This window comes from Lysinibacillus sp. NPDC097287 (assembly GCF_044761695.1).
In the GTDB taxonomy this organism is placed as follows: domain Bacteria; phylum Bacillota; class Bacilli; order Bacillales_A; family Planococcaceae; genus Lysinibacillus.
Genome location: NZ_JBIWCX010000004.1, coordinates 173,015 through 230,685 on the forward strand (window position 1 = coordinate 173,015; position 57,671 = coordinate 230,685).

57 protein-coding genes, 3 pseudogenes and 1 riboswitch (2 of these 61 running past the window's edge) are annotated in these 57,671 nt (G+C 35.7%); of the genes and pseudogenes, 12 read left to right on the plus strand and 48 right to left on the minus strand.

What is annotated here, in order from left to right; translation table 11 throughout:
* Positions 1 to 644 carry the 5' portion of an ABC transporter ATP-binding protein gene (locus ACIQ2D_RS08250; RefSeq protein ID WP_402862174.1) on the minus strand. Its footprint begins 166 nt before the window's first position, so 644 of the gene's 810 nt are visible here — the first part of the coding sequence; it begins with the start codon at positions 642 to 644; its stop codon lies beyond the left edge, outside the window.
* A gap of 377 nt (positions 645 to 1,021) precedes the next feature.
* Between ACIQ2D_RS08250 and ACIQ2D_RS08255 the strand changes: the two genes are divergently transcribed.
* On the plus strand, positions 1,022 to 1,324 hold the full coding sequence (locus ACIQ2D_RS08255) for a hypothetical protein (RefSeq protein WP_402862177.1): 303 nt from the start codon (positions 1,022 to 1,024) through the stop codon (positions 1,322 to 1,324).
* A gap of 172 nt (positions 1,325 to 1,496) precedes the next feature.
* On the opposite strand, the gene ACIQ2D_RS08260 is transcribed toward ACIQ2D_RS08255, so the two are convergent.
* The 3 genes from ACIQ2D_RS08260 to ACIQ2D_RS08270 are packed head-to-tail and all read right to left on the minus strand — an operon-like array spanning position 1,497 to position 4,004.
* On the minus strand, positions 1,497 to 2,294 hold the full coding sequence (locus tag ACIQ2D_RS08260) for an ABC transporter permease subunit (RefSeq protein ID WP_402862180.1): 798 nt from the start codon (positions 2,292 to 2,294) through the stop codon (positions 1,497 to 1,499).
* A gap of 31 nt (positions 2,295 to 2,325) precedes the next feature.
* Positions 2,326 to 3,114 (minus strand): ABC transporter permease subunit, encoded by a 789-nt coding sequence (locus tag ACIQ2D_RS08265; protein ID WP_402862183.1) that lies wholly within the window; start codon positions 3,112 to 3,114, stop codon positions 2,326 to 2,328.
* 5 nt (positions 3,115 to 3,119) lie between these two features.
* On the minus strand, positions 3,120 to 4,004 hold the full coding sequence (locus ACIQ2D_RS08270) for an ABC transporter ATP-binding protein (RefSeq protein WP_402862186.1): 885 nt from the start codon (positions 4,002 to 4,004) through the stop codon (positions 3,120 to 3,122).
* Between the two features lie 350 nt (positions 4,005 to 4,354).
* Here ACIQ2D_RS08270 and ACIQ2D_RS08275 point away from each other — a divergent pair, with 350 nt between their 5' ends.
* The gene (locus ACIQ2D_RS08275) at positions 4,355 to 4,990 is read left to right on the plus strand and encodes a pentapeptide repeat-containing protein (protein ID WP_402862189.1); all 636 of its coding nucleotides are present in this window, start codon (positions 4,355 to 4,357) and stop codon (positions 4,988 to 4,990) included.
* 804 nt (positions 4,991 to 5,794) lie between these two features.
* Positions 5,795 to 7,681 (plus strand): acyltransferase family protein, encoded by a 1,887-nt coding sequence (locus ACIQ2D_RS08280; RefSeq protein ID WP_402862192.1) that lies wholly within the window; start codon positions 5,795 to 5,797, stop codon positions 7,679 to 7,681.
* A 128-nt stretch (positions 7,682 to 7,809) separates the two neighbouring features.
* Here ACIQ2D_RS08280 and ACIQ2D_RS08285 read toward each other — a convergent pair whose 3' ends face one another.
* The 17 genes and pseudogenes from ACIQ2D_RS08285 to ACIQ2D_RS08365 form a co-directional block, all read right to left on the minus strand.
* A complete protein-coding gene (locus ACIQ2D_RS08285) occupies positions 7,810 to 8,076 on the minus strand; it encodes an NUDIX domain-containing protein (RefSeq protein WP_402862195.1) in 267 nt (88 codons plus the stop codon).
* A gap of 31 nt (positions 8,077 to 8,107) precedes the next feature.
* Positions 8,108 to 8,938: a C40 family peptidase gene (locus ACIQ2D_RS08290; protein WP_402862198.1), complete on the minus strand. Its 831-nt coding sequence runs from the start codon at positions 8,936 to 8,938 to the stop codon at positions 8,108 to 8,110.
* Positions 8,935 to 9,719, minus strand: a pseudogene (locus tag ACIQ2D_RS08295) (serine hydrolase). Before ACIQ2D_RS08295 ends, ACIQ2D_RS08290 begins: the two are co-directional and overlap by 4 nt.
* Before the next feature lie 7 nt (positions 9,720 to 9,726).
* Positions 9,727 to 10,659, minus strand: coding sequence for a S66 peptidase family protein (locus tag ACIQ2D_RS08300; RefSeq protein ID WP_402862201.1), 933 nt, complete (start codon positions 10,657 to 10,659; stop codon positions 9,727 to 9,729).
* A 67-nt stretch (positions 10,660 to 10,726) separates the two neighbouring features.
* Positions 10,727 to 11,464 carry a M15 family metallopeptidase gene (locus tag ACIQ2D_RS08305; protein ID WP_402862204.1) on the minus strand — a complete coding sequence of 246 codons (738 nt, stop codon included), beginning with the start codon at positions 11,462 to 11,464 and terminating at the stop codon, positions 10,727 to 10,729.
* 267 nt (positions 11,465 to 11,731) lie between these two features.
* Positions 11,732 to 12,793 (minus strand): DmpA family aminopeptidase, encoded by a 1,062-nt coding sequence (locus tag ACIQ2D_RS08310; protein ID WP_402862207.1) that lies wholly within the window; start codon positions 12,791 to 12,793, stop codon positions 11,732 to 11,734.
* An 80-nt stretch (positions 12,794 to 12,873) separates the two neighbouring features.
* On the minus strand, positions 12,874 to 13,191 hold the full coding sequence (locus ACIQ2D_RS08315) for a DUF5713 family protein (RefSeq protein WP_402862210.1): 318 nt from the start codon (positions 13,189 to 13,191) through the stop codon (positions 12,874 to 12,876).
* Between the two features lie 407 nt (positions 13,192 to 13,598).
* Complete coding sequence (locus tag ACIQ2D_RS08320; RefSeq protein WP_402862213.1) at positions 13,599 to 15,026, minus strand: SLC13 family permease; 1,428 nt, start codon at positions 15,024 to 15,026, stop codon at positions 13,599 to 13,601.
* Between the two features lie 16 nt (positions 15,027 to 15,042).
* Complete coding sequence (locus ACIQ2D_RS08325) at positions 15,043 to 16,221, minus strand: glycerate kinase family protein (protein ID WP_402862216.1); 1,179 nt, start codon at positions 16,219 to 16,221, stop codon at positions 15,043 to 15,045.
* A 446-nt stretch (positions 16,222 to 16,667) separates the two neighbouring features.
* Positions 16,668 to 17,360, minus strand: coding sequence for an ABC transporter permease (locus ACIQ2D_RS08330; RefSeq protein WP_402862219.1), 693 nt, complete (start codon positions 17,358 to 17,360; stop codon positions 16,668 to 16,670).
* A gap of 49 nt (positions 17,361 to 17,409) precedes the next feature.
* Positions 17,410 to 18,114, minus strand: a complete 705-nt coding sequence (locus ACIQ2D_RS08335) for an ABC transporter permease (protein ID WP_402862222.1) — start codon at positions 18,112 to 18,114, stop codon at positions 17,410 to 17,412.
* A complete protein-coding gene (locus tag ACIQ2D_RS08340) occupies positions 18,107 to 19,030 on the minus strand; it encodes an ABC transporter ATP-binding protein (RefSeq protein ID WP_402862225.1) in 924 nt (307 codons plus the stop codon). Before ACIQ2D_RS08340 ends, ACIQ2D_RS08335 begins: the two co-directional genes overlap by 8 nt.
* A gap of 222 nt (positions 19,031 to 19,252) precedes the next feature.
* Complete coding sequence (locus ACIQ2D_RS08345) at positions 19,253 to 19,870, minus strand: NDxxF motif lipoprotein (RefSeq protein WP_402862228.1); 618 nt, start codon at positions 19,868 to 19,870, stop codon at positions 19,253 to 19,255.
* Positions 19,867 to 20,436 (minus strand): HAAS signaling domain-containing protein, encoded by a 570-nt coding sequence (locus ACIQ2D_RS08350; RefSeq protein ID WP_402862231.1) that lies wholly within the window; start codon positions 20,434 to 20,436, stop codon positions 19,867 to 19,869. Before ACIQ2D_RS08350 ends, ACIQ2D_RS08345 begins: the two co-directional genes overlap by 4 nt.
* On the minus strand, positions 20,433 to 20,753 hold the full coding sequence (locus ACIQ2D_RS08355) for a PadR family transcriptional regulator (RefSeq protein WP_402862234.1): 321 nt from the start codon (positions 20,751 to 20,753) through the stop codon (positions 20,433 to 20,435). The genes ACIQ2D_RS08350 and ACIQ2D_RS08355 overlap by 4 nt, the downstream gene beginning before the upstream one ends.
* Before the next feature lie 170 nt (positions 20,754 to 20,923).
* A complete protein-coding gene (locus ACIQ2D_RS08360) occupies positions 20,924 to 21,859 on the minus strand; it encodes a HAMP domain-containing histidine kinase (protein WP_402862237.1) in 936 nt (311 codons plus the stop codon).
* Position 21,860: 1 nt separating this feature from the next.
* On the minus strand, positions 21,861 to 22,556 hold the full coding sequence (locus ACIQ2D_RS08365) for a response regulator transcription factor (RefSeq protein WP_402862240.1): 696 nt from the start codon (positions 22,554 to 22,556) through the stop codon (positions 21,861 to 21,863).
* A 332-nt stretch (positions 22,557 to 22,888) separates the two neighbouring features.
* On the opposite strand from ACIQ2D_RS08365, the pseudogene ACIQ2D_RS08370 reads away from it, so the two are divergent.
* A pseudogene (locus ACIQ2D_RS08370) lies at positions 22,889 to 23,365 on the plus strand (bclA protein); the annotation flags it as partial.
* A 258-nt stretch (positions 23,366 to 23,623) separates the two neighbouring features.
* Here the strand turns inward: ACIQ2D_RS08370 and ACIQ2D_RS08375 are convergent.
* The 4 genes from ACIQ2D_RS08375 to ACIQ2D_RS08390 all read right to left on the minus strand — a co-directional run bounded on the left by ACIQ2D_RS08375 (position 23,624) and on the right by ACIQ2D_RS08390 (position 26,278).
* Positions 23,624 to 23,950 carry a hypothetical protein gene (locus tag ACIQ2D_RS08375; protein ID WP_402862242.1) on the minus strand — a complete coding sequence of 109 codons (327 nt, stop codon included), beginning with the start codon at positions 23,948 to 23,950 and terminating at the stop codon, positions 23,624 to 23,626.
* 24 nt (positions 23,951 to 23,974) lie between these two features.
* Positions 23,975 to 24,235: a hypothetical protein gene (locus ACIQ2D_RS08380; protein WP_402862245.1), complete on the minus strand. Its 261-nt coding sequence runs from the start codon at positions 24,233 to 24,235 to the stop codon at positions 23,975 to 23,977.
* A 22-nt stretch (positions 24,236 to 24,257) separates the two neighbouring features.
* On the minus strand, positions 24,258 to 24,593 hold the full coding sequence (locus ACIQ2D_RS08385) for a DUF3139 domain-containing protein (RefSeq protein ID WP_402862248.1): 336 nt from the start codon (positions 24,591 to 24,593) through the stop codon (positions 24,258 to 24,260).
* A gap of 425 nt (positions 24,594 to 25,018) precedes the next feature.
* Positions 25,019 to 26,278 (minus strand): DUF5068 domain-containing protein, encoded by a 1,260-nt coding sequence (locus tag ACIQ2D_RS08390; protein ID WP_402862251.1) that lies wholly within the window; start codon positions 26,276 to 26,278, stop codon positions 25,019 to 25,021.
* Between the two features lie 395 nt (positions 26,279 to 26,673).
* A riboswitch (TPP riboswitch) is annotated at positions 26,674 to 26,783 on the plus strand.
* A 92-nt stretch (positions 26,784 to 26,875) separates the two neighbouring features.
* Here ACIQ2D_RS08390 and tenI point away from each other — a divergent pair.
* The 5 genes and pseudogenes from tenI to ACIQ2D_RS08415 all read left to right on the plus strand — a co-directional run bounded on the left by tenI (position 26,876) and on the right by ACIQ2D_RS08415 (position 30,567).
* Positions 26,876 to 27,493 carry a thiazole tautomerase TenI gene (gene tenI, locus ACIQ2D_RS08395; RefSeq protein WP_402862254.1) on the plus strand — a complete coding sequence of 206 codons (618 nt, stop codon included), beginning with the start codon at positions 26,876 to 26,878 and terminating at the stop codon, positions 27,491 to 27,493.
* Positions 27,477 to 28,571 (plus strand): glycine oxidase ThiO, encoded by a 1,095-nt coding sequence (gene thiO / locus ACIQ2D_RS08400; RefSeq protein ID WP_402862257.1) that lies wholly within the window; start codon positions 27,477 to 27,479, stop codon positions 28,569 to 28,571. The genes tenI and thiO overlap by 17 nt, the downstream gene beginning before the upstream one ends.
* 42 nt (positions 28,572 to 28,613) lie before the next feature.
* Positions 28,614 to 28,790, plus strand: coding sequence for a sulfur carrier protein ThiS (thiS, locus tag ACIQ2D_RS08405; RefSeq protein WP_402862629.1), 177 nt, complete (start codon positions 28,614 to 28,616; stop codon positions 28,788 to 28,790).
* Positions 28,787 to 29,560 (plus strand): annotated as a pseudogene (locus ACIQ2D_RS08410) (thiazole synthase). Before thiS ends, ACIQ2D_RS08410 begins: the two are co-directional and overlap by 4 nt.
* The gene (locus ACIQ2D_RS08415) at positions 29,557 to 30,567 is read left to right on the plus strand and encodes a ThiF family adenylyltransferase (protein WP_402862260.1); all 1,011 of its coding nucleotides are present in this window, start codon (positions 29,557 to 29,559) and stop codon (positions 30,565 to 30,567) included. Before ACIQ2D_RS08410 ends, ACIQ2D_RS08415 begins: the two are co-directional and overlap by 4 nt.
* Positions 30,568 to 30,632: 65 nt before the next feature.
* On the opposite strand, the gene ACIQ2D_RS08420 is transcribed toward ACIQ2D_RS08415, so the two are convergent.
* Positions 30,633 to 31,055: a DUF1801 domain-containing protein gene (locus ACIQ2D_RS08420; protein WP_402862263.1), complete on the minus strand. Its 423-nt coding sequence runs from the start codon at positions 31,053 to 31,055 to the stop codon at positions 30,633 to 30,635.
* Positions 31,027 to 32,286 carry a YbfB/YjiJ family MFS transporter gene (locus tag ACIQ2D_RS08425; protein ID WP_402862266.1) on the minus strand — a complete coding sequence of 420 codons (1,260 nt, stop codon included), beginning with the start codon at positions 32,284 to 32,286 and terminating at the stop codon, positions 31,027 to 31,029. Before ACIQ2D_RS08425 ends, ACIQ2D_RS08420 begins: the two co-directional genes overlap by 29 nt.
* A 1,281-nt stretch (positions 32,287 to 33,567) precedes the next feature.
* Here ACIQ2D_RS08425 and ACIQ2D_RS08430 point away from each other — a divergent pair.
* On the plus strand, positions 33,568 to 34,335 hold the full coding sequence (locus tag ACIQ2D_RS08430; RefSeq protein ID WP_402862269.1) for a glucosaminidase domain-containing protein: 768 nt from the start codon (positions 33,568 to 33,570) through the stop codon (positions 34,333 to 34,335).
* Positions 34,336 to 34,519: 184 nt separating this feature from the next.
* Positions 34,520 to 34,747 carry a DUF6199 family natural product biosynthesis protein gene (locus tag ACIQ2D_RS08435; RefSeq protein WP_402862272.1) on the plus strand — a complete coding sequence of 76 codons (228 nt, stop codon included), beginning with the start codon at positions 34,520 to 34,522 and terminating at the stop codon, positions 34,745 to 34,747.
* Positions 34,748 to 34,916: 169 nt separating this feature from the next.
* Here the strand turns inward: ACIQ2D_RS08435 and ACIQ2D_RS08440 are convergent, their stop codons facing one another.
* The gene (locus tag ACIQ2D_RS08440) at positions 34,917 to 35,381 is read right to left on the minus strand and encodes a GNAT family N-acetyltransferase (protein WP_402862274.1); all 465 of its coding nucleotides are present in this window, start codon (positions 35,379 to 35,381) and stop codon (positions 34,917 to 34,919) included.
* A gap of 296 nt (positions 35,382 to 35,677) precedes the next feature.
* On the opposite strand from ACIQ2D_RS08440, the gene ACIQ2D_RS08445 reads away from it, so the two are divergent.
* Positions 35,678 to 37,078, plus strand: coding sequence for an alanine/glycine:cation symporter family protein (locus ACIQ2D_RS08445; protein ID WP_402862277.1), 1,401 nt, complete (start codon positions 35,678 to 35,680; stop codon positions 37,076 to 37,078).
* A 275-nt stretch (positions 37,079 to 37,353) separates the two neighbouring features.
* Here the strand turns inward: ACIQ2D_RS08445 and ACIQ2D_RS08450 are convergent, their stop codons facing one another.
* The 20 genes from ACIQ2D_RS08450 to ACIQ2D_RS08545 form a co-directional block, all read right to left on the minus strand.
* On the minus strand, positions 37,354 to 37,983 hold the full coding sequence (locus tag ACIQ2D_RS08450; protein WP_402862283.1) for a type 1 glutamine amidotransferase family protein: 630 nt from the start codon (positions 37,981 to 37,983) through the stop codon (positions 37,354 to 37,356).
* An 82-nt stretch (positions 37,984 to 38,065) separates the two neighbouring features.
* Positions 38,066 to 39,028 (minus strand): helix-turn-helix transcriptional regulator, encoded by a 963-nt coding sequence (locus ACIQ2D_RS08455; RefSeq protein ID WP_402862286.1) that lies wholly within the window; start codon positions 39,026 to 39,028, stop codon positions 38,066 to 38,068.
* Positions 39,029 to 39,205: 177 nt separating this feature from the next.
* Positions 39,206 to 39,667, minus strand: coding sequence for a hypothetical protein (locus ACIQ2D_RS08460; RefSeq protein WP_402862289.1), 462 nt, complete (start codon positions 39,665 to 39,667; stop codon positions 39,206 to 39,208).
* Between the two features lie 184 nt (positions 39,668 to 39,851).
* Positions 39,852 to 41,504, minus strand: coding sequence for an amidohydrolase (locus ACIQ2D_RS08465; protein WP_402862292.1), 1,653 nt, complete (start codon positions 41,502 to 41,504; stop codon positions 39,852 to 39,854).
* Positions 41,505 to 41,680: 176 nt separating this feature from the next.
* A complete protein-coding gene (locus ACIQ2D_RS08470; RefSeq protein WP_402862295.1) occupies positions 41,681 to 42,517 on the minus strand; it encodes a YitT family protein in 837 nt (278 codons plus the stop codon).
* Positions 42,518 to 42,891: 374 nt separating this feature from the next.
* Positions 42,892 to 44,592, minus strand: a complete 1,701-nt coding sequence (locus ACIQ2D_RS08475; RefSeq protein ID WP_402862298.1) for a methyl-accepting chemotaxis protein — start codon at positions 44,590 to 44,592, stop codon at positions 42,892 to 42,894.
* Positions 44,593 to 44,971: 379 nt separating this feature from the next.
* Positions 44,972 to 45,664 (minus strand): aspartate/glutamate racemase family protein, encoded by a 693-nt coding sequence (locus tag ACIQ2D_RS08480; RefSeq protein ID WP_402862301.1) that lies wholly within the window; start codon positions 45,662 to 45,664, stop codon positions 44,972 to 44,974.
* Positions 45,665 to 45,993: 329 nt separating this feature from the next.
* Entirely contained in the window at positions 45,994 to 47,673 is a 1,680-nt protein-coding gene (locus ACIQ2D_RS08485) for a methyl-accepting chemotaxis protein (protein WP_402862304.1), read from the minus strand.
* A gap of 169 nt (positions 47,674 to 47,842) precedes the next feature.
* Entirely contained in the window at positions 47,843 to 48,313 is a 471-nt protein-coding gene (locus ACIQ2D_RS08490) for a DUF2691 family protein (protein ID WP_402862307.1), read from the minus strand.
* A gap of 722 nt (positions 48,314 to 49,035) precedes the next feature.
* Positions 49,036 to 51,225 carry an S-layer homology domain-containing protein gene (locus ACIQ2D_RS08495; protein WP_402862310.1) on the minus strand — a complete coding sequence of 730 codons (2,190 nt, stop codon included), beginning with the start codon at positions 51,223 to 51,225 and terminating at the stop codon, positions 49,036 to 49,038.
* Positions 51,226 to 51,953: 728 nt separating this feature from the next.
* On the minus strand, positions 51,954 to 52,487 hold the full coding sequence (locus tag ACIQ2D_RS08500) for a DUF1572 family protein (RefSeq protein WP_402862632.1): 534 nt from the start codon (positions 52,485 to 52,487) through the stop codon (positions 51,954 to 51,956).
* Between the two features lie 56 nt (positions 52,488 to 52,543).
* Positions 52,544 to 52,696 carry a hypothetical protein gene (locus ACIQ2D_RS08505; protein WP_402862313.1) on the minus strand — a complete coding sequence of 51 codons (153 nt, stop codon included), beginning with the start codon at positions 52,694 to 52,696 and terminating at the stop codon, positions 52,544 to 52,546.
* A gap of 30 nt (positions 52,697 to 52,726) precedes the next feature.
* A complete protein-coding gene (locus tag ACIQ2D_RS08510; protein WP_402862316.1) occupies positions 52,727 to 52,876 on the minus strand; it encodes a hypothetical protein in 150 nt (49 codons plus the stop codon).
* Between the two features lie 398 nt (positions 52,877 to 53,274).
* Complete coding sequence (locus ACIQ2D_RS08515; protein WP_402862319.1) at positions 53,275 to 53,883, minus strand: SCO family protein; 609 nt, start codon at positions 53,881 to 53,883, stop codon at positions 53,275 to 53,277.
* A 104-nt stretch (positions 53,884 to 53,987) separates the two neighbouring features.
* The gene (locus tag ACIQ2D_RS08520; RefSeq protein WP_082332620.1) at positions 53,988 to 54,110 is read right to left on the minus strand and encodes a YvrJ family protein; all 123 of its coding nucleotides are present in this window, start codon (positions 54,108 to 54,110) and stop codon (positions 53,988 to 53,990) included.
* Positions 54,111 to 54,173: 63 nt separating this feature from the next.
* Positions 54,174 to 54,398 carry a DUF2922 domain-containing protein gene (locus ACIQ2D_RS08525; RefSeq protein ID WP_402862323.1) on the minus strand — a complete coding sequence of 75 codons (225 nt, stop codon included), beginning with the start codon at positions 54,396 to 54,398 and terminating at the stop codon, positions 54,174 to 54,176.
* 39 nt (positions 54,399 to 54,437) lie between these two features.
* Positions 54,438 to 54,653 carry a DUF1659 domain-containing protein gene (locus ACIQ2D_RS08530; RefSeq protein ID WP_402862326.1) on the minus strand — a complete coding sequence of 72 codons (216 nt, stop codon included), beginning with the start codon at positions 54,651 to 54,653 and terminating at the stop codon, positions 54,438 to 54,440.
* A gap of 259 nt (positions 54,654 to 54,912) precedes the next feature.
* A complete protein-coding gene (locus tag ACIQ2D_RS08535; protein ID WP_402862329.1) occupies positions 54,913 to 56,544 on the minus strand; it encodes a hypothetical protein in 1,632 nt (543 codons plus the stop codon).
* Between the two features lie 318 nt (positions 56,545 to 56,862).
* The gene (locus ACIQ2D_RS08540; protein ID WP_402862332.1) at positions 56,863 to 57,441 is read right to left on the minus strand and encodes a hypothetical protein; all 579 of its coding nucleotides are present in this window, start codon (positions 57,439 to 57,441) and stop codon (positions 56,863 to 56,865) included.
* A gap of 133 nt (positions 57,442 to 57,574) precedes the next feature.
* Positions 57,575 to 57,671 carry the 3' end of a helix-turn-helix transcriptional regulator gene (locus ACIQ2D_RS08545; RefSeq protein ID WP_402862335.1) on the minus strand. It continues 803 nt past the right edge of the window, so only the last 97 of its 900 coding nucleotides appear in the window; its start codon lies off the right edge, out of view; the stop codon is at positions 57,575 to 57,577.

Sequence of the window (57,671 nt, forward strand, 5' to 3'; positions counted from 1 at the left end):
ATTTCGCCATCCTTCATCACACATATTCGATCGCCTAGCTTTATTGCCTCTTGCATATCATGTGACACAAAAAAAATGGTTTTTTGAATCGCTCGTTGAAGCTCAAGAAGATCATCTTGTAACTTCGTACGACTAAGAGGATCAAGTGCACTAAATGGCTCATCCATTAAAATTATCTCGGGATCGGCTGCTAGTGCACGAATAACACCAACCCTTTGTTGTTCTCCACCTGAGAGCTCTATTGGTTTTCGTTGGCTGTATTTCTCCGCATCAAGCCCTACCATTTCTAATAGCTGTCGAACGCGTTTCTGTATTTCTTCTTGTCGCCACTTTTTTAACTCAGGCACAACGGATATATTCTCTTCAATCGTCATATGCGGAAACAGAGCAATTTGCTGAAGCACATAGCCGATATTCCAGCGCAACTCATGAATGTTATAATCACTTATTCTTTTTCCGTTAATACGAATAGTACCTTCAGTCAATGGAATTAATCGATTAATCATCTTTAGTAAAGTCGTCTTTCCACAACCACTAGGACCGATGAGGACAATGAATTCCCCTTTCTTAATTTCAAGATCAATGGCATTCACCGCTATCTGGTCATTATCATATTTTTTAGTGACATTCTCAAATACAATCATTATAAATAGCTCCTTGTAGTGATATTTTCTAGTGTGAACGATTGATAGCCTTTAGTAATCACAGTACATAAATTGTGCATCTTGTATCCCCCCGATTATTTACCTTTTTCTTCATCAATAAATTGTTCAAATAACGTAAACTCAACTTTAAAAATCGACCGATACAGACTCTTATTATGTCCAAATTTCATTATATTTCTTATAACCTCGCTTTATTCTCATATACGTCATCTGTACCCGTTCTAGAACTTTGTAATCTGCCTAAGCTAATTTATAGTGCTTAAATTAGCTTGATATAAAGGTTTTTAGGAATAACTGTCGAATGAAACTCTATTATAGTGCAAATAATAATTACTATTACTTCAAGGAGGTAGTTCGTGAAAAAATTGAATTTAGGGTTAATAGCAGTACTATTAATCGCGGGTTACTTTATCTTTACTAACACACTATATTATCCTCAATCTCCCATAATTAATTTATCTAAAAAGGTTATTTTACATAAGCTAAATGATTCAAACGAAGATGTAGTAATGTTGACTAAAGAAGATGATAGAACATGGTATATTACGAGAAGTAACAATAATGGAAATTTAGACACTGACGAAAAAATTAAAAAAATGATTAGTTTAAAAGGATGGTCTTTCAAAGACAAAGAAGGCAGTGGCTTGTTTTTCGAGTGAGATGGTGAAAGATTAATTGTTACAACAGAAATGTGGACTGGCAGGTACGTGCTCGTAAAAGTGCCTAAGAATTATTAATACAAAATCCTGGCTAATATACATTCTTGTGAGGGCAAAATAAAAAGGTCTGAACTCAGTACAATAGCCAGTTCAGACCTTACTAAATAATACATTACACATTTAAATCTCTCTTTCTATAAAACAAAAAAGTTATCATTAACAGAACTGCTATCAGACTTAGTGATAATAGTACAAAAATGGTATCTAACCCTTCTCCATTCATCACAACTTTTGCCTCAAAATATTTAAATGGCGTAAAGTATTTGAGGAATGCTAGCTTTTCGTTTAAATCAATGGCAATCGAAACTATATAGGTTACCAAAAGGATTCCTGTTGATAAAGATACTGCTATCTTTGGCCTTTTGCTGACCGCTGCTATGGCTGAACCGATGAGCAAAAATAATACCTGCAACAGAAGCATCCCTATCATGGCGTAAATGATATCGCCAGTCACAGACGCACCTTCATTGTATTTTCCAACCAAATAAATAGAGGAACCCCCCGCTACGATATTGAATAGTACAATATTCACTGAAGCCACTAATAATTTAACAGAAATAATCTTACTTCTTGAAACAGGCTTTACGAATAGGAATTCTGCTGTCTTATCTCGTTCTTCTTTTGCGATAATCGTAGCCCCTAGCATTGCAGCGTGAATTGTCGCCATAAGTAACAAATAGATATATAGTACACCAAAATAACCACTCACCTTGGATACATCTAGCGTTCCTGTACCCATTATCGCCTGCAGAGACTTTGGCATGGCCATCATAATGTCATTCATCGATTGACCAGATGATGCCATCCCCTCAAATTTAGCCATACCAGAGCCAATCAAGAAAATCACGCCGATACACCAAAATATTAACGACTTCCGATAAGCGCTCATTTCCCTCAAAAATATGTTCATACTAAATCCCCCCATGTTGGATTTAAATCCTTTAGATATCCTTTTTCGTATACATGATGTAGCTAGCAACTAATGAAATGACGATAATGCCAATTCCCGTGAGCATAAAGGAGATCTCATAGCTAGAATTTCCTATGATATACGCTGGGTTAAAATATTTAAAAGGTGTTAAATAACGTTTTACATCATCACCAGTAGTTGAGACTAGTAAGCCAATAATGAAAAAAGTAAAAACAGTTCCAAGAGATACGGTTAAGACAGATTTAATTTTTGGAAAAACGAAAGATACTACAATGCCTAACGATAAAAAAATGAGCTGCGTAAAAAACAATGTCATCGAAATCATCCAGAAACTTTTCACACTAAAAGATTCAGTACTCACCTGCGTTACCATGATAGAAGCGCAAATTAAAAACACTACATTTGTCATTACTAATGCAGTCAGTGCTGCCACTAGTTTAGCTGTTAATATTGTAGTACGTGAAACGGGCTTCGTTAAAAGGAAATCTGCTGTTTTATCACGTACTTCCTTGGAGACGATTGACGTCCCAATATGCATGGCCTGAATAGCCCCACAAAGCGTTAAGTATACAAACATATAAGAATAGTAACCTAGAATAGAACCGATACTTTCAATTTCAAGCCCCAGCGCTTTTCTTACGGGCTCTGGAAAACCTTCCAACAGTTTTGTAAATTCTACAATTTCTTTCGAGATGGAAGGAAACATAGACATGAAAAGAACGACTATGGCAATTAGAGAAAATGTCCAAACAAACGTTGATTTTCGATAAGCCTTTAGCTCATGAACAAAAATATTCATCGCTTTTAGTCCTCTCTTTCATAGTAATGCATAAAGATTTCCTCTAAATCCGGCTCTTCTATCCAAATATTGATTATTTCTAATTCCGCTATCTTTTTCATAACTGTATTAATATCGCCTTTAAAAATGAAGCTCACCATGTTATCTTCGACGTTAAAATTGTTAACACCGGCGATGTTAAAGAAATCCTGATTAATAGCATTTTTCGTCTCTATTTTAATCTTTTTATAATTGTTTTCTTGTAAATTACTGATCTTTTCAACTGTGACAATTTTACCTTCTTTAATAATAGCCACTCGATCACATAATCTTTGAACCTCACTTAAAATATGAGAGGAAAAAAGAATAGTGGCTCCTTTTTTATTTTCTTCAATGAGCAAATCAAAAAACCTTTGTTGCATTAACGGATCTAGACCGCTCGTTGGCTCATCTAGGATGATTAGTTTAGGTTCATGTAGCAGCCCTTGCACAATGCCTACCTTCTTTTTATTGCCTAAGGATAGGTCATCAATTTTTTTCGTTGTATCCAGTTCCATAATCTCAACCAATTCTTTCATTCTTGACCGACAATCTTTTTTATAAAAGCTGGCTGAGTATTTAAGTAAATCGATAACCTTCATATTGTCATAATAAAACACTTCTGAAGGCAAATATCCAATATCCTTGGCAATCTCAGGCGCGAACTCGACACAGTCCTTCCCAAATATCTTGGCATTTCCGCTTGTTGGGTGAATCAGTGACAATAATGTACGAATGGTCGTTGATTTCCCAGCGCCATTTGGTCCAATAAATCCGAAAATCTCTCCCTCTTTTACGTTAAAACTAACATCAACAATCCCTCTTGCATGCCCATAAGTTTTCGTCAAATGATTAATTTCAATAATATTCATGGTAGAGCCCCCTTTAATCTGAAAACATCTATTTACAAAAGCTTTCACCAACACTGAATCTCGAATAGAACACTATTTATAAAGTGTTCACTACTCCGGGTTCAGATAATTTAAGAACTAGTGAATAGGATGTATTATCTTCAGACACATCTTACTCAGATATCCAAAACTTCGAATTTCCAACTGGAGCTTATTCTTTCTTTAAGAGGAGTGCATAAAAATTGCACACACATTCTCATAAAAATATAGTCTATTAATATAATCAATAATATCTTAAAGTTTCTATTATAGGTATAAGAAGTCTATTCCTTAGTAAATGGACCTATTTAATTTTTGAAAGAGGTAGTTATATGAAAATTGATTCACCTAGAATTCCCAACGATTTACCTACAATGAATTTCCAAGATATTTTTTATCAAGAAGAACCAGAACTTAACATGTGCGTAATTTATGATTCCTTCTTTTCCAATGAAGTGTTACCAAGAGTACGATTATCTAATATGTCCATAGTAAATTGTAACTTTAACAATACTAATTTTAGTAATATCGACATAACTGATGTTATATTCGAGAATTGCGATTTTTCAAACGCTAATTTGAGGAGTTCTTCAATACATAGAGTGGTATTTAAGAATTGCAAATTATTAGGTCTGGATTTTACTGATTCACGCTTTGGTAATGTTGAGTTTGATAATTCTTTACTGAACTTAGCCGCATTCGGAAATTCAAAACTAGAAAAAGTTAAATTTCAAGATACTTCATTAGTAAGTTCAGATTTTTATGATTGTAAATTTAAGAACGTCGAATTTAGACTATGTAATATTAACAGTGCCAACTTTGAACAAACATCACTAAAAGGGATAGATATTAGTAATTCTACATTTGAATCACTTACTGTATCTTTGGAAGATTTGAAAGGCTGCAAAGTAAATTCTAATCAGGCAATTCAATTTGCTTCTCTATTGGGATTGGTAATTACTGATTAAATTCATATCAATGAGTATTAAAACAACCTTGTTTATTTTTAGGTGATTTATTAGATCTTACTACTATTAAAACTGCTTTTTTCACGATATTTTTCTCAACATCCCTATACAAAAGCCTTCCCCAATACTGAACCCCGAATAGGGCACTTTTTTGTGTGTACATTATTCGGGGTTCAGATCAGTGGGATTATCGCTGCTTTGATTTGAGTATTTGGCGAATCAAATATTCAACAAAAGTACTCCTTTACTTTTTCAATATCAGACATATAATTGCCTCCGCTAGTTATCTAAAAAAACCATTTATAAATTCTTCCTTCAACGATGTACACCTAATAGAATACTGTATTAAAGTGTACACTATTCGAAATTTATTTCAAATTACTTCCAGCCGTCTTTATAAAATTTTCAAATCATTTCGTTGTTACTAAGTGAATTGCAATACAGCCTCTTTGCTAAGCATTATTTTCACCCGCAAGCATTCATTTCGAACTCAACCCCCTTGACCTCGAATCATGTAACACAGCGAAACCTTAAGAAAAAGAAATTAAGCCTCAAATACATACGCCGCCCAATTTTCTTATTCAAGAAGCCCCCATCGAATCCAAATATTAGTTGGAGAACGATATTTTTAATAAAACTCCTTAATTAATTTGACTCAAATCTAAACTTTATAGGTATTTCATACGTCTTTTACTAAGTTGAAATATAAATAACAAAACAAAGGGAGTCTATGTTACTATTTATACAATAGTTTAATAGATAATTAACAAGAATGAGTTTTCATTTATTATTGGAGGAGTATTTATGTTAGGCAAGACATTCAATCAACGGTATATCCCTGGATTAGATGGGATTAGAGCTTTAGCAGTATTAGCTGTAATTGCTTACCATTTTAACTTCAGTTGGGCTAGCGGGGGATTCCTAGGAGTTGATATCTTTTTTGTTTTATCAGGTTACTTAATAACCTCCACCATTTTACCGATTGAAGGAAATCAGTTAACGGTTAGTTTGCGTCAATTTTGGATTAGACGGTTCCGACGTCTACTTCCAGCAGCATATGTAATGATTTTGATTACTTTCGTGTGGGCGAGTTTATTTAATAAGGAACTTCTAAATACTTTGCGCGGAGATGCAATATCTTCTATTTTTTACTCAAGTAATTGGTGGTTCATATTCCAAGAACTATCTTATTTTGACAGTTTCGGATCTCCTTCCCCTTTGAAAAATTTATGGTCTTTAGCAATTGAAGAACAATTTTATATCATATGGCCAATTCTATTAATCTTAGGACTACATATATTTAAAAAGCGAAGCAAGTTTTCGATAATCGTCTTTTTCGGTGCATTATGTTCAGCAATGTTAATGAGTATACTGTATCAGCCTGGAGCAGATCCTAGCCGTATCTATTATGGGACAGATACTCGTGTATTTGAATTGCTGATAGGCTGTTGGTTAGCTTTAGTCTGGCCAATGAAAAGACTTTCTTCCAAAAAACTTTCTGCTGAGCATGTTCGTAAACTAAATAGTATAGGCTTGATTGCCTTCAGTATATTCATACTAAGTATTTTTTTTGTGGATGAATATCAAGCCTTTCTTTACAGAGGAGGTATGTTCCTTCTTTGCATAAACGCTGCGGTATTAATAGCATGTGTTTGTCATCCAAGTAGCTTTTTAGGGAAATTACTTTCTTTTAAACCCCTTTGCTGGATTGGTTCAAGATCTTACGGTATCTATCTTTGGCATTATCCTATTATGGTGTTGGGTACCCCTGTTCACGAAATAGGTAATCCAGTATTCTGGCGTGTCGGTTTACAGCTAGTTCTCATATTGATAATCGCAGAATTATCATATCGTTTTATTGAAGTGCCGATTCGTCAACAAGGATTCAGATCATATTATCGGAAGTACCTGTCTGTAAACATTACTAAGTGGAAGTGTTTTTCATTTGTTAGAAAAACATCAACTGTCCTGATCTCTCTACTCCTTCTACTATTTTTCACAGGAATTACAGGTGTTGTAGGAGAAGCACAACCAGATTCAACAGAAGTACTTCCAACAAAAGTAGAAATAAATACTGGCGAACAGACATCTACAAAAGATCAGGAGGCACTAGAGAAAAATACTACTGATTTAGTTGAAGAAAAAGATGAAGCGAGTGTTGAAGATAATATAGAAACGGAGAAAAATGATTCAAGTACAAATTCTTTGAACGAATCTTATACTGGCATATTAGCTATTGGAGATTCAGTGATGATAGATATTGCTAAAAGCTTATCTACTATTTATCCTAACATTACTATTGATGCAAAAATTGGGCGACAGGTTTCTCAAGCTGTCGATTTGGTACCTAGTTATGCTCATTTCAACAGCCCAGAAAAAGCGGTCATTATTCAACTAGGGACAAATGGTTATTTTACGAATGATCAGATTGACATGCTGCTTGAAGCTTTTTTGGATGCTGATATTTATTTAGTGAATACGCACGTTCCACGTTCATGGGAGGGAAAAGTGAATAATACTCTCTATAAAAAAGCTCAAGAGCATGACAATATTACTTTAATTGATTGGTATTCTGCGGCCCTGGACCATCCAGAATATTTTGCTCCAGACGGTGTCCATTTGGAACAAAAAGGGATTGAAACTTTAACAACTCTAATTCAACAATCAATAAATGGTCGTTCGAATAATTAAAGATACAGCTAAAAAATCAAAGCGTTAATAAAACAGACATTAATACAAATTAATGTCTGTTTTTATGTTGGTATCTAGCAAATCGAATGTATAACTAAAGCACCTCGTTCGTATTGTAAAAATTATAGCTATATTCGTTTTTTAAGTAGCCTATTAAAAATTTCTCTATCTTCAGGAAAACTTAAATCTTTTGTGTTTATTTCATCTATAGTTTTCCAAGCAATATCATAAATCAAATTATCCGGATCTTGAATTTTTCTTTTCCCACCAATAAGCTTTACTAAGAAATAATGGACCTCAATGAACATATAATTTTCACTATACTTTCTTTTTTTCGTCATTATTTCATCGACTATTTCCACAAGATAACCAGTTTCTTCTTCTAATTCTCTCATATCCTCCTCGTATAGACGCCTATATAAACCTTCAATCTTTTTTAGGTAAAAATAAGCTCCCCACAGCTGTAATTGTTGTTGTCGTTAAATCATTACGAAATAGCGGATGTTGTTCATTTAGACTATTAATATTGACCTCATTACCACCAATTGATGCGTGCACATATTGACTATCACCTAGATACATAGCTATATGCCCCGGGAAATACAATAAATCTCCTTTCTGAATGTGATCAAATGAAATTTCCTTTATAGGAAAGCCCTCAACAATTTGGGCATCTCGGTAAATTTGAACCCCGCATAGCATATAGGCCATCGAACAAAGACCCGAGCAATCCACGCCAAGTGGAGACTTCCCTCCCCAACGGTATGGTGTTGCTAAATAGCTAAGTGCTGTTTGGACTACTTGTTCTCGCATTTTTTGCTCTGATTGGCTATTCTCATCTACCTTTTCTTGTAGCCATTTTTTTCGTAGATAGCCAATTTCCCCTGTTGCCAATTGCACCATAGCCCATTTAGCATCTAGGCCCTCCTTAGGGATATAGCGTAATATTGAACCCTTAACAAGTGTCATTATCTTCATACTTTGAATTCGAGGTTCTTGTAAAATATCAGCAAAACTTTGGTGAATCACATAAGTCGCTTCATCCAGCCACGCCCTTGTTTTCGTATCATCAATGAGTAAACACTCTTTCTCGCAATAGCCCTCATAGCGATAAGCTGTTTGAACACGCACCCATTCGTCTTCAAGTTCTTCCAGTATACGAACAGACATGCCATATAGAACCTCATCAATAAGCTCAGATGCAGCATTCGGTTTTGCATGTAAGTTCGCTATCATAACAATGACAATGGCATTCATGTAATCCCACCTCTCTTATTTACTAGCTGCTCATAAACAACTTTAGAGATGCGACCGATGAGTTGTTGAGCGCCATTAATATTTGTCACTTCAGTGATGAAAACTCCGATAATATAATCATTCTTGTTATTGTAACCAATCCCCACATCATGGTCGACAGTATCAAGACCAACAGTTTTATGGGCCATTTTCACATCATCTACTATATAACGTTTTAGAGAGTCACAGACTCGCTGACGGCTCAAAATATCAATGCCCTGCGCACTAAATGACGGTGATAATAAGTTTTGCGATAAGTATGGGTAAAAGTATGCGCCATATCACGTGCAGACTTCACATTATCAAAGCCATTCGCAAGCCGTTCAAAATCCATCATCTTACGTTGTAGTTTGGTTTTCTTTAGACCAATTTTGCAGAAATATTCATTTAACGTGTCCATGCCAATATTATCAATCAGCACATTAGTCGCTGTATTATCACTAGTCACAATCTTCCACACTAGTAACTCATATAAGGTAATCGACTCAAGTCGTTATTCACTGATCACACTAAAGTTGACCCATCTATCGGGTGCAATCACAATCACTTGATCTAATGACTCATTATTACGCTCCCAAACATCCAACATAGCCAGTAGCATAGGCACCTTTATCAAACTTGCACTTGAGAAGACCTCATCCAGTCGCTCTCCAATAAAGTAATGGTCTGTCTTCGCATCTTTTACAAACTGATGTACTTTATAGGGGCTTTCTTGCAGCATTTGCAGAATTGTTTGCTCCATATTTAACTTACCCTATGACTTCAATAATCTGTGTATCTGCGTTAAATTTAATTGTTCGACCTAATGGAAGAGTCATCGTTGGTAAACAGTGACCACAGGCAATATCCATTAAAATAGGCTTATTAAACTGTACTAAAATTTCATTGAAGATAGTTTGTAATGATAGGCAATGTTCTGGTTGACTTGGATTTTCTGGACCACAGTTAGTCCATGCGCCTAATAGTATCCCCGCTACTTCATCAAACTTCCCTGCTAGTTTTAATTGCGTAAGCATCCTGTCTATACGATGTTCGCTTTCATCTATATCTTCTAAAAACAAAATCTTGCCCTTTGTATCGATTTCATAAGATGTTCCAAGTGACGCCGTTACTAATGTTAAGTTACCACCAATCAGCTGCCCCGTTGCTTCACCAGCTACAAGCGTCGTCATTCGCAGAGTGGGTGGATTATCAAGAAAATAGCCGCTTCTACTAGTATCCATGACGCTATTGATAAAATATCCCCATGTATAATCATCCATATCTGATCGAATAAATTCAGTAGAGGGCATTGGTGTATGATATGTCACGAAGTCACATTTTTGGTTAAAAGCAATATGTAGTGCGGTCACATCGCTATAACCTGCAAATACTTTAGGATTCTCTTTGATCATCTCGAAATCAAGACGTGATAGAATTTTTGTTGCACCATATCCACCCCTTATACAAAAAATGCCGTCAATTGTTGGATCCTGGAACATTAGATTGATTTCTTTTGCACGAAGTTCATCTGAGCCCGCTAAATAGCCATGCCTAGCGCGACATGTTTCCCCTACGACTACTTTAAAACCTAACTTCTCAATACTTTCAATTGCTCGTGGTAATTTTTCAGACGGTGTAGCACCTGAAGCACTGATGAGCGCAATTGTATCACCTTTTTTCAATGCTTTTGGAATAATCATTAGTTAACCCCCATTTTATTATTCTTTCAGGAATGAGTGATTAGTGTCATAGTGAGGCTGCTATGAATCATAGATAACGATACCCCTTTACTTGATTATCTTGAATCTTTGCTTCAATCGCACCATAACCCGCTACTTGCGAATCTTCTCGTCTTGCCCAAGAAATATTATTAAAATCAAAGTGCCACCACTCCTCTGAATAATTCGAAAAACCTACCATTGTCATACAGTTATACAGCAGACGACGGTGAATACATGCTTCTGTATTTTCTTGTGGGTGCTGTTCGAAATAACGAGTTTCTGACTTTTCACTGATCTCATCGAATGCCGTACCTAGATTCAATGCTCGACCATTCAAATCTCCAAGCGTTAAATCAATCGCACCCCCTGTTAAATGTGGTGTATTAAATTCTTGGCCTTTGTTTGGAAACGCCACATACTTATGTGTTTCGTTCAAAACCTCTTGTTCTGTGAAATAAGGATATTGCAGTTTTATTCGTTTCGCAAAATGCGTAAATAAATACTGCTGCACCTGTATTGGTCGAAAACCGTCATACAAAATCAGGCTATAGTTTTCAGGTAATAACAGCACTGCATGCTTCAATCGCTCGTAAGCACCTTCACGCAAATAAAGCGATTTTAGACTGTTCGGAATGTGTTGAAGATAGTAGAAAGATTGAATAAAAATTCTAGGATGATCTTCCTCAATTTGAATAAGTAGATCACCATTTTCCCGAACAAATGGATACTGTTGTCTTTTTGCAGTTTTTAATACACCAATAGGTTGATAAATGTCACCTCGCAACACGATTCACCTCCATTCTCGGCGGAATAAAAATGCATGTTAAATTACTGGGTAATTGAATATTTTCAGTCAAATGTTAACGCACCTACTATTTAATGACTAGATTATAGTAGTATAAATACAGGATATTTCATGAAAATTTGTTTTAACACTAAATATGCAACTCTACTTCTAGAAATTGATACATAGATTCGTAACGTACTGTTTTACATAAAAAAAAAAGCTATTGGTACACATTTGTGCTTCAATAACTCTTTAAAATATGCATTATTTAATTCTTTGAAACTTATAAGCATTAACAACATGACCATCTCGTCCAGTCGTTGTTACTCCTTGTGATAGTGAATTCAATATCGCTTCCTCTGTTGCCTCTGACACCGCAGTAAATAACTGGTTCATTATAGGATGGTCTTCTCGAAGCTGCACACGTGTTTCGACAATCTGATCCGTCATATGTGGAATAAGGTGTGCTGTTGTGAAGCCAATTACTATGTCACCGCTGCCATGAGAAAAATGGCTACCTGTACGTCCAAGACCGATACCACAACGTTTAATGACACGGGATAATTGGCGACTGCTAAGCGGTGCATCCGTCGCTAACACAATGATAATTGAGCCATCTGTAGGCGATAAAGTAGAATCACCTTGAGCGTTCGAAATCTGATAACGCTCCGCTGAAAAATCTGAACTATGTCCAAAATTACTCAACACCATACAGCCAACAGTATAGGTTACTTCCGCTTGTTCTACTGCAACTACACGCGAAGATGAACCAATACCTCCCTTATAGCCAAAGCAAACCATGCCTTTTCCTGCACCAATTGCTCCTTCTAGAGCTCTATCTTCTGACGCAACCTGAATCGCTTCCATCGCATGTTCTGGGGTAACTGGACACATGCGAATGGAGTTCAAGTAACTATCGTTGCATTCCCCAACAACAATATTTATCGTCCCCGTCGAATTACCGATTTCTGTATTAGCATCTAGCATATATTGCAACGTCCCTTGTGTCACAGCCGGGACACCAAAAGTATTGGTCAGCATAATTGGAGATTCAATAACCCCTAGTTCATTTAACTGCACAAGCCCAGTCGTTTTACCAAAACCATTAAGTACATAACTTGCAGCCGTTACCTTTTGCTGAAATAAATTCCCGCCGTGTGGTAAAATCGCTGTGACTCCTGTACATGCACGCTCATCTTCTTGGCCTATTTCATAATCCAGTGTTACATGCCCGACACGTACCCCCACCACATCCGTAATACAATTTTTCTCACCTACTGGCAACTTCCCTATCACAATGCCCATTTCCCGTACTTTTTTCTGCATATTTGCAACCCTCCATGATTATTTTAAACTCACCGGTATAATTTTGTTTACACAGGTAAAATTCAAAATTATCACTTATATTACCAATCTCTATTTCGAATAGCTTCTTCGATATCAATATCGATTTTATAAGCTTCTAAAACTAAGAAGACAGTATCCGCAATAGATTCTCTTGCAACTGTTTCAATTTCACTATCATGAGCGTAAAATTCTTCTGTTAAATCATTAATTTTTTCGGTCATCGCATCTAATTTATATTGCACCGATTCGGTTGTGTATGTTTCAGTTTCCAGAAAATGTTCGACTGCTTTAATTGCTTCTTTTACCTTATCCACTAAAAAATCTGGGTAGTAAGCATCTCTATACATATCTACTAAATAGTTAATTTCTTTCTTCACTACTATCCCTCCAATATAATGTATCTCTTCCTAATAATATCATACGATAATACAATGCTCATTTCCTTAAAAATATGCCATCCGTCCGTTCTTATTCTCTCATAATGCCTAAGAACATTTATTTAAAGAGAAACTGATTTCTTACATCAAATTATAAAAAGCCTAAGGAATGATTGTTTTCCTTAAGCTTTTTATAACTGTAAATTCACAAGTATTTTAATGAGATACTTTCTTTCATTAATATTTCTAAGCCTTCTGTTACTACATCATCAAATATGATTCGTTTCGTTACAAGCCTGACTGTTGGGAAGATATCACGAAATGCTATAACTCCTTTTACTGTTCGCTGTGATAGAACGCTGAATGGAGAATCTTGATTCCTAGATAAATACAATAATTGTTTCCCCTTATAATCGTATGCCCATCCACTGCCAATACGTGAAGTAGAACAACATCATGACTAATATATAAAGTGGCATTAATAGCGTACTGATTTTTATTAGTTTTTTTGCGTCGTATGAACTTTCTCCCTCTTCGTAAAAAAGTAACAACGCTTTCGAGCTAACAGGGACTGTAACACAATAGTTCATGCCTATTAAACTTAAGAATACGACTGTTGTAGGGTCAATCCCTATTGTTTCACTAAATAAAAGTAAACTAGGAATAAAAACAACAGCACGTGTTGTATGTGATGTAATATACAGATGGCTTGTAACAGTTACAAACAAAATTATAAAAACAATAAGCCACTCTGGTGCAAGAACAAATAACTGCAATACACTGAGCATCTCTTTTTCAATCCACGTCACTACACCTGTATCTACTAACACTCTTCCAAGAGCTGTTGCTGCTGCAACAAATACGATCAAATTCCAAGATACTGACTTCATTCCTGTTTTCCAATTTAGGATGCCATAGTTCGGTAGCATGACGATAATTGCTCCAATCATCGTGACAAATGCTATATCATAGCCATGGATACTTTCTGTCATCCAACCTACAATCAACAGTACTAGCAATAGTACGGTCTTTTTCTCTTGGCTATTCATCTTTTTAGTATGCATAGCTTGCTCTTCAATTTGTATGTTTTCTATTTGTCCCATGCCGTCTTTCGGCCATAACAACCATTTTATAACGACATAAGAAACAAGCGTGATGACTATAGCAAATGGGACTCCCCAGACGAACCACTGGATATAAGAGATGGTTTCACCAACCGTACTTTCTAGTAAACTAACGCCAATTAGATGGGAGCCTGCACCGATTAATGTCGCAGATGTACTCATTAAAATAATTACCGGTGCTAAAATAGCAAGCACACTTTTTTCATTTACTGAAAATTTCTGACCGAGCTGATTGATAATCGGCATAGCTATTGCTGCTCTTCCAGAAGTAGATGGGACAAAAAAAGCAGATGTAAATAATACCGAGGTCATCCCCAAGAGCACATTATTCTTACTGTTTGACTTTCTTAAAATTGAAAGAGTTAAACGCCTAGCCAATCCAGACTGTTTGACAGCCTCACCAACGATAAAAGAACCTACCATTAACCATACAACTTCCTCGGATAATGAATGATATAGCAACTCCGGACCTTCTGCCTTCATGATGATAATAAACACGATGAGCGCCAGCGCGACATATCCGGCTGGAATTTTCGTTGAAACCCAAAGTGTCATTGCTGATAAGAACGCAAATAATGAAACCTTAGCCGAGTAATCGAGATCATGTATAAATAAGATAACGACGAATAGTAGGATATGTACACCGACGATTCCTTTTGACTTCGCAGAAAATTGATTCATCCATGTATGTTTTGTCTTTAGTTTCTCCATCCTAGTGCTCATTGTTTCACACACTTTCCTTATAATACATTTTCTCTGCTATACCTAAGCCGATTGAAACTTGCCTAAAGGCAGACTCGGTACTTTCTTCTATCCAAATCGGTGCATTTTTCATCGCATTTTCTAAAGTAGTCGGTTTTTGAATAATGCTACTATACGCATCGATCCCAGCGTCGTAGTTTACGGCTGCTCCTTTCCCGATTGTTCCCGTAATAGCAATCACCGGAACATTATTCTGTTTAGCAATGCGTGCTACTTCTGACGGAATTTTACCATTAGGTGTTTGAAAATCTAAACTACCTTCTGCAGTGAAAACAATGTCTGCTGTTGCGATTTTTTCTTCTATACTAATATAATTCATGATGATATCGAATCTTGGATATAATTTAGCACCTGTAAACGCGACTAGCCCTGCACCCAGTCCACCTGACGCTCCACTACCTGGTAATGAGCGAACATCCATCCCGACCGCATCTTGAATTATAGTCGCATAATGTTCTAATCCAGTTGCCAATTGATCGACCTGCTCTGGAGTTGCTCCTTTTTGTGGACCAAAAACATGCGCAACCCCCTTTTCCCCACATAAAATATTCGTCCAATTGCATGCTACTTCTATCGTAACTTCTTCTAGTCTTGGATCTACGTTTCTCGTATCTAGCGAGTTAGCCTCCATCAAATCTTCTCCACCGTTGACTACAACGAGTTGACCGTGTATATCGAAAAACTGAACACCTAATGCTTGTGCCATTCCTGCTCCACCATCGGATGTCCCAGAGTCACCACAGCCAATTAAAATATTGTCAACCCTAGCGTCGAGTGCTGCAATGATCAGCTCTCCGACCCCGTAAGTAGTTGTTTTCAAAGGATTTCGTTGATGTTTTGGTACGAGCTTTAAGCCAGCAACTGCTGCCATCTCAATCACTGCCGTACGTTTGCCTTTGGCTTCGAAAATTCCAAAAGAGCTTTTGATTTTTTGTCCAACTGGTCCAGTAACCTCTTTGTCTAGCAATGTTCCACCCTTTAGATTTACAATGGTCTTTGCAAATCCTTCTCCTCCGTCAATCATCGGAATAACATCCACTTCCATTAAATGATCAACACGTCTTATACCTCGTTCCATTGCCAAAGCGACCTCTTCAGCGTCCATACATTCTTTAAATCCAGATGGTACAATTACAATTTTCATGTTAACTCTCCTCTAACTTCTTAATAATTTTAATTTACAAGAAGAATATGAGTAGCCCCTTAGAGTTACATTAGAATAAGATTAGAAAATATTGGCGTTATGTACACAAAAAATCCATCATGACATTTCCAAATGCCATAATAGATTTCTGTTTTATTCTGCTACTATTACGATCATATAGTCACAAAAATCTCCACTACAAAAGCATTTTCATTGCGATTTGGAAAGTGTGCGCGATAATAATGATAATGCCAAAAACAATACAAAATGTTGCTAACGTACTTTTTCGATGACTCTTTTGTCTCACAAGGCCAAAAATAGTCATACATAATCCAATTAACAAAGATACTATAGAAAGAATTATAAACAGTTGCGTACTTAATGATGTGTTAAAAATATTCTCTAATTGCATTTCAATTTCCCCCTATGTTTGATCGCTCATCAAGTTAAATCGCATCCTCACGCTCAATATTCCGAATGGCAAAGTACGCAATTGCTACGCCAACAGCTGCAAGCCCTAGCTGAAGTGGAATGAAAGTGATCAATGAGAATGCTGGGTTATAGGAACAGGCAATTGCCACCACGATGAGCGATGAACCAATTGTTGCAGGAACAGAATGATTACGCATGCCAAAATACAATGGAATTAAGCTCATTCCTGCAGAAGCAATCGCAAAAAGCACAATGTTTGTGAACTCTCCCATAAACTGATTTCCAGTCATTTCAAATGGAACGATCGAAAAATAAGCATTAATAATGGAGAAAAGACCAGCAACAACAGCATTAGAGAAGATCATGGTGATGAATGTTAACAAAGCTATAAGCATCAGTTTACTAGCAATTATATTTTTTCGACTAATAGGATAAGAGAATAAAATCAAGATGGTTTTGTTTTTATATTCCTCGATGACGATTTTCGCAATCAATACAGAAGCAAACACGATAAATGTCGCCCGCACAAGTGCACCAATAAATATATATACATCTTGGTGAGATGTAATCGGTAAATCACCTTCCTGTTGTCCCAAAAAAATAACGAAACACATAATAGCTGTCAAAATGATATTTGCAAGAAGCGCCCCTTTTATATACCAACCTAAATTAGACTTCTTTATTTCCAGTTTTATTAGCTGTAGCATAGAATTCCCTCCATCCTTATCTCGATCAATTTAAGCAAATCTAAAAAATTCAAGTCACATCGATTTGCTCAACTTTACGGTAAGAAAGATAGGCAATTGCTAGCCCTAACACACAAAGTGCAATTGGCACTCCAATGAAGTCGAACAAACTAACCTGACCACTTCCATTACTAGTAGATGAATTTAGTACGGATCCAATTAATATTGCTGAAGTAATTGTTGCAGGCGTTGATTTTTTTCTCATGCCAAAATATAAAGGAATCAGGCTTACACCAGCAATCATAATTGAGTTTATAAAAGTCGATGGGACTGTAGCAATGATATCCCCCATACTAACAGGTACTTCAAAGAATCCTACCATTGGATTTAAGATGAAAACTAACATACTGATGATAAATGTAGAAACGACTATACTGAAAAAACAAAATAAAAAGACAGTTAAGAGCTTCGCTTGCATTATTTTTTTCCGTTGCAATGGATAGGTAAACAATAATTGAATCGTTTTATTCTTGTACTCATCAATGACTAAACGACTTAAAATAACAGCCGAATAAATGATAAATGTTATTCTAATAAGAACATTCGTTAATGACATGAATCCTGCATAATCTTGAAACATCAAATCGCTATCAGCTTTGGAACCCCAAACCATAAGGCTAACAGCGGAGAAAATTGCTACAATACAAATTGCTACTCCTTTGAAACAACTAGATATTTGATGTTTTTTCCATTCTAGTTTCATCAATTTAAGCATGGATTCCCTCTCCGTTCATTAAATTTAAGAAATACTCCTCTAAAGAACTATGCTTTTTATTGATACTTTCAATCTCAATGTCATTCATAATAAGCGTCTTCGAAATTTCTTGCTGCGAAACTGTCAGTTCATAAATGCGTATCATTTTTTCGCTCATGATTCTATAATTTTTTATTCCTAGTTTATGATCTAAAATGTAAGTAGCTTTTTTGATATCCAGAACCTTAAGCTCAATGTACTCGGTCTGTTCGCCATTGATATCTTTCATCGAAACTTCCTTAATCAGCTTGCCATCTTGAATGACACCAATCGTATCTGCCATTAGTTCCATTTCAGCTAAAATATGGCTAGAAACTAATAATGTAATGCCGAATTCTTTGCAAAGTATTTTAAATAACTCCCGTAACTCTTTAATACCAATTGGATCTAAACCGTTGATGGGTTCGTCTAAAATTAACAGTTCTGGTTTTGTCGTAATTGCTCTAGCAATCCCTAAGCGCTGTTTCATCCCAAGTGAAAAGTCTTTCACTTTTTTGTTATCGACGTTGTGTAATTTCACAAGGTCTAGTGCACGATCGATTCCCGCTTTGTCATAGTAGCCCATGTACTCACAATGGAGCTCTAAGTTCTCCTTAGCTGTCAATTTTTCGTAGAAGATAGGATATTCGATAATCGTGCCCATTCGCTTGAGTACTTCATAGGATGTATTCGTCAATTTCTCCCCGAAAATTTCAATCTCACCGCTCGTCGGTTTAACTAAATTCGTCAGCATTTTCATAATCGTTGTTTTACCAGCACCGTTTGGCCCTAAAAACCCATATATTTCACCTTGCTTTACATGCATATTGACACCGGAAACAACTTCTTTTCCTTCAAACACTTTTGTCAATTGATTTGTTTTTAATATATAGGACATTTTATATTCCCCTTTCCCTTTGTACTTTTATTGTACGAAACGATCATCTCTTTTTTCTTACCCAATCCTTACAAGTTTCTTAAGTGTACAAAAAAGCTTGTAGAATACCGTTTTCTACAAGCTTTTTTCTGTTGAAATAAAATCTTGTCTATAAAAATTGCATTAACGAAGCGTTCTTTAAGCTTTAAATCTATAAGTTCAAATAAATTACTCTCTTTATTTTTATTCGCCCCGTCCAAATGCTTTTGTCTTAATATTTTTCTTATCAAGAAATTCTTCTATTTTCTTCTGTTCTTTTCCAGTCGCTGCCCCAACATTAGAAATTAGTGATTTAAGATTTACTTTTGGAATAACTCCTTCATTTGCGTCATTCATTACATCATCGAACATTTCATCAATCTCATAAAGTACCTCATTTACAGCTGTAATGTACCTGCTAATTCTCTTAGATTCTTCTTCATAACCTTCAGGCAATGTATTATTTAAGATATAGTTAGAGAAGTTCTCATCATTTTTTTTTGTAAGTTTATTAAGTTTGTCTAACTTCTCTAGGTCTTCTATAGTTAATTCCTTCTCATCATATATAGCCTCTTGAAATGATTCACTCGCAATAAATAATTCTTCAAAGCTATCTAGATATATTTTTATGCTTAATTTTATTTCTTCTTCGTCTATTACACTTTTTTGTTTTTCAGAAGTGAAAATAACATCAGGAATCTTCACATCCTGTATAGAACGAACTTCATCCTCTACTTCATCCTCAATAGCGTCAATATTTTCCCCCTGCGAACATGCGCTTAATGTTAACAGAATTAAAAAACTAAAAAACAATTTTCTCATAATAATTGCTTCCCCCTTGCAATTGATATGTTCCATCTCAAATATTTTAGTAATAGTATGAAAGAAAATTTGGCTATATAATACCCTAGGAATGCTAATAGAGAACCTATACTAAGCCCTTTTATAGACTCAAGGATTTCCCCACTTCCAATTGTACTAAATCCATTTACAAATCCCATTACTATTAAGATTAGTGGCGATAGAATCATGATAGGGACTCCAATGATATAAGCTAATGTAAATGGTATAAGTATTATCAGCATAAATAAACTCACTATAATAATTACACAATTTATTACACTTAATCCCATAATTGAAAACAATGCCGTAAATATATTTCTAATGCTTTTTCGCTCTTCAACCTTTTTAATAGCATAAACAGCGTTTAATTCTTTAGCTATTTGTTTAGGTGAACCAAGGGCTGCTACTATCTGAATTTCTGTTTTTCCTTCCCCTACACCAATCATAAAATATTCCTCATAATCTTGTAAGATTTCCTCTTTTTCATTTTTAGGTAGCTTCCATAATTGCTTTTTTAAAATTAACAAAAATTGTTTTTTACTCATTGGAGATCCGCCTCCTTAATTAATTGATTTACTCCATCAGAGAATACCTTCCACTCGTCCATTAAGTGATGTAAGTATGCACGACCTTTATCAGTAAGCCTATAATATTTTCTTGGAGGGCCCTCATTGGATTCTTGTAAATATGTTGTAAAATACTCTTCCTTTGTTAATCTTCTTAATAAAGGATAGACAGAACCTTCTGATATTTCAATTTGGTTAGAAATCCTCTGGACGAGTTCATAACCATATCGATCCTTCTTATCAAGCTGTACAAGCACGCATAGTTCTAGAACGCCTTTTTTAAATTGCACATTCAACGAATACTCACCCCGTCTCTTTATTGTTATGTACAATTTAATATACGGTACCATACAATATACAGTACCTATCTATAAAATATAGTAGATGGTTATATAATAATAACATATATTGTATATTACTCAATATATAACCATACTACTGGATGCAGAATAACTCCTTCTACAAGCTAAAACTGTATCCTTTTTAACATAATCGTAAAAATGGTTTTCTCATAAGGCCTACTAGAAAGATGTATTTCACCACCTAGTGCCTCCACAAGCCGCTTTGTGATTGTTAGCCCAAGTCCACTACCTTGGTATAAGCGATTTCTTGAGTCTTCTAATGTATACATGCGCTCAAATACTTTGTCGATATGTGACTCAGAAATCCCTTTCCCCTTATCCCATATATCAATATAGACAAACTTCTCATCACTTCTTAAAAGCATGCCTAGCGTTTTCCCATCATCCCCATAGGTAATGGCATTCGAGATTAAATTATTTAACACCCTGCTCAACACTTCTGCATTTCCAAGTGCATATATTGGTTTTTCAGGTATATCAATATGGACCGAAAATCCTTTTGCCGTAAGCAAATCATAAAACGCTAAAATATTTTGCAGGCATACTTCATTCATATTGATTCTCGTTAACTCGATTTCTTTATCCCCAGACTCTAATTTTGCCAAGTCAAAAAATTTATGAATAAGTTCTATGACTTCATTTGTTTTCGTCTGCACCTTTGTTAGTAATGCTCGCTTTTCTTCCTCACTCAGTGACTGATCTGTATGCAGCATCTCCACATATCCAAGGACAACGGTCAGCGGCGTTTTCAAATCATGGGAAACATTCGCAAGCATTTTGCGCATAGACATCTCTACTTTAGAATAATCGGCTTGCGTGATTTGCTTAGCCTCTAATAACAGATTAATAGCTACTAACAACTTTTGTAGTTCTTTGTCATCCGTAAACACTAATAGTTTTTCCCCTGTGTGTTTTTCTACAATATCCTGGAGCTTTTCATAAGTATAAAGTAAATTCAACCTTTTACTTTTCTGCACGCGATATTGATAAAAAACAACGCCTACTAAGGTGACAATAATCATCAATAAAATAGCAACCATGCTATATCACTTCCATCTTATAACCGATTCCCCATAATGTTTTAACATACTTTGGGTTTGATGGGTCATCCTCAATCTTCTCTCGCAGTCTTCTGATATGAACATTAATGACATTCTCATCGCCATAATATTCTTCATTCCAAATGTGTTGATAAATTTGAGCTTTTGTAAATACGCGATTGCAATTTTTCGAAAAGAGTTTTAGTAACTCAAACTCTTTGGAAGTGAGTTTAATGACTTCATCCTTCTTCCAAGCAGTATAATTAATTACATCTATTTTCAAATTGCCTATTTGAATCACTTCGTCTGGTTTCTTTAATGGTGCTGAATATTTTGTTGAGCGCCGTATACCTGCCTTCACCCGTGCGGATAGCTCAATCATCGAAAATGGTTTACAAATATAATCATCTGCTCCAAGACCTAACCCAATTGCCTTATCCACATCCGTATCCTTCGCAGACATCATTAAAATGGGAACAGCACTTTTTTCACGAATCAGCTTCACAACTTCAAATCCATCAATTTTTGGCATCATTATATCCAAAATGATCAAATCAAATAAACCTTGTGAAAACTTTATCAGTCCGATCTCTCCATCAGCTGCTGTCTCAACAACAAAACCCTCTTTTGTTAAATAAGTTTCTACCATTTCTTGAATTGATTCATCATCTTCCACTAGCAATATTCTTGATTGCATGCTCTCATCACCCCTTACATAAACATACATCATTATAACCCATCATTAACAACTTGTGGAAAAACAAGCGAAATCCCAATTGTTATTACAACAAGGCTGTTTTCGAAATGATTGTTGCTATTTAGCAAACGTTGCAGGTTCGTTCAACAAGAATCTGATTAGGTATTACTCTCATCTCATACTCCTTAAAAAACATAATATATAAGGAATATGGAGGTGGATTTATGTCCAAAAAAAAGAAAATCATTAGACTGAAACCTACCGAATGTTGTCCGCCGGTTAAGTACAAAGCACTTAATAGTTGTTGTCCTCCAGCCGCCCCCTCTTTGAGTATTTGTGACTGTTGTGTTTCACCACTTCAGTCCGTCTTAAAACAACTTGTTGGGCAAACTGTAATTCTTGCCACTATTGTAGACCAGGTAAATGCACCGCCTTTCTTTTTTTTATTCACTATTACTAAAGTGAATGATTTTTTAGTTACTGTTACAGATGGAGCAACAACCTATGCGGTAAATATTTCTGATGTTATAGGGGTAGGGTTTTTGCCGCCAGGACCTACTATTAACTTGTTACCACCTGTTGGTTCTAGGTGCGAATGTGATTGTCGTGAACGACCAATTAGACAATTGCTGGGTACACTTATTGGTTCTACAGTGAATCTTTTAGTAAGTGATGGTGATATTGCAACTAATTTTAACGTGGAACAAACAGGTCTTGGCATAGTGCTAGGTACTTTACAAATAAATTCTGATATATTTAGATTTGCAATTTCAACTTGCAAAATTACGGCAGTGGGGCAGGTTAATTGAACTCGGTCTTTGGCTATTGTTCAATTAAGTAATTAAAAGCAACAATCTTTGAGAAAACAGCCTTCAACAGAAAAGAGAGCCATTATATCTCTCCAAACACTTCTACTAGTCCAATCAGACATCCTATACAGTTCCAAAATCCTAAAATTGCGCCCTTAAACTTAATTGTTGATTCAACTTCATTTCATCGGAAACAAAGACAATTGAAGGTTAAATAAAATAAAGCATGAGGAAAAAATAAACCTCATGCTTTATTTATTAATATTCTTTAGCCCATGTTTCAGTTTCATTATCATACATAATGTGTACAGCTGCATGTTTAATAATTAACTCATTTTGTAAATAATCAATAAAAAATTGGAACATTTCTTCGTTTACCTCTTCATTTTTGTTGTTTAAACTAATATTAAGGGTAGGTGGATACTCATCATCATATGAAGGCGTAAATGCCATACCTTGTGGTTCTCCGAATGTTTCAGTTATATAACTGTAAACTTTCGGCCTAACTTGTTCTATGAATTTTGTCTCTTCTTGAATTGTTATATCATCCTCTATTTGTTCCGTATATCTATTTTCATAAACCATGAACGTTTCTTGTGTTTCTGTATTTTAAATCACTGCAGCATAGTCAAAATCGCCGTAATGCTCCATTGAATCATATAGGACATGAGTGAATTCGTACTTCAAGGTTGGATACTTCTCTTGTAAATATTGTTCTACTAGTGAAATTACCTTTTCCTCTTCTTTTTCATCGGGTATTAACGATGCCCTAATATAAAAAAATAATAAGACAGTCCCGAATATTAGTAATACCACTGTTCCTCCAATTGTAAAAATGAATATGCTCCAAGCTTTAAACCTTTTATTCATCATATCCCCTCAAGCCCATAATTTATCTATATAGTGGCTCATAATGCTTTAACTCTTCTGATTTGGGTTCACTGCCGTCTAGCGTATAATACTCAAACTGTAACGGTCGATCTTTATCATGTGCGAAATACACATACACTACATTTTCTTCATCCGTATAGATTACTTCCCCCCAGTACTTAGGAAGTCCGAAAAAATGCCATTGACATTCAATCGACTTAATTTCTGCTTCTGCATACGCCTTTTCTTCTGTCAAATATTGTTGAATACGATTTTCGAATATCATTTTCTTCAGTTCCACATAACCAAATGGTGCAATTAGTAAAATGAGTAACACCAAAACAAGCCACTTTCTCATCCCACAGCTCCTTAATATCTATTTCATGTCATTTCTTTATTAAGGCATCTATTTTTTTCATTATAGAGTATCCTACAAATATTCCCAAAACTTATTTGGCTATTATTTTTATATCAAGCATATTGATTAAGAGAATATTGGTTGATTTTATAGATGTTCATCAACCTTCCCATAAAAATCCACCATATGTATAAGGCTACTTTTATAAATTGTAGCAGAGGGCTACTCGACGTTCGCCCATAGGAAAGCTAGTAGCCCATAACGGAAATCAACTTCTCATTTTAATTGTAGTGGTGCAAATTGGTTAATCAGCACATCTAAAAGAAGATGACAGCAACTGTGTGCTAATGAATGACGTTTTAAATCTAAAAGGAAAAGACTGACTCCGTTGATAAAATACGAGGTCAGTCCTACTGTCTTTTTTATTATTTTGGTAAAGTAAAGGTTACCGTATGGCCTTTAGAAATATCCTTTGCCTCTCCATCTAGAATCGGACCAAATTCCATTTCAAAAGCTTTGTCTTTCCAAATCTTCTCATATTGCTCTTTATCTAACACAAATACTTGCAAGTAATCACGAGCTTCTCCAGGCTTAAGGTTTTCTTTATTATTAGGATGTTGTAACATACCTTCATTTCTTAAATATTGAGAGCCGTTATTTACTGTAAGTTTTGTACTTAGGAAGTTCAAATCAACTTCGCTCGTATTTTTATTGTCTAGCTTATATTTCACTGTTAATAAAGCTATACCATTTTTAAAATTTCCAAACCTAGGTGCTTCTTCAGCATTTGGTGTGAATTCTGCAATTTGATACCCATCCAATACGACATTCACATCAGCAAGTTGTTTGCTATCATTGATGTCGCTTTTTTCTTTCAGCATCTTCTTTTCACCCATGTTCTCAAACGTTACTCTATCTTCATAAAAAGCCGCGTTGCTCGATATTTTTTCTGCTCCCTCACCATCCAAAGCCAGATTAAATCTACCTTTTGACCCGAAGCCTGAACCAAAATCTCCTTTTTCTGCAAATGGAACTTGAATTGGAACAGACACAGTTCCTTGCTCTTTCATTTTTGCTAAATGTGTCGTGCTAAATGAGTATGCGAAATATCCTGTTACTTCTTCACCAGCTTTTAGTAAATAATCTGTTGTGGGACTTAACTCTGTTGATAATTGCTCTTCTTTAGGCAATAATTGATTATTATTTCCATAATCTTTTTCAGCACCAGTAAAAGTCATATATAAACTAGGCATATAGTAAACGTCTTTATCCTGATCATTCTTAACTGTATACTTAGCTAAAATGACACCACCGTCTGTTTGATCTCCAAATGGGATCTTAAAATCTGTGTGAAAATCATTTAACGCTACTACTGTATATCCATCTAGTGAAATAGTGACGTTTTCCATATCATGTACTTGAGGTTCATTGTTCTCATAAAGAACCTTCGTTGTACCTTGCGTTTCTTTCTCCATATATTTAATTAGTGAGGAAAAGTCATTCACACCTTTTGTTTCTTTATTAACATCTTCAGTGTCTACTTTTTCAGGCGTTTCTTGATCGGTATTAGCCGTCACTTCTTTTTTCTCTTCTTTTTTTGCTTCTTCTTCACTCTTTCCACAACCACTAACCATTAGTACAGTAACCATTAATAACGAAAAAAATACAAATAATTTTCTTTTCATTTTCACCCTCCAATGATGATATATCTACAAATTAAGCCCTGAACTAACCTTTATATTACAAATAAGGAGCCTGTTGACATCTTAATCCACCACCAGGGTAGAATTCAATATTTTCTGGAAATTTTATACTACTGAATCAATTTTATTCCATATTTTGTTTATATAAAAATACATAATAACCAATCAATAACTTGATAGTGGTGATTTTATACAATTTATCTGTTTATCACATTAAATTTTATCTTTCATTAACGAAAAAAGTCCTGATTTTATTAGAATTTTCTGATTTATGTTGAAATTTTTTTATCTTTATGATACTTTAACGAAGTATTAACCACAGCGAAATTACATTTGATACATGCAACTATTTACTATTTTAAGATAAAACTCTTCAATCAATTCACTAGGGGATCCCTTGATAAGGGCTGAGAATAAAGTAGCTACTTTTAAACCCTCATAACCTGAACAGATTCGTATCTGCGTAGGGAAGTGTTCATTGTTTTTGTGCTTTTTTGCGTGCAATTAACAAAACCACTTTCCTTTTACCTAAGGTTAGTGGTTTTTTTGCGTTGATTTAATACAAGGGAGCAAACAATTATGAAACTTATTGCCATATCTGATGATTCACATACAATTTACGAATTGGCTAGTAAAATTTCTAGCATCCATCATCTTGTCGATTACATTCACATTCGTGAAAAATCAAAAACGGTCCATGAAATTCTGTCACTCCTAAATCTTTTAGCACAACAAGGCGTAAACAAGGAAAAAATCGTTATTCATGATCGCTTAGATATTGCTTTACTAACTGATAACCCAAACATTCATCTACCATCGCATAGCCTTCCAGTGAAACAAGTCAGAGCTGCCTACCCTCACTTACGGATTGGTCGTTCTGTTCATTCAATAGACGAAGCCAAACAATCGGAGGCTGATGGCGCAGATTATGTGCTATATGGGCATTGCTTTGAAACAAACTGTAAAGAAGGTAAAGTGCCTAATGGTGTACATACCATCATCGACATAAAAAAAGAGCTACAAATCCCAATCTTCGCTATAGGTGGCATTACATCAGAGCGGGTACACCAGCTCCGAGAGGCACAAGCAAATGGAATTGCCATTATGTCTGGTATTTTCGCTTCAGACAATCCTTATGAATCAGCATTAATATTTTCGAAAAAATGTCAGGAGAATGCACATGAAAACAAAATATGATGTGGCAGTCATTGGCGGAGGCATTATTGGTTGCTCCATCGCTTACTATTTAGCCAAAGAAAACATCGATGTGGCTGTTTTTGAAGAAACACAAATTGCTAGTAAATCAACGCGTGCCGCTGCAGGAATGTTGGGAGCCCATTCAGAATGCGACGATCTTGAAATTTTTTACCCTTTTGCTCGAAGTAGTCAATTAGACTATTTCCAGCTCCAGGATGAGTTAAAGGAGCTTAGTGGTGTAAATATCGAACTAAGAAAAGGCGGGATTTTTCAGCTTGCTTACTCGGAGCATGAAAAAGATGAGCTTAGTGCCACCCTCGCCCTTCCCACGATCAGCTGGTACGACTGCACTGCAGTTAGGAACAGAGAGAATTCTGTATCAGAAGATATTATTGGTGCAGCTTACATTGAAGATGATGTCAATGTGCTCCCTCACTCTACCTGTCTAGCATTTAGTAAAAGTGCTCAAGTGTTTGGCGCTTCTATCTTTGAATTTACGCCCGTTCTTGCTATTCAAAAGGAAGATGATACTTACACGATTAAAACAAATAAAGGCACTTTCCAAGCCAAGACTGTTGTTGTAGCAAATGGTGTTTGGAGCTCAAGCTTTTTCCACCAACTTGGGTTACATCATACACTCTCTCCTGTCAAAGGTGAATGCATCTCTGTTTCAAGTGAACAGCCGCTTCTAAAACACACATTATTTCATGAACACTGCTATATCGTACCGCGAGATAATGGCAGGTTGGTAATTGGGGCAACTATGGTGAAAAATGATTGGCATGAACAGCCGACACTTGGAGGTTTGGAAAGTCTCATTGCAAAAGCCAAAACGATGCTCCCAACTATCACTGATTTGAAAATCGAATCATGTTGGGCAGGGTTACGTCCCCAAACCTTTGATAAAAAGCCATTTATCGGCTACCACCCTGAGGATGAGGACATTTTATTTGCCACAGGTCATTTTCGCAATGGCATCCTGTTAGCACCTGCTACAGGACAAATGATTCGGGATTTGATTGTCAAAAAAGACGTTAGAAAAGACTGGATAGAAGCCTTTAAAATTAATCGTATATAAGGGGGTGAAATCGTGCGTACTATTCAATTAAATGGGAAGTCTATGGAACTACCAGAAACTATACATTCGATTCAGGACTTGCTTCAGTTGTATGAGTTAGAAAACCGCATAGTCGTGGTAGAAGTGAATAAAGAGATTGTCTTAAAAAAACAATACGCTTCACTGACATTGTCAGACCGAGACACAATAGAAATTGTACATTTTGTAGGAGGAGGATAATAATGTTAACGATAGGAAATCACACATTCAAATCAAATCTTTTACTAGGAACAGGGAAATTTCCTTCCTTTGAGGTTCAAAAAGAAGCTGTAGAAGTTTCTGGGGCTGAAATTTTAACATTTGCAGTACGAAGAATGAATATTTTTGAACAATCTCAACCTAATTTTCTTGAACAACTAGATCTAACTAAATAAAAGTTACTACCAAATACAGCTGGCGCAAAAACTGCAGAAGAAGCCGTTAGAATTGCCAAATTAGCACAAGCTTCAGGCTTATGTGACATGATTAAAGTCGAAATAATTGGCTGCGATAAATCGCTATTACCAGACCCAGTTGAAACATTAAAGGCATCTGAAATGTTATTAGCAGAAGGATTTATCGTACTACCCTACATGTCCGATGATGTTGTCTTAGCCAAAAGATTAGAACAACTAGGCGTTCACGCAATTATGCCTGGTGCTTCACCGATCGGCTCTGGTAAAGGGCTGGTTAATCCATTAAACCTTCAGTTTATTATTGAACAATCATCTGTTCCTGTCATTGTAGATGCTGGGATTGGTTCTCCAAAAGATGCTGCTTATGCAATGGAATTAGGTGCTGACGGTGTATTACTTAACACAGCTGTTTCAGGAGCGAAAGACCCTGTAAAAATGGCACTCGCGATGAAGCTCGCGATCGAAGCAGGACAACTTGGTTACCAAGCTGGTAGAATAGCAGAAAAAAACTATGGTGAAGCGAGTAGCCCCCTATCTGGGATGGTGACTTCTTGAATACCCGCTATCAAAAACAGGCACTTTTTTTAGGAAATAAGGGGCAAGCTCAACTACAAAATGCACAAGCTCTAATTATCGGTGCAGGCGCCCTAGGTTCTGCTAGTGCCGAAATGCTTGCCAGAGCTGGAGTCGGAACATTGACAATTGTAGACCGTGATTATGTGGAATATAGCAATCTACAAAGACAACAGTTATATACTGAAGCTGATGCTCGCGGTAAACTGCCAAAAGCAGTCGCTGCCAAAACTCGTTTACAGCATATTAACAGCGAGATTACAATTAACAGTCACATTGTTGATATCAATGCGTCTAATATTGAAGCATTAGTAAAAAATCAGTCTATTATTATTGATGCGACAGACAATTTTGAAACAAGAATGGTTATCAATGATGCGGCGGTTAAACATAGCGTTCCATTTATATTCGGTGCTTGTGTAGGGAGTTATGGTTTAACCTTCCCTATTCTTCCCGGTCAAACTCCCTGCTTGCATTGTCTCATGAATCACTTACCACTTGACGGTATGACTTGTGATACAGTTGGTGTGATTAGTCCAATCGTTCAGATTATTGCTTCATTTCAAGTGACACAAGCACTCAAGCTACTCACTGACCATAAACTTGACCCAACGCTACAGTCACTCGAAATTTGGAAAAATGAAAAAGCAGAAATAAATATCGCAAATATGAAAAATAAGAATTGCCCAACATGTAGTGAGCATGCAACTTTTCCGTATTTATCATTTGAAAACCAAACAAAGACAGATGTTTTATGTGGTCGAGATGCCGTGCAAATTCGCCCTGGCTCCCCTCTTCCTCTATCCATCAATTATTTAAGTGAACGCATAAGACCACTTGTGACACAAGTAATCGTCAATCCCTATCTACTCTCCTGCTCTTTCGAAGACTATCGGGTAGTGATTTTTAAAGATGGCCGCGCGATAATTCATGGCACAAACGACGCTTCAAAAGCTCGCACCGTTTACAACCGAATTATTCAGTTATGAGATTTTGATTAAAAAAATGCGATAAGCCTTGATCCAATGGCTTATCGCATGCAAATTTCACGCTTTCATTTTTCGGGATATTGGTTCTGTGTAAATACAACCGATTTGCTGATTAACTCCTTTAAAACGTCTGTATCAATATCGTCTACTTTGTTAATGTAGACACATGCTTTTCCAGACGTATGCTTGCCGAATCTTGCGAGTAGCGCTTCACGTTCAGGATCGTCAGGTGCAAAATACAAACTAATTTTTGCTTTACGTGGTGAAAAAGCAGCAAGTGGTGCATCACCTTCATGACCTGTTTTATAAACATAATGATACGCGCCGAATCCAATAATGCTCGGCCCCCACATTTTCGCTTGATATCCCGTTACCTCAGCATATAAATCAAGTAATCTATAGGCATCCTCACGTTTTTTGGGGCTATCTATTTGTTCAATAAATTCAATTACGCTTACATCAGTTTCCTTCATTTTGGGTTCGTACATGTTGTTTCGACTCCTCACCTAGTTTATACAATCCTTTACTCTCAGCATATCCGTTAGACCGCTTCTTCTGCAATCTTAACGAAAATAAAAAAGCTAGCAGTAACAGTCCACTGCATAAAAGCAACGCGGATGAGATGCCACCGACATGATCGGTCATCCAACCGCCAAGACCAGGCCCAAGAAGCTGTCCTACTGCGAAATATATCGTTACATAGCCTAAAGCAACAGGCGCATATGAGGCATGAATTTGCTCTGTTGACAGCGCTTGAATAAGTGATAACATACCGACGACCGTGATACCCCAGAAAAATTGACTGATGACAAATCCAATGAATACAGGGAAAATCACCGGAAGCAGCATGGACGTTGCGCCAGTAACAAGTGTAATAATTAACGACTTTCTTCGCCCGATTTTATCAGAAATCGATCCCCATAATGGACCGCTAAAAATCGACATCAATCCACCAATAGCCATAATTTGGCCCGCCGTATACGGATTAATCTTGGATTCTAATATAAAACTGAACAAAAAACTTTGTGGAATTAAATACGCAAACCCAATAAGCCCATAAATAATCGCGACAAGAAGCACACCCTTATGTAGATACACTTCCCGTAACAAAGATTGATCCTTTTGTTCCTTTTTTAATAAAGGGATGGGGGGATCCCGCAATATAAACAGGGCCACCAGTGCAAATAACAATGACAAAATCCCATAAATATACCAGAGATACCGCCAGCCATCGTTTGTAAACAAAGTCGTGAAAAAAGGGATTAACAAACTCGAAATAAGTGTTCCAAGTCCGAGACCACTAACAAGAAAACCAATCATCATCCCCCGCCGCTGCGGAAACCAGCCGACCACAATATTTACCAGTGGTGTATAAGTAAAAGCGGTTCCAACCCCAAGAATACTCATCCCCACCAAGCTTGCCCCATAGCTTTGAACCGTTCCTAAATACAGTAAACCTGCCGCAACAAGTACTGTACCGAAAACTACTAGCCTCCTAGATCCCCATTTTGTCGCTAGAATTCCCGCAAAAAGAACCATCCCTAAATAACCAATTGAATTCATCGTTGCCAACATGCCCGCCTGTTCGTATGATAGCGACAAACTTTCTTTCATAAAAGGCATTAGAACTCCGTAGGACATTCGCCCAAAACCCAGTGTACTAATCGTCACCACGAGACTTGCAAACGCATACTTCCAAATATGCTGCTCCTGATTCATTGGACCACCCCAATCCGCTTAATCAATCATTTACGCCTCGGCGTAATTGTACCTGCCGCTACGCTTTCGGTACAAAAAACAATGCGTCCAGATTTTGAATTGTGCTTAGGCCTGCCTGATGCAGGTTAGTCAGCTATTGTCGCATGGATGCGACGTGGTTAGGCTGACATCCTCCTAGCCCTTCAAAACCTGTGAGATCCGCCGGAGGCTTTAGGCCAACATGATGTTGGCGCAGGACACGGCTTTTTTTAGCCAGAGTTCCACTAATCAGCCTTGTTTAGATGCCCACTGAAAAAAGGCTAAAACCACCTTTATCTCACCAACTATAGAGGTTGGATTTTTCTGCTGCATAAAGATAAAACCACTTTTTGGTAATACTACCTTCTACTATAACAAAAATACGCTCGAAAAAACCGATTATTCTTAAATTAATAGATTTTACCCTATAATACCAACCAATTGCTAGTTACTGGTAAGATATCTTCTGCTAAAACAAGCACACCTCCAAAATTTAATAGATAAATCGTACCAAGAGATGCTACTTGTTTGAAAGGGGCTTACAAAAAAATGCGATAAGCGCTGATTTAACGGCTTATCGCATACTAATTTTCGAATTAAGATTGTTCTGCCCACTTAGTGCCTTTTCTTTCCGAACAGAATTTTATGAATACCAGATTCTTGTATTCGGCTACTCTCTATCCAATCATTATGTCTATAAAATTCATTGGCTTGATGATTATTTTCAAAACTTTCAAGTTCCAATTCATCGTAATCCTTAAATAATTCTGTTTCCATTTATCGAAGTAGTGTCGTTCCTAATCCCTTTCTGTGATAGTGATAGTAGTCTATCATCATTAAATCAATGAGATTCTTTTTACAAACAGAGAAATCGACTATACTTTCACCTAACAATAGTATGAAACAATCATTAATATTTTCTTGCATATATAGGTCAGGTAACCCACTATCTATATACGAATTAACCGCTTCTTCTCCTAAAAAGATGGTTAACCGTCTTTAATGGTTCTTCTTGATATTTCCTGTAAAACTTCTAAGTCTTCTATCTTCGCTTTCCTTATCATTGTATTCAATCAATCTACTCCTAACTTTATTAAACGATGCTATAGATTGTGCCACATTATTCTTGTAGACATGCATATTTCGAAACCATTTTACTTCCCAATTCGTTATAATAACTATAAACGCTATCAGAAAAAATCGATTTTTTGAGTGTAAAAGAAAGGAGGAAGGTGTTGCAAAGCTTCAACATCGACAAACTACATGAAGGTATTACGCAAACTACTAATAGGTATGATTGTTTTAGGATCCGTTATCGGTATTTCTACGTTTATGATCCTACAACTATTCAATTACACGTTTAATCAAGCAGACAAGGCTGGTTCGGACTACATCGAAGAAGGACCAACTGTCGAAGAATTCATCGGTGAAATTGCAGAAACTGCCCGTAGGCTTGGCGAAGAAAATGATTTATATGCTTCCGTCATGATTGCACAAGCCATTTTAGAAAGTAAATCTGGACAAAGCGGGCTGGCTTCATCTCCAAACTATAATTTATTTGGTATAAAGGGCAAGTATCAAAACGATTCAGTAGTACTCGAAACCTCTGAAGATGATGGCACTGGCAACTTGTCAACCATTAGAGCTGAATTCCGCAAGTATCCTTCCTACGAAGACTCCTTAAAGGATTATGTAAATTTACTTCGCAACGGTGTCTCTTGGAACAAACAGTTTTATTCAAATGTTTTTAAAAGCAATACAACCTCTTATAAAGATGCCACAAACTATTTAACAGGTTCTTACGCTACTGATTCAAGCTACCATGAAAAGCTCAACCAACTTATCGCACAATATGATTTAGAACAATATGACAAACCGATACAAAGTAAAAAAATAATTCAAGTAGAAGATGGTGACTCCCTTTCGTTAATCGCCCAAGCACATAATGTCAAAGTCACATCCATCAAGCAATGGAATCAACTAAACTCAGATACTCTTGAAGCTGGACAGACATTGAATATCTATCAATAGATGATTGAATGCAAATAATGGATTAAAGGCTGAACGAACTATTTCTATCCGCGTTCAGCTTTCTTATTTGCTGAGCGTTTTTAGAATAGCTTATCTAGATATAGTCAATAACAAAAAAATCATCAGGTATTTATTTGAAACCGTTATTAGGATTCATTTGTAAATATGTGGAAGAGGTGAATTTATGAGTGAGTTTATAATTGCATTAATCTTGTCAATTCCGTTATACACGATCTTTATTTGGAGTTATTTTAATCCAGAGGAAAGCTTACTACTGGGGGAACGTTGGAAATATAAAGAAGAGCCAGATTTCTCCGACGATGCTATTAAATCGGTAAAAATCCGCTCAACATTAGGTATAGTAATAGTTACTTTGGCTTTAATAATTTGGCTTATTCTTCTTTTATTATAAGAAGTACTTTGCAGTATATAAACAAATGACTGATAATTACATTTCTACTATTTAAAAATGACCCTACTTTTTTATGTAAATAAAAAATGTACACTACTAACCTCAAATAGTAATGTACATTTTTTGCAATGTTTGGAACCTTATAAATTAGTTATTAAGATGTCTTCATTCAATTTTTCTCACATATTAGTAACTCCATCACAACCCCTACAACTGGGCCACTATCATCAATTTCACCTGTTAAGCGGAAGCCGAACGATTCATATATCTTCATCGCTAGCTTGTTATCTGGATGTAGACTTAAATAAATTTTTTTACAATCATATAATTGCTGAAAATGCTCGATTAACAAAACTAAAAATCGTTTTGCATAGCCTTTTCCTTGGAACTTTTGGTCGATCATAAAGCGGTCTAGCCATACACTTTCCTCTTTTTCAGAATACCAGCCATACATTGCATATCCGACAAGTGTTTCTCCGTCATACAATCCTATAGACGTTCCTTTTCCTTCATACAATGACTCTGCTAAAGAAAATGCATTGCTTTCAATAAATTCCTGCTGATCTTGTGCTACTTCTAAAGCAGCGACTGCACGCCAGTTATTCGGCGTTACTTCACAAAAGTGAAGATTCATAGTTCCATCTCGCCTTCTAAATTTTCCAGTACCCTATCCTATTAAAGTTCTATTCAAGTATAGAAATAGAATACTTAAGATTATTTATTTTACAGAACTTCCTGAATAGCTGTCAAATTGTACACATAAAGATTGAATAGATTATTAAATCGTACTTTTCTCCTTTTTGTGAATTGTTAGAATATAAACCTAAAGACGGTATTTTAGTTATCAAAACAGCATTTTTTTGCTTTTAAGTTGATTGTTTATTCAAAAATAGTATAAAATTAGAGCTATGCAAAAAAGGAGGCAGATATATGGAATGGATTGAAAATTTAGTTAATGAAACCAATAATGTTTTATGGACCTATATATTAATCGTATTACTACTAGGTGCTGGATTCTATTTCACAATAGGAACTAAATTTGTACAATTTCGATTGTTTGGTGAAATGTTCCGATTGATTGTAGAGAAAAAGGATAAAGACGAAGGTGTCTCTGCGTTCCAGGCATTTACTATTAGTACCGCTTCTCGCGTAGGTACAGGAAATATTACAGGGGTTGCACTTGCTATCGGAGTTGGTGGACCTGGAGCTGTCTTCTGGATGTGGTTAATAGCTATTATCGGGATGGCAACTGCATTTATTGAAAGTACACTTGCTCAAGTTTACAAAGTACGTGATGGTGACACATTCCGTGGTGGACCTGCTTACTACATGGAAAAAGCGCTAGGACAACGTAAATTGGCAATTATTTTCAGTATTCTTTTAACATTAAGCTTTGGCTTTATCTTTAATGCCGTACAATCCAATACAATTGCTACTTCTGTTGGTGAGGCATTTAATATTAACCCAGCTATCATCGGGGCTATATTAGTTGTGCTAACAGCTATGATTATTTTTGGTGGCGTACATAGAATAGTGAAAGTTACTCAAGTAATTGTCCCTGTGATGGCCATATTCTATTTACTTATCGCGCTATACGTGATTGCAACAAATATATCGGAAATCCCAGGAGTCTTCAATCTAATCATTACTCAAGCATTCGGACTGCAAGAAGCAGCCGGTGGAGCTCTTGGGGTAGCGATTATGCAAGGTGTACGCCGCGGTTTATTCTCAAATGAAGCTGGTATGGGTAGTGTCCCAAATGCTGCTGCAACTGCAAGTTCTTCACACCCTGCTAAACAGGGGCTCGTGCAAAGTCTTGGCGTATTTTTTGATACGATTATCATTTGTTCGGCAACTGCATTCATTATTATTTTAGCAGGTCTTTATAGTACAGGGGAAAGTAACGGAATTGTCCTGACTCAAAATTCTCTTGCTGTACATGTAGGAAGCTGGGCTCCATACTTTATCGCAATTGCCATTGTATTCTTCGCGTTTAGCTCGATTGTAGGAAATTACTATTACGGGGAAACAAATATCGAATTTATGAATGCACATAAAGGTTGGTTGACTGGTTACCGCATTCTTGTTCTAGCAATGGTGATGTTCGGTTCTGTTGCACAAATTTCTCTTGTATGGAACTTAGCTGATTTATTTATGGGTATGATGGCCATGATAAACATTATCATCATTGTGTTATTAGGTCGAATAGCTTTCCGTGTGTTAGACGACTTTACGAAGCAACGTAAACAAGGGAAAAACCCAGTGTTTTATGCTAAATCTATTCCAGGATTAAAAAACACAGAATGCTGGGAAGAAGAAGATCACAAATGATTTATGACGTGCAGGTAAATGCTGCACGTCTTTTTTTATGGATGTTTCCTCAAAGTTTGTCACTAATTAAATCATAGGTTTCAATACAACATAAAATCAGATTTAATAAAGGGTATTGATTTATATTAAAATAGTAGTATTAAACTAAGAGGGCCTATTGAAGAAAGGTCTTCCGTTATTTGAATACTAATTCTTACTAAAGATTCTACTTATAATATAGTTCTTCATACTAATGCTAAGTCGATATTTTCAATGTAAATTATTTAACTGATTAACTATTTGATAGAATTCATTAACTCGAAGAAGTATTTTGGTTCATGAGTCTTATAAAGGCTAAACCATGAATGTAATGTTTCTGGTGCAAATACATCGAGCACCTTCAATACATGCATCGCAAATTCCAATGGAGCTATTCCTGATGCAGTAATTAAATTCTTATCAGTTACTGCTGGTTCCATTTCATAATAATTTTCTCCACTATAATTAGGACAAATCATTTTCAGATATTCTAAATCGTTGCTTGTATGCTTTCTTGAATCTAACAATCCCACCTTTGCTAGCCCCACTGTTGCACCACAAATCGCCGCAACAACTGTTCCTTCTTTTAGAGATTTAGAAACTTTTTTCAATATGGGTTCGTGAATTTCCTCTAACCAAGTATTCCCCCCTGGAAGGACTATAAGATCAGTACTTTCCAAAATACACTCTTCAATAGATATCCTAGGTAGTATTTTCACCCCTCCCATTGTAGTAACTGGATTTTTATCAATACCTACTGTAACCACCTCTAAAGGCGCTATTTCTTTTTTAAAATATCTTCCCGAGTTGAGTTCAGCAATTAAATAACCTACCTCCCAGTCTGACATCGTATCAAATACATAAAGATACACTTTTTTTGTAAGCATAATACGCACTCCTTTTGTAATAAATTGATTGATATACCCTATTATAAAAAAACTTTACTGACATCCTCCGTCAGTAAAGTTTTCAAACTTGATAATAATTAATCAACTCATATAGAACTTCAATAATCTTTTGCTTCAAACTTATTGGTTCAATTACTTGAATAGATTTGCCATAGGGTAAAAGTAAATTAGGCACATATGTATGAATTGCTTCTTCTTCTAGTAGAAATATCACTTTCGTTGAAGTCCGTTCTTTGAAATGATGTCCTAAAAACCAATGCTGGCATAAGTTATCCAACGCACTTGTCTTCCCACTAAGCACTAGCGGTATTAGCTTTTGCTTCTCTTCTACTTTAGGAAGTAGGTTTTTCATAAAAAATTCACTGGCCGAAAAATTCTTTGGACGATTGAAGGTAAATTCTGTTTGAATGATACTGATAATTCGAACCACTCTAAAACTGCGCATTTCATTCCTAAGATGACAAAATGCAATGACATACCAGTTGTTTTTCCAATAAAGAATTCCATATGGATCAACAATCCTACGTTTAGTGTGCTCTTCACGACTTGTATGGTATTCAATTTCTACAGATGTTTCGTTTACTATACTTTGCTCTAATTTCTTCAATATTGGCTCCATAGATAATTTTCCAATCGGACTTATTACTTCAAGCCCTTCTAACTGTTGCTTGACCATCTTCTCTTGCTCTTGAGTTGAATATATTTTTAGCTTTGATGTTGCGCTGTTTAATGCTTCCCCTGAAAAATATCCAGCTTCTTTTGCAAAATCAGCAGCATGTAGTAATGCAGTTTGCTCATCAACATCAAAAAGAAGAGGACTATCAATAAAATTATTCAGTAGGGTATATCCCCCATTATGACCTGTTTCAGATATAATCGGCACACCACTGGCAGAAAGTGCATCAATATAACGGTAAACAGTCCTTATATTAATCTCTAACTTTTCAGATATCTGTTTTGCAGTAATCTTCCTACCTGCATTCAACATCCATAGAATTGCCATCATGTTATCAATTTTAGCCATACGATTCCACCTCATTATTCACTCTATTAAGGTCAGTCAATCCCTTGTTTAGATGGAGAAATGAAACTACAAGATACCTCCTCTACCTTATTCAACAACCTCAAATATAATTGCAGTCTCCTAGTTATATCTTGTGTCTTCCCCTTTAATATCAAAATCTGTACGTCCTTCAATTTTTTACTGTCCAGGAGGGAAATTCATTTCAGCCATTTGAAAAAATTCTTCTTCTGTATACACATTTCCACCCTTTAATCCGTCATATGTTCCACCAGAGAAGTGAAATTGCTCTGTAATAGTTTGCCCATTTTCGATTGGCGTCATGTTATCTGATAAAGTCATCATAGCATCGTATCGATAATCGGTTGACAAATTCGTCGTATTTAGCAATACCCACGAACCACCATGTCCAAGTTCTACTTTATCATCACCCTTATAAGTGAGTGCAGCGACAATATTCGGCTTTTCTCCCGACTGATATTGAGCCTTCTCACTAGTTAAACGAAAAGTAAATAACTCCTGCTCCACTTCACTTCCCACAACATTGTCATCTTCTTTTTCATTATTTGATACATTCTCTGCAGTTTCTGAACTACAAGCAGTTAAAAATATTGCCAGTAGTATTGTAATTAATAAACGCAAATTATCTTCTCCTCTTTCAAGTGGTGCTTCTTTATTCTATCTATTATAGAATACTATTCAATAAGTTTTCTAAAAAATATTTATTTAGTGAAAAAGGGCCGTCTCAATCGTACTCGAGACGCCCTTTTTGTATTTCAAATAATTTCTAATACAAGTATTTATATACAACAAACTGTATATTTTATTAAGTAGTTCTAATCTTCCCTTGTCCATATACTGGACGTCCATCAATATACGTAGCAAGGATGGAAATATCCTTTATTTCCACTGGATTTACGGTAGTCGGATCCGCTTCTAATACAGCAAAATCAGCATTTTTACCAATCTCAATACTTCCTGATACATCTTCATCAAAATTCATTTTGGCGCCATAGCTAGTCATGGATTTTAATGCTTTTTCTACATCAATACGCTGGTCAGCTCCCAATACATAGCCGTCCTTCGTGAAGCGATTAACAGCTGCCCACACAGAAAACAACGGTGAAATAGGCGTGACTGGACAATCTGAGTGGAGCGTAAACAAAAGATTGGCATCCACTGCTTCATGCAATGGACTAATACGCTTTGCCCGTTCAGGCCCAAGAAAGATTTGTCGATGTCTATCTCCCCAATAATACACATGATTAATGAAGAAAGAAGCAGCAACACCAAGCTTTTGCATCATTGCTATATCTTTTGGTGTAGCTGTTTGCACATGTTCAATACGGTGACGGTGATCACGTTGACCACCATTTGTAAGTGCATATGAATAGGCTTCTAATATTGAACCAATAGCTCGGTCGCCATTTCCATGAGTAGCGATGCGAAAACCACGTTGATGAAGATCCAATACCAATTTATTTAGAACTTCTTGCTGATGAATCAATTCACCAGTAATATCGGGATTTTGATAATAGGGTTCTCGTAATGCCCCTGTAAAGGCTTGAATAGAGCCATCTTGAAACAACTTTGCACTATCTAATTTAGCCCGACCACCGGATTTCTCTTGAATTTCTTGATTCAGTTGAGCAGCAGAATACTGGCCGAAAATCTCTCCATCATTAAGTAGATGATGCATAATCATTAACTGCGTTCTCATAGGATTAATGCTTTTTTTAGCTGCTTGTATATGGGCTTCAAAATCATCTTTTCCAGAGATAGCTGCATCTGTATTCGTCGTTATTCCTTGTGCTACATAATCTTGAGCAGCATTTCGTATGGATTGGACCAAATCACCAACTGTTCTTTTCGGTAAAACATTAGTGATAGGTTCCATTGCATGGTCATAAAGAACGCCATTAAGTTGCCCTTTCTCATCTCGACCGAAATGACCTCCAGGAGGGTCAGAGATATCATTCCTTATCCCTGCTATTTGCAGAGCAAGTGAATTCACTGTAGCCACATGTCCAGAAATATGCGTAATAATTACAGGATTATGAGGAGCGACTTGATCTAAGTCTTCGCATGTGAGATGCCGTTTTTCAATAATCAATGTATCATCATAGCCAAAACCTTTAATCCATTCGCCGTCTGGTAATTCCTTTGCTTTTGTACCAACAACCGCTAAAACATCTTGAATAGATTTATGAAGTGATGGGCTACAATCTAACTGCTCCTTTAGCTCGCCATACATTAAAATGTGATTATGCGTATCAATAAATCCAGGTATAAGCGTAGCCCCTTGCAAATCAACAACACTTGTTTGAACAGATAGGTTAATTTCACCTTTAGCTGGTTCACCTTCTGCCCAAATACCAATAATTTTCCCATCAGATACAGCGACAGAACCAGCACGGCGGTTTTGGCTGTCTAAAGTCAATACATTAGCGTTCTTGATAAAAAGATCTATTTTACTCATTTCTACCCTCATTTCTTATCTACTCTTTATAAAAAATCTATCAAAGCAGGCCCTTTTCTTAACCTTTAATATGTGCACGATCAGTTATCATTACCGCAAACACTTCTTTATTGGTACATATACTAGATGAGAAACAATATCCGTTTTCATTTGAGACCATTCACGAGTCTTCAACATCAGCTAACTTTAAAACCATTGCCCAATACATCACGGACATCATGTACGACAACAAACGCCTGTTCATCTACACTGCTGACAGCTTTTTTCAATTGCATTAGTTCCGGTTGGTTAATGACAATATAAAGAACTTCTTTTTGATTCTGGCTATAGCCACCACGACCTTCTAGAATTGTCACACCACGCGTCATATTGTCTATGATGTATTGGCGAATCTCCTCTGAATGATCGGAAATGATTGTCACTGCCGTACGGCTATTCAATCCTTCAATCACATAATCAATCACTTTTGCACCTATGAACACAGCCACTAGTGTGTACATGGCCTTTTCCTGCCCAATAATAAAAACAGATGCTGCAATAACGACGATATCAATGACAAGAACACCTTTCCCTAAACTCCAGCCTAAATATTGATTGGCTAGCCGGGCCAAGATGGCTGATCCTCCTGAAGTCCCGCCTGCCCTAAACATCATCCCTAGCCCAAGACCCACAAAAACGCCCGCGAATAGAGCAGCCAGCAAGGTGTCACCATTTACCTGATATCCCACGTCTTCTGTCATGTACAGAAATAGTGACGAAAAAATAATGCCTAGTACTGTATAAATTGTCGTCTTTTTGTCGAAAAACTTATAGCCTAACGCTAAAAGAATAGCATTGATGCCAAAGTTCACTACACCTGGCGACCATTCGAATAAATAATAGGTGACAACGGTAATCCCAATGACTCCGCCTTCTGATAACCGGTTCGGGATTGCGAAATAGTTAATGCCAATCGCGAATATTAGGGACCCTATGATGATTAAAAGTATTTCTTTGATGCGATTTTGTAACATATAATGCCTCCAGTAAACTAAGTCTGTCAAAATTCATTATGTAGTTCTTTTTAGCTTTCCATGTGAGGTGATTTGCTCCTCGAATCAATACAAGAAGCACCTGTATAACTATTGGTAGTATGTTCATTTTTTTAATATAGACACCCGAAAAAAATTAAGAGGCATAGAAAACTTACTTCCTTTGAAATTTCAATGTTTATTCCAATGCAAATTGCATATTTTCTTCAGATAGGAAGTTATTTGCTAATAATTCTAAAAACATAAAAAACCTTACTTTTCGCTTCCCTTCTCACAAATAAAAAGCACTACAAGTCTATTTGCTCTTCATCATTGAGAGACACTTCGACATGTAGTGCTTTAGTATATTATTTGATCTATAATCTAAACTTACGCACCATCTCTTGTAGCTCAGATGATAACTGACCTAAAGTTCGTGCAGAAGTCGAGATTTCTTCCATTGTTGCATTCTGTTCCTCTGCTGCTGCAGCAACTGTTTGTGCTTTACCAGACGAATTTTCTGATAAAGTAGATACTTCATTAATTTGCTCTTTTATACTAAAGGTATTTGCACTTAATTGTTCAATAAATGCAGAAATATTTTCAGTTTGACTAGATACATCTTCAATCATCGAAGAAATCCCTTGGAAGTTATCTTCTGATTTCTTCACTAATGTAATACCTTCATTGACGTTAGTCGTCGATTTTTCCATCGCGCTTATTGCTTCAGTGACTTCATGTTGAATTGATAAAATGACCTCACGAATTTGATTGGCTGCCACTGATGAATTTTCTGCTAATGTTCTGACTTCATCTGCTACTACAGCAAACCCTTTCCCATACTCGCCAGCCCTTGCTGCCTCAATTGCTGCATTTAATGCTAGGAGATTTGTTTGATCGGCAATTGCTGTAATCAGCCCTACAATTTGACTAATTTCGGTTGATTTTTCGCCTAACGATTGAACGACTTTTGATGTCGTGTCAGAAGAATGTTGGATGTTCATCATCTGTTTCATCGTTTGATCCATCATGTTTGACCCAACTAAAGTGTACTCCTTAGTTGATACTGCTAAGTCCGATACTGCTAGAACCGAAGAAGTTGCCTGGTCCATCCCTGCAACCATTTCAGAGATTGCTTCATTACTAGTTCTTGCACCTTGAACTTGTTGGTCTGCCCCTTCTGAAACATCTACCATAGCTCTTGTAATTTGTTCTGTCGCTCTAGTTGTTTCGTCGGCACTCGCAGACAGTTCTTCAGAAGTAGAGGCTACAGTTTGAATATGCTCTTGTAAACTCCCAATTAAACCTTTAAAATTTGCAAGCATACTATTAAAATCAGTCCCAAGTTGACCAATTTCATCTCTATTATTGATATTTACTGGTTCAATTGCTAAATTTCCATCTGCTAATTGTTTAGCTTGTTCTGATAACAATTCGACAGGTCTTTTAATCGCACGAACAAAGAAATATATAATCCCAATCGTCAATAGAAGAGAAACAACACTCGCTGCAATTTGAAAAATAAACGTACTTTTAAATTCAGCTGTCCCCTGATTGTGAATTTCTTCGGATTGTTGATCGAGTATAGCCATTAATTCATCAAGACTTTCTTGCATTTTTTTAAAGATAGTATCTACTTCATAATATTTTTGTATCGCTTGTCCCATATCACCAGCGATGTTTAAACGAATTGTTTCACTATTCAACTCTACTAAATTATCCCAGTCCGATTTAAACTGTTCAAATACTGCTTTTTTCTGATCTGTTTCCACATCTTCATTATATAAAGTCAAAGATTGGTCGATTTGCTTATTAATCGCCGCTACTTCTTCAGCATATTGTTCTTTATATGGTAAATCTTCAGCAATCAAACTTTGCTGAGTGCTAATATACATGTTATCAGTTTGAGTCTTAATTTGATTCAACAAGTTTATTTCTGGAATAATATAATTGTTGAGTGTCGTTGTATTTTCATTCAAAGTAAACGCGCTTTTTATAGCAATCCCACTCATCAACAATATTATGAGCATAATGATGGAGAATGAAATCCCTACTTTTTTTCCAATTGTCCACTTCATGATTTTTCCCCCTCAAAGTATGTAAAAAATAATCTCAAAGTAATCCTTTACTATATCGACTGTCATCGGCGATTCTTTAGTCTTTTATAGAGCATATTTTACTAGATTTACATTTAGGTATATTGGTATATTATCTATTTCAATTACTCCTTTTGAAATTCTACTAGGAAACAGGTATAAATCTTTCCGGGGAATAGCTTACATCTGCGTGAATGAGTATTTCTTTGGCATTTTGGATTTCTACTTTCCTTTAACAGAGCGGCCCTTTGACTTCACGAATCATTTCTTCCCTTAACGAAGCGGTCACGCGCCACCTCGATTATCTACATTTATACAAAAATCTCCATACTATCTTTCTGGCATGGAGATTTTCATGTTTTTATTTTTTAATTGCTTGATTTACTGCTGCAATGGCATGGATCACAGTTGTATCAAAAACAGGTACGCTTACTTCATCTTGTTTAATGAGTAAACCAATCTCCGTACAGCCAAGAATAATGCCTTGTGCCCCCTCTTCAATTAACTTTTGCATAACTTGTAAATAGTATTCTTTTGATGACTGTTCAATAATTCCTAGACATAATTCTTCATAGATAATACGATTGACGCCATCCCGTTCCTCTTCATACGGCACAATAACTTCTATTCCCTGCTCTATGATTTTTGTTTTGTAAAATGCTTGTTCCATCGTATATTTCGTACCGAGTAAACCGATTGTTTTTAAACCCGCTTTTTGTATTTCTTTAGCTGTAGCATCTGCAATATGTAAAATGGGAATGTCGATTTTCCCCTCAATTAAATCAACAACTTTATGCATTGTATTTGTACAAATCACAATGAAATCAGCACCTGCTTTTTCTAAGGAATATGCCGCTTCTCCTAATACGGTCCCAGCCTTTTCCCATTCCCCTTGTGCCTGATAATGCTCAATTTCTTGAAAATCTACACTATACAAAATGCATGTTGCGGAATGCAAACCACCAAGTTGTCGCTTCACTTCCGTATTGATAAGACGATAATATTCAGCTGAAGATTCCCAGCTCATTCCACCAATCAGTCCAATTGTTTTCATTCTATTCCTCCTAAAATGTATATTGAGCGTTTATTTCAAATAATCATCTAGTTGCCGAAACTAATGTCAACTTCCTGTTCAAGTTATGCGCCACTCCCCAATGTTGAGCGACCTGTTGCCAAACTTGAGCGACTTCTCTCCATTGTTGAGCGACCTGCTGCCAATCTTGAGCGACTCTCCTCATATGTTGAGCAAAACTCTCCCGACTCAATGCCAAAACCCTATTTATTACATTTAATTCCAAGGAATTTCAACAGAAATAATTTCTTATACAATAAATCCCCAAGTATCTCACTATGAAGTTCACTGATACTTGGGGATTCATTTTATTAGTATTTAAATGACTGGATCGATTCTTGCAGATCAATCGCCATTTTGGAAAGGTGTGTGGAAGCCGCGGCTACTTCTTCCATGGCGGCGTTTTGTTCTTCAGAAGAGGCTGCGACACTTTGGACGTTGCCACTTGATTGCATTGAAACTTCGCTAATATAATCGATTTCTTTTACAAGCTTTTCAATATCTTGATGAATTTCTCGAATGGCTGCTGTTACAGCTAGAGTTTGCTGTTCTACGTCGTCGATGGCACCGTCAATTTGAAGGAAATTATCACGTGCAACGTTTACTTTTTCACGTCCGACTGTTACGGAGTCGTTGCTTTGTTCCATATCTTCTTCAATAATACGAGTACTCTCCGTAATTTGAGCAACTACTTTTTCGATATCACCTGCTGCTAGATTTGATTCGTCCGCCAGCTTTCGAACTTCCTCCGCCACGACAGCAAAGCCTTTACCATGCTCGCCGCTTCGTGCCGCTTCAATCGAGGCATTGATGGCTAGTAAATTTGTTTGTGTGGCAATGCTCTTAATGACATTAACGGCAGAAGCAATCGCTGCTGTATTATCGTCTAAATCTTTCACACGTGTAGTTAGCTCAGCTGTGTTATCGGATATTTCATTCATTTGATCAATAACATTTCGCACTGATGCACGTCCAGCACTCGCCATATTTTTTGTGGATCCTGTCGCATCATTGACATTTTCGATGCTTGTTGAAATCTCATTCATTTTTTGTAAAATATGAGAAGATAGACCCTTCACATCGGCTGTCAAAGTATCCTGCTTTTCAATTCCTTGTGCAATATCTTGAATAGATTCTGTAACGACTTCAGTTGCTTGCGTTACTTCCATACTGCTCGCAGTCAGCTGTTCAGACGTTGCAGCAACTTGTTCGGACGAATCCCCGACTTGCTTCATCGTATAACGCAGTTTCTCAGACATTTTGTTAAAGGATTTGGCCAGTAGTGCAAACTCATCCTTTGTTTTAAATTGGAGATGCGTTTTTAAATCACCGTTTGAAAACTTATCCATTTCCGCAACAGTTTGTTGAATGTTTTTCGCTACTCGACGACCAAAAACTGTCGCAATAATGATGCTAACCAGCAATGAAACAATTAACAAACCACCAATTTCTTTCGCACTCAGTAACCCCTGGGCCTTCGTTTTAGCGATATTTGCCATCATATCTTCATTTTTTGCTGTAGCCATCGATTTCCCGAAAACGACTAGCTTTTGTGAGCCATCACCAAGAACCGGTAAAGCTAATTGCTGTGCCTTTTCTTTATCTCCACTTTGAAAAAGGGGTACTATGTCCTCATCAATCGGCTTTTCCCACTCACTTAGCTGCACTAAAAACTTTTCAAACTCTGCGTCATTTTGGCCTAAATCTTTAATGCGCTTAATAGAACTATGTAAAGTATCACGAATTTCATTATGATTTTTTAGCATTTCTTCCTTACCATATAACATGTACCCTCGAATTGCTGCATTCGCACGCACAGTCTGGAAAGAAATATCATTATATAGATGAATTAGCTCAGTATCCTTCTCAATTGTTGCAAGTGTTTTACTATTTGAATCTAAATAATATATAGAGATCCCTGCAATCAAAATAAGAAATGTTAATACGATACCAAAAGCAAATTGTAGCTTACGTTCAACTGTAAGTTTCATAGTGCACCCTCTATTCCTAAATCTGTATAGTCCTATCGAGTATATCGCATGTCTTTATTTCCTCCTATGGCCCTTCTAGCAATTATATAAAATAATAGAAAACATATGACAAATATAAAAACTCCTATCAAATTGCATTGACTTTTCTAAGGATTATTTTACTAGTTATTTACCAAACGCTCCATTTAGTCCGACCATCGTTTTCTTCAGTTAAATATTGAAGGTCGTCAAATTGCTGAGCCTTTGCATGATTATATAGCTTCTCAATTAATTGTGGATTTTTGCAATAAAAATTAAAATACGTACAGTCCGTGAGTAAAATAACAATTTCACAATCACTTTTCAAAAAATCCTCATACGTAGTTATCGCTGTAAACTGATCACTTGGATAGCCTTGCAAGTCCACAAAAATCGTGTAATACGTATTTTTGTGGAGCCTCTTCTGTAAATCTGCTCCATCAATTCCTCGCTCATAATCATCATCAGAGAAAAACGATTCAGCGAAATTATTCTGTTCTACAAAATAAGCCTCACTATTGCCAAGCTTCCACACATGCTTTGCTAAATCCACCGGTGCTAATATATTCCCTAAACTTTGCCCATGTTCGTTAGGAATGCTACACCCAATTCCTCTATACATCTTCTTCACCTCACATTCGAAATCACACCTGTATAATTCCGTTTATCCTGTTTTTTCGCACCGTAGTACTCATCATTTGGCGATAGATCGGTAAACTTTGTACATCAACTTCGTATTCCTTTGTATAGCCCTCCTATTGCTGCTTGAGTAATTGGTGTGGCAATAATTGCACCCATCATTAAATCGATTATTAATGCTTCCTGAAATAATTTTTGATTCTTCACCTGCCCATCCCCTTACTATTTTTATATTCTACTACTAATAATACGTTAAACCACTTTTTTAGTTTCGGAATTTTCCGTCAACAAATTCTATTACTTGGGTTGACAATAAAATATTATTATAGATACCTTGATGCAGAAACTTATTCGCAAAATCACAGCTAGTAACTATTAACCGCCTTTTTATTCCTATTAGAAATTAAAATACCCTAATCACTTTGCTGGTACCGTATTATCTTGTTTTTTTGCATATTGAATTACTTCTTGAATGATTTTGTAGAATATAAAAAATCCAAACACCTTTAGTTAGATGTTAGAGCTCATTCAAGAATAATATAGATTAATCTTTAGCATTATTTCAGTTATATAAAAGAAAAGATTGGCAACAGATTCTCCTATATTAAACAAACATAAAGTTAATTCACTATACTGTTAAAATAAATATTCGAAAAAGGCTTAGGTTTCCCTAAGCCTTTTTCGAAGTTTACTTATTCATATGAATTAGTTAGTTGCTTCAATTGATGTGAAATCTAATTCATTAAGATTTACATCTTTTACAATTGCACCATCAGCTAGCTTCACTGTGATACCTTTTGCGATATCTTCAGCTGATAATGATACTGTTACTACTACTTCTTCAGCTGCTGTAGTTACTGCTGCTGTAGTTACACCTTGAAGAGCATCTTGAGCGTCGCCTACAAATAATTCAAATGCATTTTCACTTACTGTTACTGCTTCTGAGAAAGTAAGTACTAACTCAGTTACAGGATCTGCAGATGTGTCAGCATATTTTGCACTTACTACTGTTGGTGCAACGTTTTCTTTCATATCAGCAACTGTTTTAGTTACTGTATTCATTACTACACCATTTTTAGATTTTACGTTTTCAATTGTAAGGTCACGGTCACCATCTGTAGTGTTCGTACCTTTTTTAAGTGTTAATGTTACTGTATTAGCAACACCGTTTTCATCATCACTTAATTCAGCATTTTCGATTTCTAAGTCTTGAATTGAGTAGTTTTCTTTTGTTGTTGCAGAAACCTCTTCAACTTCCATATCGAAAACAACTGTTACAGTATTGCTATCTGTAGCTGTTACTGATGTCACTTCTGGCGCTACGCTGTCTTTATCACCATTAGTGAATTTCACTGATGCTGGGTTAGGGTCGATTAGGTTACCAGCTTGGTCTTTTGCATCAGTAACTGTAGCTGTAATTTCTGTACCAATATCAACTGAACCATCAATTGTTAATACTACTGCAGAATCGCCTTCAGTGAATGATGTAGTAACTGCCACTGGGTCATCATTAGCGTCTGTAAATGTCCAGTTACCTTCAACAGACAATGGCTCAGAGAAGTTTACTTTTACTTTAGAAGTGTTTACTTCCTCTACATTTGTGATTGTTGGTGCAGTTGTATCTTTACCAAAATCAACGCTACTAGATTCGTATTTTACGATAGCGTTACCGTTCGTATCTTGTACGCCATCGATGATGATATCGTAACGGCCTTCGAATACAGTTTGAGCGCCACCGTTTGTTGCTTTACCTGCTGTAATAGTTAATGTTTTACCATCTTGAGATAATTCCCCAGTACTATTTTCAACTTCATGACCATCTAAAGATCTAAATGTAACATTTTTCACCGCTTTAGTTGTAGAGTCAATTACTGAATCTTCATCTACAGCTTTATTGAATTCTACTACAGCTTGAGTAGCGTTAATTACGTTTACTGAACCTACAGCTAGATTTAAAGCTTCAACTTCAAATGCAGGTGCAGCAACGTTGTTTACAGTATAAACAACAGATTGATTAGTAGTTTGTTCTGCTGCTACTTGGTCAACTGTTAATGTAACAGTTAATCCATCTTGAGAAAGAGCTACTGCTGAAGGTGTTACTTCTGTAGCTGTACCACCATTGATTGCTTGAGTTACTTTGAAATCTTCTACAGCAACATCTGTTGCCACATCTGCTAATGTAACAGTTAGTGTACCGTTAACTGCAGTTACTGAGTCTACCTCTACACCCGCTGGAGCAACATTTGTAATTGAGCGGTGTAAGAATGACGCGAATTGACCACGAGTTAAAGAGTTTTTCGGATTAAATGTAGTTACATTTGTAAGTTTTGCATATTCTAATGCGATGATCGCTTCACGATTTTCGTCAGCATTTGCTTTATCTAAATCTGTCATTTGAGATTGGAAGTTAGCTGCTTTATAGTCAGCTACTAAATCAACATTATATACAGTTTTTAGAGCACGTACTAATACAACAGCCATTTGCTCACGAGACATGTTGTTTACGTGCATTAATTGATTGTTAGAACCTTTGAATATGCCAGCATCCTTAACAAGTGCTGCGTATTGTACTAATTCTTCGTCTGCGAAATCTACTGGTAAGTCAGAGAAACGAGCTACAGTTTTGTAGTCCGCTGGAATTTGGTACCCCTCAGAGACTAACCATTTACCTAATAATTTTGTTACATTACCACGAGTTACAATAGCATTTGGTTTGAATGTACCATCAGGATAACCGCTGATAATTCCAGCGTCAGCTAATGCTAAAATTGCATCCTTGTGATCATTGTTTTCGATATCTGAAAAGCTTGCTGCGCTTGCTACTGGTACGATTGCTGATGCTACTAATGCCGCTGATGCTGCGCTAACAATCCATTTATTTTTAATTTTACTCATAATAAAACCTCCAAATAAATTTTTTAAGTGATTATTAGTTTAGCCATCTATGTGACTACGAGAAGATTATAAGAGCAAAAGATAAATAGGTCAAAGGTAATATGTAGTGGGAGTATAATGGCAACAAACTGTCGGTATAGATATAGTTCTATCATTATCTATACTCAAAAAAACAACAGTTCTAGTGCATCGTTTTGTTAAATTTTATTGTGTATAAAATCCATAAATTACGCAGAAAACTAAAATTTAGAGGTAAATATTTGCGGTATATTTTGGATATCACTAATGAACAATTATAAAATGGATTATCTAATTTTAAATTTCCATGAAGATTAATGTTGCCTTTGTATGCCTGAACTAAGTGAGGATATCTATGAGGATGGTGATCTTAGAGGAGAATTTTTTGATGAACAAGATATAATGCGATTTTCTATTTAAGAAAATATAAAGATAATAGCAGCTGATTGTACATTAGGTGACAAACAAATAGCAAAATCATTCCTTAAGAGTGGTTGTCATTCTTATATAGGGCTTGATGATTACATAGATGGGAATGTTTGTTGTGAAATTCATTTACGAAATCATGAATAATCATAAAAACCAACAAGAAGCCTTTGATATTGCAAATGCAATTGATGGGGAAAGCTCGATGTACCAATTTTACTTTTCCTAAACTATTAAAAATCGTAGCCTGTTTGTTGGCTACGATTCCTTTTACCACTTGCCGATTATTTATGATCCTTCAACATCGCCTCTGTGAAAGACTTAGATTGCCCTTTAGGAATACTCAACGTTTCCCATTCTTCCCCTTTAATTTGCTTACCAATGTAGACGATTTGACCAACATGCATTGCATAATGCGCCATTTGTCGTTCAATCGCCTCTACCACCGTATGCTGTGCTCCTCGTATCTTCACAACTTTCAGTAAATCTTCTTCGGTTAACCCTTTTAATGTGTCAAAGAATACTTGCCAGCCATCTTCCCAAACCTGTACTAACTCTTCTTTTGAAGTAAGGCTATCGTAGAATTCATCATCACGATCTCTTGTTTGCTTTTCCCCATCAGTCGTTAAAAAGTCTGTCCATCTAGACACCATATTGCCGCTCATATGTTTAACGATTACAGCAATACTATTGGAATCTTCATTGTAAGACCAGTGCAGTTGCTCATGTTCCAATTGTGCAATTGTTTTATCACCTAGTTCTTTGACAGCCTGAAATCTTTCTTGAATCACCTTTAAGTATGTCGTAGCAATATTCATATACATTTGTCCTTCCTACTTGAATTTTTATAGCACTATTAAAATCTATCGGCAACTTATTCAGTAATGCCGGAATAATACTTCACTGGATGAAAAGTACTCGTATAATTTTCGCCAAGTTCCTCCCTCACTCTATCAGTTAGCTCCATCCCAACCTCATATTGTTTCGAAATTAACGCCAAAACATATTCTTTCTCTTCACTATCCATCCTACGAAAACATTCTACAAATACTCTTAATCAGTTAGAAAATGCATTTTGCAAGCTATTTGTTAATTTAAAATCATCAATTTCTAAATTCGCACGACAATACCCGCACCAAATTGGATCTGCATAATCTGCCTCCACAATTAATTTACTTGGAATTTCTAAACTACATTTACAAGCCACACTCAATCTTTCTTGTCATTTAATTATATCGTCACTTCTTCCAACAACATCCATTATACTTCTAATTGAGTTGAGCATCATTCGAAACTTTAAGGATTTTTCCTAATATCAAAAAAGTGCATCTACATTTTGTCAAGGCAATGAAGAATTATTTTATTAATAAATTCTCTAATAATAATATAACCTTAAGGATTTAGCGCTCTAGCGTTCGCTTTCATCAGGCATAGCGTAAAGGTAAATCCTTGCATAGGAAAATAATACTATGCAAAAAATTTGATATAAAAAATCCTAGTTTAGACTTTTTCAGTGGCCAACATTTTGTAGCTCACAACATGAAAGTTTATTTATGTACCTAATAAAAAAAGCCAGTACTACAAAAAAGTAGCACTAGCTTGCAACTATAAGTTTTCTTCTATATATGTTTCTAAATCCACAACCATAGTATCGATTGGCACCTGTGACGCATCCTCATCATAACCCCTATACTGCTTGACAAGCACACCGTCTTTATCCACTAAGAAAAAAGACACCGCATGCGTTACTTGGTCATTTCTTGGATCATCCTTAACTATCAATTTTGTTGATTTTGCTGCGTATTGTTCGATATATTTTTGTGAATACCCTGTCAGTAAGTTCCATTTAGATTCATCTGGAACATTATAGCGATTTAAGTAATCTGTTAAAACCTCTGGTGTATCTACTTCAGGATCTACCGAAAAGGCAACAATATTATAATCTTCAACACCCTTTTTCATGAGCTTTTCTTGAATTTGCGTCATATTGAAGGTCATTGGAGTACAAACCGTATTACAATTCGTGAAAATGTACATCCCTAACCACGGCTTACCTTTTAAACTTTCGAGCGAAACGGTTTCATTTCGTTGATTGACATGCTCGAATTCTTGCATTTCATAATTATAGTCCGCTTTAAACTTCACATTACCACATGCACTAAGCACAGCTGTTATTGCGAGCAGCATCACTAATCCCAATATCTTACTCTTCATCTCTACTCACTCCCTAACTTACACTATTTTCATCTTATCGAATGATGTAAGCGATGACAAGAGTTCAACGTGACAGCTTTCGTACATATTTGTGAAGTCAGACTTCACTTTAACGCCAAGAGAACGTCGTGAATCGCGTCTAGTTTTACTTCCACTCGGTGTAGCAGATAAAATGACACCAAAATTGGAAAGCCTATATCAGACACCATATTCAGCCATTGCTCCATAAACGTTTCCCCCTTTCTTAAAATTGGTCTTTGCAGCATTCACCGCAAAGACCATTTTTTGACTTACACAACTTCTAATTCAAATGGTGAAACTTGTCGATCAACAATTCGAGCCCCTTTCATAGCTACAAAAGTACCGGCTTGTACTTCAAAAACATTTGCGGTAATAATAGTTTGCATTACTTGCTTAATTTCTTCAGCTGTCACATCCTGTTTTGGTGTATCTATCGTGATCGTTGAAGTTTTTCCAGTCGATGTTTCAAATTGAAGTTCTAATACTTGTGTCATTTTTCGTCACCTCCTCTGTTTTCTGCCATTCAATAGCAGTTACGATAAATCTGTCGTTTCTTGCTTTGCAACACTATCAAGTGGCTGTGAAGATAGACTTGCGATTGCAGTTGCTACCGCTAGTAAATTCTCCGCTGTGTGTGAGTTATTTAAGTTTCGGTACGTCTTCGATGTGAAAATCGGCTCACTTTTCTCGTTGTGACCAGCAATATACTTTAAGCGAAGTGTTGCGCCTAAAAACATTGTGTTTGCCATGTGTATCCCCCCTTTCTACACAATATATACAATTGAATATAGGTATAAACCCATGAGAATTATTAAGTACTGACAATAAAAAAGACCACCCATTACGGAGTGGTCTTATTTTGTATTTATATTATTAATGTATGGTATAGCGATAAGCTTGTTATCGATTAAAGAATTTTTTCATTTTGATATTAGAATACATTGCTTTTATTAACACAATTACTGTACAACTTGGATTAAACTACTTATCAATTCACTAGCTATAATACTATTCTCCAAAATAATTGTAATGGGATAATACATCTTTCATTCCATATGGAATTAATGTAATTATCTTAGCAATTTCTTCTGACAAAAAATTAAAATCGAATGTAGACTCCACCTGTAATAATCGTCTTTTTATTTTTTTCTCTATTTCTTCTATTAAAGAAAAATCAAAATCACTTTCATTTACTAATTCAGAATAGAAATTTGGAATTCTCGAAATATCATGTCTTATCCCTTTTAACTCCATATGAAGATATTTTTCAATTTTACTTACGGAATCTAAAAAGCATTTTTTTATATTCTCTATTTCTAAGGCACTATATATGAGTCTATATTTTTCATCTTCAGGTATGTTTTTCACATCAATAAAATCATTTATTATTTTAAGTTTCTCTAAATTATTATTATAAATTATCCATTCATGATAAAATTCATTTTGAACTTGTTTCCTTTGATAATCAGGGATTTTTTTCATTATATCTAGACGTTCATTAAAATCCCCTTTTGATTCCCTTAATTCTTTATACTTTTTCATAAGTTTATTACTTTGAACTTCTAGCATATCCATTTCATTAAATCCACGTTGTTTCTCTTCATCTATTTTTACTACTATTTTTTTGTAATTAGAAAAATTATCAGATAAAAGTTCTCTAAAAGTATTTACTTTATCTTTTAGTATAATTGATTCTTCTTTTATCGTTTGAAATTCATTATAAGCACTATTTTGTTCTGCAATCTTAATCATTATTTTCCTTTCAAAATAATCCATATTAAGAACTAAATTTTTAGCTTCTTTACTAATTTTAAATTCACTCAACACTTCATTATTCTCTATGTACTCCATTTTTGTATTATCTACATTACTATTCGAAATTTTTATGTTTTTTGTGTAATATTGCATACTCAATTCAAATAACGTATTGTTTTGATTAAACAAATAAGGTATAGACTTATAATATATTTTTATAATTTCATTCTTAAAATCAGAAAAATCTATAACATTATCATACGTGTAATATATAAGCTCTAATATATCTGCTCCTTTTATTTCATTCCTCCTTACTATATTTGAAACTTCTTCATGTCTCCCTAATTTCCCAACTAAATCATCACTCACTGCTACACTTAAGTTTTGGATATAGTTTATTTTATTATTGTGAATAAAATAAACTTCCGAATTATAATTTTGTTTTTCCATTTGAATAGTTTGTTCTTCAAATTCTTTTCTGCTTTCCTGCATTTCATTACGTTGAGTTCTAATTGTTTCAATAATTAACAGTATTGAAGCTAATGTCAAAAAAGAAATAGTCGAACCACCGATAAGATCCCCTATAGGACCTAATTCATCTAATTTCCATTTATCTAATAAATAATCACGAAATAATATAATCGATAGTGGTATACAAAAACCCACTAATATTATCATGAAAGCTAAAGTTTCTAATGTATCAGAAAAATATTTGTATCCTGCAAACACAATTAAAAATGAACATAAAGTTACACCATTATATATTAAAAATTCGTTTTTACTTGCATCATTTATTAATAATCTTACATTAATCACTGAATATACAAATAATAAAGTTAGATAAAACATATAAATTCTCTTTTTATGTTTTTTAATAAAAGTCATTTTAATTCCTCCTAAGTTTATATCTGAATTATACCTTTAGGAGGAAAAAGAAGGAATACGTTTTGGGAATTATCGAAGATAAGTCTCTTTACAAATAAAAAAAGCTTCTTGATTAGCGATATTAACCCTTTAGATTACTAATTACTGTTGTCTGTTTTTTATGTATACATTTACCAAAACGCATGTATTTCTTATATAAATACAAATTGATTAGACCGCCTATCACAGGTGGTCTTTCTTCTATAATATGAGCAAAAATTAAGACCACCCATCACGGAGTGGTCTTTTCTTATATTTATTATCTTTATTAGGAAATATTTATTTTATTTTTTCTTGCTCTATTTCATTTAAAAGTCTTTCAACCAATGCCTGTGCATCTTCTGCATTTTTCATTGCATCTTCTGTTTGTTTCATTGCTTGTTCTGTTTGTTTCATTGCTTGTTCTGTTTGTTCCCCGGATTTATCCCATCCACTTATTATCATACCAAGGGTTGCATTTTGTATTTTTTTATGATTAAGACTTAGATTAATAATAGTTAGTCCAACTGCAATAATTGAGAAGGCAGTAGCTAATATCTCTGCATTTTCTAACTGTATATTTAAGAATGGCAATGTCAAAAGCGAAAGTATAGAACAAGCTAGACTTATGCTTTTTAAAGCTTGTAAGCTCCTTACTACTGTCCTTTTAGATGAATTAGTATCTGATAGATATTGAACAATATCTGCAGACACAAAAAATGTACCTGACAACGAAATCGCGAGGACAAACATTGAATTTATAGCAGTAATGCCAAACAAACTTGATAATCCTATAATAATAAATGTTATTCCTATCATAATAACTATGAAATTTAATTCTGATAATCTTTTAATAGAATTTTCTGTTGTATCCTTCATGGTAAACCTCCTTATTTTTCAATTGCTTAAAATAATCACAATAGTTAAAAGTTAAATACATACTAAATTTTAGCACTTTTTTGGATACACTGGTACCGTTCAATACTTTAATGAATTCTTTTTTGATACCATGCTACCATTCCAACCAATTTTCTAAATTAAATGGCCTACTATTAATAACTTGTGGACAACCATCACGTTCATTCAACCAGTTGTAAAACGGTACTGGG

Coding starts and splice junctions, on each gene's coding strand:
- ACIQ2D_RS08465 (WP_402862292.1), bottom strand. CDS start 41,504: ATGAGTAAAATAGATCTTTTTATCAAGAACGCTAATGTATTGACTTTA.
- ACIQ2D_RS08360 (WP_402862237.1), bottom strand. CDS start 21,859: ATGGTTGCTATTTTATTGATGATTATTGTCACCTTAGTAGGCGTTGTT.
- ACIQ2D_RS08300 (WP_402862201.1), bottom strand. CDS start 10,659: ATGATTATTCCAAAAGCATTGAAAAAAGGTGATACAATTGCGCTCATC.
- ACIQ2D_RS08425 (WP_402862266.1), bottom strand. CDS start 32,286: ATGAATCAGGAGCAGCATATTTGGAAGTATGCGTTTGCAAGTCTCGTG.
- ACIQ2D_RS08280 (WP_402862192.1), top strand. CDS start 5,795: ATGTTAGGCAAGACATTCAATCAACGGTATATCCCTGGATTAGATGGG.
- ACIQ2D_RS08525 (WP_402862323.1), bottom strand. CDS start 54,398: ATGACACAAGTATTAGAACTTCAATTTGAAACATCGACTGGAAAAACT.
- ACIQ2D_RS08390 (WP_402862251.1), bottom strand. CDS start 26,278: ATGAAAAGAAAATTATTTGTATTTTTTTCGTTATTAATGGTTACTGTA.
- ACIQ2D_RS08385 (WP_402862248.1), bottom strand. CDS start 24,593: ATGAGAAAGTGGCTTGTTTTGGTGTTACTCATTTTACTAATTGCACCA.
- ACIQ2D_RS08380 (WP_402862245.1), bottom strand. CDS start 24,235: ATGAATAAAAGGTTTAAAGCTTGGAGCATATTCATTTTTACAATTGGA.
- ACIQ2D_RS08345 (WP_402862228.1), bottom strand. CDS start 19,870: ATGAGAAAATTGTTTTTTAGTTTTTTAATTCTGTTAACATTAAGCGCA.
- ACIQ2D_RS08435 (WP_402862272.1), top strand. CDS start 34,520: ATGAGTGAGTTTATAATTGCATTAATCTTGTCAATTCCGTTATACACG.
- ACIQ2D_RS08365 (WP_402862240.1), bottom strand. CDS start 22,556: ATGCAATCAAGAATATTGCTAGTGGAAGATGATGAATCAATTCAAGAA.
- ACIQ2D_RS08490 (WP_402862307.1), bottom strand. CDS start 48,313: ATGTATAGAGGAATTGGGTGTAGCATTCCTAACGAACATGGGCAAAGT.
- ACIQ2D_RS08375 (WP_402862242.1), bottom strand. CDS start 23,950: ATGGTTTATGAAAATAGATATACGGAACAAATAGAGGATGATATAACA.
- ACIQ2D_RS08270 (WP_402862186.1), bottom strand. CDS start 4,004: ATGAATATTATTGAAATTAATCATTTGACGAAAACTTATGGGCATGCA.
- ACIQ2D_RS08475 (WP_402862298.1), bottom strand. CDS start 44,592: ATGAAGTGGACAATTGGAAAAAAAGTAGGGATTTCATTCTCCATCATT.
- ACIQ2D_RS08485 (WP_402862304.1), bottom strand. CDS start 47,673: ATGAAACTTACAGTTGAACGTAAGCTACAATTTGCTTTTGGTATCGTA.
- ACIQ2D_RS08540 (WP_402862332.1), bottom strand. CDS start 57,441: ATGAAGGATACAACAGAAAATTCTATTAAAAGATTATCAGAATTAAAT.
- ACIQ2D_RS08340 (WP_402862225.1), bottom strand. CDS start 19,030: ATGTCCTATATATTAAAAACAAATCAATTGACAAAAGTGTTTGAAGGA.
- ACIQ2D_RS08520 (WP_082332620.1), bottom strand. CDS start 54,110: ATGGAGCAATGGCTGAATATGGTGTCTGATATAGGCTTTCCAATTTTG.
- ACIQ2D_RS08275 (WP_402862189.1), top strand. CDS start 4,355: ATGAAAATTGATTCACCTAGAATTCCCAACGATTTACCTACAATGAAT.
- ACIQ2D_RS08265 (WP_402862183.1), bottom strand. CDS start 3,114: ATGAATATTTTTGTTCATGAGCTAAAGGCTTATCGAAAATCAACGTTT.
- ACIQ2D_RS08500 (WP_402862632.1), bottom strand. CDS start 52,487: ATGAATATTGCTACGACATACTTAAAGGTGATTCAAGAAAGATTTCAG.
- ACIQ2D_RS08335 (WP_402862222.1), bottom strand. CDS start 18,114: ATGCTTAAATTGATGAAACTAGAATGGAAAAAACATCAAATATCTAGT.
- ACIQ2D_RS08310 (WP_402862207.1), bottom strand. CDS start 12,793: ATGCAGAAAAAAGTACGGGAAATGGGCATTGTGATAGGGAAGTTGCCA.
- ACIQ2D_RS08440 (WP_402862274.1), bottom strand. CDS start 35,381: ATGAATCTTCACTTTTGTGAAGTAACGCCGAATAACTGGCGTGCAGTC.
- tenI (WP_402862254.1), top strand. CDS start 26,876: ATGAAACTTATTGCCATATCTGATGATTCACATACAATTTACGAATTG.
- ACIQ2D_RS08445 (WP_402862277.1), top strand. CDS start 35,678: ATGGAATGGATTGAAAATTTAGTTAATGAAACCAATAATGTTTTATGG.
- ACIQ2D_RS08290 (WP_402862198.1), bottom strand. CDS start 8,938: ATGAATGCCATTGTCATTGTTATGATAGCGAACTTACATGCAAAACCG.
- ACIQ2D_RS08450 (WP_402862283.1), bottom strand. CDS start 37,983: ATGCTTACAAAAAAAGTGTATCTTTATGTATTTGATACGATGTCAGAC.
- ACIQ2D_RS08480 (WP_402862301.1), bottom strand. CDS start 45,664: ATGAAAACAATTGGACTGATTGGTGGAATGAGCTGGGAATCTTCAGCT.
- ACIQ2D_RS08505 (WP_402862313.1), bottom strand. CDS start 52,696: ATGGATAGTGAAGAGAAAGAATATGTTTTGGCGTTAATTTCGAAACAA.
- ACIQ2D_RS08325 (WP_402862216.1), bottom strand. CDS start 16,221: ATGAAAATTGTAATTGTACCATCTGGATTTAAAGAATGTATGGACGCT.
- thiS (WP_402862629.1), top strand. CDS start 28,614: ATGGAACTACCAGAAACTATACATTCGATTCAGGACTTGCTTCAGTTG.
- ACIQ2D_RS08330 (WP_402862219.1), bottom strand. CDS start 17,360: ATGCTACAGCTAATAAAACTGGAAATAAAGAAGTCTAATTTAGGTTGG.
- ACIQ2D_RS08320 (WP_402862213.1), bottom strand. CDS start 15,026: ATGGAGAAACTAAAGACAAAACATACATGGATGAATCAATTTTCTGCG.
- ACIQ2D_RS08455 (WP_402862286.1), bottom strand. CDS start 39,028: ATGGCTAAAATTGATAACATGATGGCAATTCTATGGATGTTGAATGCA.
- ACIQ2D_RS08430 (WP_402862269.1), top strand. CDS start 33,568: ATGAAGGTATTACGCAAACTACTAATAGGTATGATTGTTTTAGGATCC.
- ACIQ2D_RS08260 (WP_402862180.1), bottom strand. CDS start 2,294: ATGAACATATTTTTGAGGGAAATGAGCGCTTATCGGAAGTCGTTAATA.
- ACIQ2D_RS08515 (WP_402862319.1), bottom strand. CDS start 53,883: ATGAAGAGTAAGATATTGGGATTAGTGATGCTGCTCGCAATAACAGCT.
- ACIQ2D_RS08530 (WP_402862326.1), bottom strand. CDS start 54,653: ATGGCAAACACAATGTTTTTAGGCGCAACACTTCGCTTAAAGTATATT.
- ACIQ2D_RS08535 (WP_402862329.1), bottom strand. CDS start 56,544: ATGACTTTTATTAAAAAACATAAAAAGAGAATTTATATGTTTTATCTA.
- ACIQ2D_RS08350 (WP_402862231.1), bottom strand. CDS start 20,436: ATGAGTAAAAAACAATTTTTGTTAATTTTAAAAAAGCAATTATGGAAG.
- thiO (WP_402862257.1), top strand. CDS start 27,477: ATGAAAACAAAATATGATGTGGCAGTCATTGGCGGAGGCATTATTGGT.
- ACIQ2D_RS08420 (WP_402862263.1), bottom strand. CDS start 31,055: ATGTACGAACCCAAAATGAAGGAAACTGATGTAAGCGTAATTGAATTT.
- ACIQ2D_RS08285 (WP_402862195.1), bottom strand. CDS start 8,076: ATGAGAGAATTAGAAGAAGAAACTGGTTATCTTGTGGAAATAGTCGAT.
- ACIQ2D_RS08470 (WP_402862295.1), bottom strand. CDS start 42,517: ATGTTACAAAATCGCATCAAAGAAATACTTTTAATCATCATAGGGTCC.
- ACIQ2D_RS08495 (WP_402862310.1), bottom strand. CDS start 51,225: ATGAGTAAAATTAAAAATAAATGGATTGTTAGCGCAGCATCAGCGGCA.